Origin of the sequence: Escherichia sp. S10b, assembly GCF_028421345.1 — a bacterium.
Taxonomy (GTDB): domain Bacteria; phylum Pseudomonadota; class Gammaproteobacteria; order Enterobacterales; family Enterobacteriaceae; genus ECMA0423.
The window spans coordinates 1-48,132 of the sequence record NZ_JAHZSO010000002.1; the positions used below are offsets into that span (position 1 = coordinate 1).

Here is a 48,132-nt window from a genome sequence, read left to right on the forward strand (position 1 = left end):
GCATCAGGATCATCAGACGAAATTCCATTACGACCAACACCTGCGGCTTTGCTCTCGTAGTGTGATGCTTTACTTTCGCATTCAACAAACGCTTTTCTGAATAACGCATCAGCTTTAGACAAACGGCGGCGATGGCCTTTCGCGCTATAATGGTCAACTAAAATCGGCTGGCCTAACGGGATCACATCCAACAGGTCATGCGCTCGCTTATGCGCTACCGCACCTTCTTTTCTGGCTTTTTCTGCACGAGCAATATATCGGGCAAGACGCGCGTTCTGGCGTTCCTGATAGGTGTTTACGTAATCATCTCCGCGCTGCTGCTGTTCAAGCCATGCTTTGCGCAGATCTTCTGTTACGTCCACCAGCTCCGCAGGGATACAACCAGTTTGGGCTTCATAAGAGTAACCATCCTCATAGATACGCCCATCGTCTTCAACAAAGAAAAAGGTTTCGTGCTCATCGCTTTTGACCATACGACCATTAACATGGCGTAATAGGTAGCCAGTATCAGTGCTTAACAGGCTGTTAGGGTTGTTGATCCAGTCAGAAATAATTACTTGTTTATTCATCAGATTTCTCCGGTTTAACCAGGGCGGGTATCGCTCGGTTTCGGGTATAACCATAGGAAATTTTTTCCCACCTGTAAAGCACTTTTTATATAAATCTATAATTATATATTTATAGATTTTCGATGTTCCCGATGTCTACACACCATCAAAACAGCTCAAAATGACACTTTTACTCTCTTCGCTTTTTCAAATAGTCGACAACATACGCCCTGGCTTTTGCCAGCTTCCGGCGATACTGTCTGAGGCTAAGAGAAAGGGCGTGGGCTTTATCAATATGCGGTGCATTTATGTCGAGGCCCCGAATCTCCCACGCCCCGTATTCAATTCGGACAACCAGCGCCGCAGTCTCATCAACTACCGTGAGGGCCGTCACCGCTCCCTCTATACTGGTTTCCAGTGAGTCATTTGGTGCGCCGCCCCCTCCGGTAAACTGGCAGCGCGTAACCATCATCATTTCTAACATCGACGCGAAACCGCTACGGGCGTTGCAGCCATTGCGCACCCACAGCGCCCATAGCTCAAACAAGCTATCCAGATCGCGTCTCACTGTTCAGATCTCCCGTATCGTGACGGGATAAAGCGCCTCTACCTGCTTTTTCTTCATGATGTAGACGTCTGTTCGCACACCTTTAGTGTCGACACAATCAATCGTCCCATCGTCATAAAACACCATGAAATCAAGTTTATAAACGACACCACCTGGCAGATGAAAAGGCACCTGCATAAGAAACGTCACAACGCGGCCAGCTTTTCTCAGTAGCTTCAGTTCGCAGTAGTAATCAGCCTCTTTTTTGCTATCAAAAGCGATATCATCGACAACCGTTTTTTTATTGCCGTATTTGCTTTTCCTTGTCGCTGGTTTGCGAAAGCCGGTATATCTCATTTGGTATCCCCTGGTACTTCACCAAGACTAAGATCAAACCCAATTTCGTCTTTAACTGACTGCGGCAACAGCTCCCACGTCTGCGCACACAAAAATTCATCTGTGCCATAACGCTCAACAAAGCGAGCACAATTACTCAGGGGAGGGTGACGAACGGCAATATGCGGAGGCACACGCCCACCACCAGGCACAACACCGCGATGATGTGGTGCGCACAACCCAAAGCTATGGAAGTGGCAATTCTCATCAACGCTGCCGTAATCAGGATCGTGATGTAGCTCCGTCCACAGCTCTGGATTCTCAATTTCACGGCCATCAATAATGCAAGCTATGCAACCCACGTGAGTGAGCACCGCTTGTATATAAAGTTTCTCTTTCTTCGTTGGTGTACGTCCGTTCATCAGCGCCCCTTACCATTGATAAAGAGGTTGAACTCGTTGATTAACTGGACATACATGCTTCTGGCCGCGTAGTTCTTTGCCAGCTCTTTACGGGATGAGATCCCGCAAAACTCACGCAGAATCACAGAGGCCTCAGAACTGTTTGAAACGTTCTTCCCTGTTTTACTGGTCAGAAAGCGCCAGAATTGGGGATTCTGGCAATGCATCGCAGCACCGCGAACATAACTACTCATTGATGGCCCCCGTCATTTCTGGTGCTTTTCACCGTGCGGCTTCTTAAAAACCTGCCATCACGAACAACAGACACTTCTCGTTTACCCAACCTCATTTCACGGCGGTAACATTCAGAAAATGCCTCGTCCGGCATCATATAAATGCGACGCTTCGCCTCCGTATCCAGAAGGGAACGGCTTGGGGTTACATATAAGAACGACTCATCAATAGGGACAAAACCACGAGCAAGAATTGCTGGCAGAATACCAGGAAGAACGCAGAAAACAGCTCCACGATGCAGCAACATCTGGTACTCCATGACCTCCGTAATCCCCGTAACGACTGTTACGGTGTCACGTCTGTTACGGCTGGCAACCAGTCGCTGCACACCTCCAATTTTCTGCTCTACAGATAGACGTTTGCTATCGTTATCAATATGATCGATAACAAATCCTTTAATCGTTTGATCAAGGTAGTGCACCACCTGCGATTGAATCTGGTGATTATCACCAAAGAAGGCCAGAATCATCATTCCTCAAGCCTCCCAAGTGCTGAACGCCGGGCGTTGCTAATCTCCTTATGAATCAGCTCGATATCGCTGGAATCTTTATTCTTAAGCTCCAGCACGGTAATCGCATCACGAACCTCTGAAACGGTTACGTGTGAGTGTTTCCAGCGAGCAATGAATCGCGGACCGCGTAGATTGCAACGCTCCGCAGGCATCCCCAGCTCAGAGAAAACCGCTTTCAGCCTTGATAAGCAGTTAACAGGGAGATTCCCTTTGATCTTGTTCTGCCGAACCGATGTGCCATCGCTACGCTGGCGCTGACGTTCGGCAAAATCTGCCGCCCATTGCTGGACGTTAATCCGGCCTTCCGAATACGCCACCAGCAGCGTCAGGTTATCCGCACGAGGGAATCTCTCGAAGCGATACCAGGCACCAATCAGTGATGACGTAAAGCAAAACTTTCTGGCAACACCAATTTGGCCTCCATTTTCGTCAACCCACTCCTGAAAGGTCATTTAACGAACTCCAGTTAAAACCACGATACGTGGTATTAAAACCACATATCGTGAGTTTTTCAATGGGCGAAACAAAAAATAACCTTCTATTTGTGGTCCACCTCTCGTCTTACCATGTGAAAACCACTAAATGTGGTAATGTATAAATAACCCACCATTCACGATTGATGAGACATGAAAAGCAACGACGAGAACATCAAGAAAGAAATAGGTCTGCGCATTCAGACTCTACGGAAACAATCCGGCATGACTGCCGGAGATCTCCAGCAAGTCACTGGAATAGGCTTAAGCACCTTGCAGAACTATGAGGCCGGATTAAGACAACCATCTATACCTGCCATCAAGAAAATCGCGCACGCCCTGAAAGCATCAGCGCCTTATATCGCGTGCTTAACAGATAACCCGTTCCCACCCCAGAATACTAACGCTCCTGTTATTCCTGGGCTTGTAGCTATAAAAAATGACATAGCATCGCACGCCGGAGAAAAGCCAGTGCTGGCGATAGAACAGGAGATTCTACGAAGCAAGAACATCAACCCATCGTCTCTGTCAGTTCTCCAGAGCAACGATGAGTTAATGTCACCAACAATATCCCCAGGCTCCCAAGTCCTGATTAATACAGACGATACAGAGATTCATGAGGGGATCTATGCCCTTGAAGACAGAAATGGCCTGGTTGTTTTGAGGCACTGTAGAGTCATACCGGGTGACAATGCTGTTATGCTGTCAACCGAAAGGGATGCTGAAATGAACACTAAGCATCTGAATAACGAGGAATTTAAGCGTTATAAAGTTCTTGGCCGCGTAGTTAGTGTTGTCAACTGGTTATGATACACAGCACGGCGAAAGCCGTGCATTTCTACGCTCAAAAAAACCACATTTTGTGGTTTTGACAACATGTAAAAGTATAAAAGAGGCTACGCATGGAATTACATACAGCCAATAAAAACGAAACTCTGATCACTGCTGGAATCGAAATCCAAGCGTTGAACATAGCGATTGAGTGTATGTTATGCCAAATCATTGATAATGAGAAAGATATCGACTGGATAGAATCTATCCTTCATCTGGCATCAGAACAAAAAGTCTGCCTCAAAACGGCCTTACAATACGATGTGCCAGCGGTATCGAAGCTGTGCCAGCCATTGATGGCATATAACAGGGCTATTATTTCTGTATGCCTCATGATTCTTGATGAAACCCCCCCTCTTAGCGACCGCTCAGAAGCTGCTCTAACCCTCTCACGTAAACAGCGACAGCTAGCAAATCAACTGATATCAACGATAGCTGACCTCTGACTGCAAGCGGGCTAACGCCCGCTTATATGATTATAGATTTATATAATTATATAAAACGCTTTTCATCAGCCAAAAAGTTGGTTATGCTTACCTCGTTCTATAAATATAGATTTATAGAATTATATAACCAAACACATGGAGCCTCGACAAATGACTATCTCTGTAGGTATTTTCAACGGAAAAGGCGGCGTAACCAAATCAACAATTGCCCGTGCTTTAGCAGTTGCTTATGCAAAGGCTGGCTGGAATGTATGCCTGATCGATATGGATGTGCTTAACGGAACGGTAACGCGTTGGGTACAACGCAGAATGGCCAACAATATCGAACCAGCAATCGCGGCGCAGCCGTGCGGCACACCATCACAAGTCCAGAAAATCATCGAATCAGAAGTATACGACCTGGTTATCGTCGATGGCGGTGCCTACGCATCTGAATCAGTACCGAAGCTATCTGAATTTCTGGATATGGTTATTTTGCCAACCCGATTCTCTACCGATGACCTGGAAACCACCGTTAACACTGCTCACGGCATCGTTAAAAAGGGTGTACCAATCAAGAAAATTTGCATGGTGTTTTCCGGCGCGGCTGAAAACGAAGCTGACTATATTGAAGCCCAAGAGTACCTGGCTAATACGCCATACTTTGTTGTCGATAAGTACATTCCCCACAAGCCAGCTCTGAGCAAAGCTCAGGATAAGGGCTTAAGCCTCATTGAGTGCTCATACGTTGCGCCACGCAAAAAGGCAGACGACGTTATTCAGGGGATTATCAACCAGCTTGAGGCTCTGACTACTGCCGCATAATATATAATTATAGTTTTATAGATTTATATAAGAGGGGATACACATGGCCGCACCATCAAAACCACCAAAGAAGAACAGCAAAGGCGTACCGCCATCGATCGAACAACCGCAGGTTTTCGACCCGACTGAAACGCCAACCAGAACCAAATCAGGTGGGGCACAAATGGCGTTTAACGTCGACCCTGAATTTAAACGCGAGTACAAAACGTTCGCCAGCTCAATGGATATGTCATTGAAAGAAGTGCTGACAAAGTCTTTTGAGTTACTCAAGGCTCAATACAACCAGAAGTAAGAGAAGGTGACGGCCTCCAGCGCCAACTGTTGGCCGTCGCGACACAACAAGGGGAATTTGTTATGTCCGAGCAACAATATACACGGTTACTGAAAACTCGTCTAACCGACCTCAAACGGCTGCAAGCTGGCTGCTTATTTGCCCTGCTATCCACCAGGCCAGAATGGGTACGTGAAGCAGTTCTGAAAGGCTTAATGCGCTCCAGCGTTTAAATTCAGCCATAAAAAAAGGCCCCCGAAGGGGCCTAATCGCTACTTGCTGCTAATGTTTATCGTCACATTCAGAGCGTTATCAGTAATCTTCCAACCCTCCCCATGTGGCGTAAACAAAGCCCCAGTAACAACGATAAAAATACACATACAGTATTTTTTCATTGTATGGCCCTTACAGGCCGTTTCACGGCATCCCCACCGACGAAAACAACGCGAGAGCAAGCACGGCTGCTTGTGCTTGCATGTACGGCAACGGAGAATCCTCCCCTAAAGTCGGTGCCCGGGTGCGAATCGGCGGGAAGGTCCACAGGTATTTTACGATTATTTTAAGATTAGTAATAGGAAAGAAATTAAACGAAAAAACTCGTTTATTTTCACAAAATCAGTAACCTACCCACAATCTGTGAGTTTGCAGGCACAACAAGAACCACAATTTTTTGAAGCATAATAGTGGACTATTATTACCTTTTGGGTAAAATTAACTTGCTGCTTGTGCTTGCGTGGTTGTTTATACAACAACGTAATGCTGAAAGGACCGCGAATCCGATCAGCACGAAAGAACCGTCCTCAATAGGGCGGTTTTTTTGTTTCTGCCTACCAATAAACCCACGCTATGTGGTTGTCTCTGTTAAAATCCCGCCGTATTGACATGAATGCGCCATTGGTGGACACTTTCCGAGCCGTAGCAAAATCTACGGTCGGGATTGGAACCCCGTGGACACAATGGCGCATACCGCGTTAGCGGTTTTTTTATGCGTAAAGCACTGCTACACCCAAATTATGGTGGGGCGTGCGGGGGAGTCGTAAGACTCGCCGGTTCGTCATTGTGTCCGGTAGTTCCAACCCTGCACGTCTCACCACCCAATGATTGGAACCTGACGGTGGTGAGTATCCTTAACCTTTAAGGGAATCATCACAATGACAAACCTACCCCATGACTATTACGTCAACCTCGTAAAGATCCTTCTCAAGAAAGCCTCATACGCCGATAAATTCCGCCTGGCTGAAATCATCGAGCGCGAAGCTATGCGCATCGCCAGCAACGATAACGCTGTTTCTGACGCAAAAATCTCCCTCGTAACCAAAGTAGTTATGGGAGGTGCAAAATGAAAACGCTTCCGACCGTTAACACCCTACAGCCTATCCTGCATAACCAGATCCCCGTTATCACTAGTGAACTTCTGGCGCAGTTATACGGAACAAAAATCAAAAACATTTCTGATAACTTTCTGAACAACACGACGCGATTCGTAGCCGGAAAGCATTACTTTAAAATTGAAAAAAACGAATTACGCGAGTTCAAGAACAGACCCGAAACAATCGGGTTAGTTGGTAAAAATGCCCGCTCCCTAATTCTCTGGACCGAACGCGGGGCTGCACGTCACGCTAAAATGCTCGAAACCGATCAGGCGTGGGATGTATTCGAACGGCTGGAAGACTGCTACTTCAACCAGAACGCGCAAACGGCCGCGACCGTAACCGTCTCGCCAAACAATGCTCGTGAGGTTGTCGATACGCTCAACGCCAAACCGATGTTTTACATTAAGGTGTGCAATAACGAGCCACTCACAACCTCAGCCGATGTTGCCCAAGCATTCAGCACCACAAACAATTCCATCGTTATGGCCATCGATGCGTTACGCATTCCTCGCACAGCTGCGGCGCGTCATTTCTTTAAAGAGCAACGACCGTTGGAAGGAAGCGACCGCGAAATAACAATCTATCGCATGACAAAAGACGGATTTACCTTGCTCATGGAGAGTATCGACGGTCCAGGCGTGAAAGATATCAAGCTGGCCTACATTGAAGCCTTTAACGCTATCAGCAGCGTGTTAAAAACACAGTACGAGCGTGATCTGGCTAAACGACTGTACCAGGAAAAAACGATTATCCGCGCGGCAACAGAGCATAATCGGCTATTAACGGAACCGAACTACAGGAAGGAACTAATAAAGGAGTTTGACAAGGCAACAGGGAAAACCAAAGCGGCGCTAAATCTGCCAGCAATGACTCAGGAAAATGTGATATCAGCCTTACTTCTTGATCTGCTCAGAAACGCCAGAGCACTTATCAGCTTTGACGAAAATCTGAACCCTCAGCTCAAACTACTACCACCGACAGGCAAAGTAGTCGACCAAGCTGATCACAACAGCATACTCAGCGTACTGGATGCAAACCTGCCAGCCAGGACACTACAGGAACTGATAAAAATATCTGCGGATAAACTGGCCGCAGGTGCAAAACCATAAAACAAAGCGCCCGATTTGGGCGCTTCTTCAATTCTTAATATTTCGGTGTAATCAGTAGCGATACATGCCCTGATTTGTCACGAGAAACGTAATACTCGCCTCTCTTAGTCTTGAACTCAGCTTTCTGCATATCAGATTTAACAATCTGCTCTAACTGCGCAATCACGGTGTCTCTTTCACTTGACGCATCCAAGACTTCAACTGCTACGGCCATAGAAAGCAAGGAATCAGAGTTAGGCTTGGATACTCGCCATAATAACTCAGAAATCTTTCCATCCTTATCAACTCTAGCCCGACCGTTAACAGATGAGTTGATGGCAAATTCAACGGTATTGTTACCTTGTTTAACAGACTTAATTCTTATAGTGGAGGTGGCTTTTCCTGATGTAGCGATGCCTTCAAGGTCATCATTATATAACTGCTTAAACTTATCTACGGTCACACCATCAAAAGCAGCTCCGGTGGTAGCCGTAGTGCTGGAGTCTTCTGGGATCAAGGTCACAGCCGCAAGAGTATTAACAACTACAAAAGTAGCAATCCCGAGAAAGCCACTCACTAAAACAGCTTTGAACCTACTACCAGAAGACGAGGCACATTGTTTCCGATATGCGCCACGAACTACGAAGAAACACAAAATCAGGCTAATAATAAACGCCACCAGCATCCCCATAGAAATCTCCTTTTAGATATAAGGGTAAAGCAATATCGTATTAGATCTTCCTTTAGACACAACCCCCCCTCCCCCCATACAGGGTGCCCTTTACCGGAGTTCCGGCCCCTTCTCAAAAGCATCAAAAAAAGCTCGAGATCGAGTACCGGAACTCATGCCACCAGATAGCTCCACATCGTTTCCAATGCTTCGCCGCCGTGTGCGCCCTGTGGCCCACAATCATGCCATTGGTCGTCTGATATACCTTCTTCTGCTCATAGAGCACAGGCGAGTTGTCGCACTCCTGCCTTTCTCAGACTCGACTTAGTTTAGATCGCTGTTCCTGGCTTGCGTCAGCACACTTTCCCCTTGTACGCATACCCGCGCGCCACTTCGCCCAAAAACACCGAACCCAACGAAGTGGCAAAGACAACGACGCGAGCGTGAGTCTGAAATGGGCACCAGTAAAAAAGGGGTTGCAGGCGCAAAAAGATTTGATTATCTTTAGACGCAAGAAAGCCGCCCCAATCAAGAGGTGTCTTTTTAAATCCAGCCTACCAAGCAAGATTTAAATTTCAGACTGAAAACCGCCCGGCAAGGCGGTTTTTGTCTTTCTGGCGCTTACATTACACCACCATAAAACGATCCGTAAAGGATCATTTGATCCCTTGTTCCAATTATGACGACACTTTAACCTTTTCCCATACAAGGGTTTGCAGCCTTAACAGAATCGCATCTTTATCAAGGTGTGAAAGATCCTTAACCATATCGTCAAACGACAGAACGCGAATGGCCATCTCCATGACACTCGGCGGCCCCCCCTTCTCATATCGCTTATATGTAGCCAACGATATCCCAAACTCTTCGGCGGCTCGCTCCTGCGTCCAGTTCATCCCACGACGCCATAATTTCAATTCGTAACCCGTCATTACATCCTCTACCTTTCCCTAGATATTCAATAAATTAGACATAGCCACTCACGACAAAATAAGATGTATTAACAATCCAATCTTTAGGCTTTAGGTAAAAAATGAGTTCATCTGCTTTTGTCACCGTGGTCACTGGTGTAAGTGTTTTTGTTCTAGGCCAACTCATCGTCAAAGGAGCTATTGAGCCTTACATTTCATTCAGGGAACAACTAGGGAAAATATCCAATCTGTTATTGTGTAACCAAGCAAAAATAGTGAATCCTGGCTCGAACTTAAAGCCAGAAATCATTCATGATCTAAAAGATTCCGCAGCACAGTTAATGGCGAAATATTCCACTTTACCTTTCTATATCAAAAAGTTACATATCGGCTTTCGTCTTGTTCCATCAGCCACCGAGATTCTTGGTGCAGCTCAAAATTTGAACTATATAGCATCAATACATGAAGGTAAGACTGGGGAAAATCCATCTAAGCATCTCGAAGAGATTGGCCATATGCTCAAAATACCAACTACCTATTCAAGCTAACCCAATGTAAGTTATCGGCTTGCCCCACAATAAGTTATCTATCTTCAAACGCCCCCTATATTAACACTCGCAAAGTGTCAAAATGACACTTTGCGCATTGTGTTTACTTAACGAGGAATAAAAATGGTTTATCGTTCGGCGGTGTAATCGGGGCTGGCTCGCTTTTGCTCATGCGATCAGTGTACCAGGCCAACTCCTTGTCAAAGTAAGCCTGATTAAAATAGGCCATGAATGTGGTTTCAAATCCATAACGACCGCTAATACGCAGCATCTGATTGCCGTTCTCTGTTTCCAGATATACCTGGGCACGTTCCTGATTCTCCTTCAGCCAGGTTAAAGCCTCATCGCACGAGGACAAACGATACTCATCATCGTAGCCGTCATCGATGCGGCTTGAAGAAGAACGGCAAATCACGCCAACAGAACCAGCCAGGATAGTTTGAATTTTAAGGAAAGCGTTTTTGCGGATTTTAATCATGCTCATCGGGTTATCTCCGGTTTAACCAGGGCGGGTATCGCTCGGTTTCGGGTATAACCATAGGAAATTTTTTCCCACCTGTAAAGCACTTTTTATATAAATCTATAATTATATAATTCTATGAGCACAAAAAAGCCCCTTTGCAACAGGGGCTTATCATTCGTTCTGATCAGATGTTAAACGCTATTCGTTTTCCTGTGGGAAGCTCAACATCCAGGCTTAATTTGCCTCCCATAGCTTCAACGTAACGCTTTAATGTCGCCAGCTTTAAATCATTTCCGCGCTGCTCCAGCTTTGTTACTGCTGGCTGGCTTATACCCATCGCCTCAGCAACCTGTTTTTGTGATAACTGGAGTTCTTCACGCATCATCTGCAAGCCGACCTCAAGAATCATCTCATCTGCCATTTCTTTAATTCGCGCCTGGCTTTCAGGTGAACGGCTGGCAATCACCTCATCTAATGTTCTCATTACTTGCTCTCCAGTGTGTTCAGATGTGCTGCAAACTCATCCTCAGCTATACGCACCAGTTTTTCATAAAACCGTTTATCGTTACTTTTGTCTCCTGCACAAAGAACGATGGCCCGGCGAATCGGATCGAACGCATAAAAGGCTCTGATCGGACGGCCAGAAAACTGAACGCGAAGCTCTTTCATATTTTTGTACCGAGAACCTTTTACGGTATCGGCATATGGCCTGGGTAACTCAGGTCCGTAAACCTGTAGCTTTTTCAAATCAGCCAAAACCTTTTCCTGAAGAGCGTCTTCTTGCTCATTTAGCCAGTCGTCAAATCGCTGGCTAAAAAGTACCGTCCACATGCTCAATCCTATAACCTGTAGTTTATATCACTAACTATATAACCTGTGGGTTATAATTTCAAGAAAAACGGGGCTATTTAACATAATGGACGTTATCGGCACCACCGGATCACCGTTCATTGTCGGATCTAAAAAATCCGCTCAAAAGATCATGTTTTCCTGGGCGTTTTCCACCGTTTTTTATGTTGCTTATTTGTTAATGAAATCTCGTTTTCAGTTTCGCCTCATTTTCGACGCGAAAGCCCTATTTTTGTGACTTTACTCCTGGCATATGGACTTCCCAGCGACGAATCCCCATAGCTGCGCAAAAATCAGCCACATAATTCAATCCCGCCCATTCGCGGATACCACCACGGGCTTTTTCAATGAAAACGGCAATCCCTTTTTTATTGAGAGCAAAAAGCCGCCAGCTTTTTGTCACTTCGTCCTGGGTAGCCACAACACAAGTGAAAGCTCCCATGCGATACAGGTCCAAGAACTCTTTGCGTGTTTTGCGTACAAGTTCCATAACAAACCTCATATTTGCATGTTTCAAACATCTGTTTTGTTATCAATGAAGATTAACCCTAACCCAGCGAAGTAACACAGCAGCGCCCAGGCTGCATACGGAATGCTGGATCTGGATGTGGACTCCTTTAACATCTGCCAGTTGCGAACATTGCGACTATCTTTTAAGCCTAGTTTTTTGGCCAACTGCGAGCCACTCATTCCGGTGAGGCCAATGACTGCCCGAACTTCTCCACATGTAGGAGATTCCCATTCATCCGCTTTTTTTAAACAAGCCGGATTCAACATTTTTAAAACAGTATCTTTATCCATAACCATCTCCATTTATTATATCTACGATGGTAGGAAATCTTTTCCTATGTGGCAATAGAAATTTACTACATTGCGTATAAGACAAGTTTTCTATGTCTAATAGGAAATGATGTTTCTTACGTTTTATCGCGTTCTGATGGCTACTGTGTGCGTATTTCTCGACGTTTATTGATAAGGCTCGCCCCTTCCTCCTGCAAAGCCCGGCCGTAGGCCTTATTTCGGCCTTATATAAATTGATTTTGTATAGTTCGAAACGCGCCGTTTCGAAAAGGATGATCAGGCTGCTCCATGCCTCCGGCAAGTGCCGGAGGAGGTATATTTGAGCGTAGCGACTCGAACCGGCGCGAGCTTTAGCTCGCTGCAAGGGCGAACATATTCACAGGCAAAGCCTGCGTAAGTTAAATAAAGAAAGTCTTAATAAAAGAAAGTGATTTTGCATTTATTTGTTTAGTGCATCTATTATAAAAAACCATTTGCATATACATATCAAAACTGTGGATAACTTTATTAGCCGATGCCTGTAAAGGCGATATTTTTGCTGTGTTCCGGTTTAGAGAAAATTAATTTAGATTGTTTTTTGAACAGATATTTTATTGCGACGTAGATAATCCTCCGGTAAAACCGGATTCATCATTCAGGTGGGTTAATGTTGGAGTGATTTCCAGGTCTTTCTTAACCTGTTATAACGCTGCTCAACGAGGGATCGTAAATATGCAAGGTCAGCTCCAGGATACATGCCATCAGCAAATTCCTGGCTAACCTCTCTAGTGATTTGATGACGAAGTTCGGCCTCTCCCTTTTCCCGAACAAGACGCGCAGCTCTCTCCGCTGCTTTCTGTTTTGCCTTTATCTCTCTGGCCGTCTTCCTCTGATGCCATACATTCTCCATCTGCTCCTGAATAACAATACGCTTATAATCAGCCTCCGTTATCGCTTTTTTAAGCCGTTCGCTATTCTTCGCATTGAAGTAATTAAGTTTCTGGCTAACCGCACGTCTCCATGCTTGTTCAGTAATACCAACGGTTTCCAGCAGTTGATCACGAATCTCTATTTTCGCTGGCCAATACTGTTTATTCACCCGATCCCAGCGACGTTCATAATCAATAAAACCTAACGCTTTCAGTTGCGACAACGCCCTTGTACAGCGCGTTATAGACTTGTTCCCAGCTTCGGATACGGTAGACAGGCCGCAAAAATCAGCCAACGCCTCAGCACTGGCCAGAACCCGCTTAGAAATGATGTTTACATGGTGCAAAATCGCAGCGATCACAGCATTAATCGCCCGACGACGATGCTCGTTTATCCGGCGCTTCCGCTCTGACGGTTGATTAACGTAGAACGCAACCTCACACGTAAGATCACGCCCATTAATGCGCTGTAAAGCATCAGATAACACCAGCGGCAGCTTGTGCGTATGGTGCTTTGGAGGCTGGAACTCCGGCGACAAATTACAAACGTAAGCTGAACGTAGAGACGGCATTGGTCTATCCATATGTTCGCTCTTGCGTCCACGGAAAACCAACGTATAATGGGAGTTGTCGAGGCGCCCATGGTTAGTTGTTGGTTTTCCGTGGATGTCGCAAGAAGCCCGCAGATTTATCTGCGGGCTTTTTGTTTCCATATCTGGTCACTTTCCAACCAGACACCCACAATCATAACCACGTTACGTGGTTTTAAGAGAACTCTACCACAACACTTTCGGTCATGCACGAAGTCTCTCACTGATCGAACGATAATCCACCAGTAAAAGGATCTAAATTGGATCTCGTTTTGCGAGCATCATACTACTGGCCTAACTCCAGTCAATGATTCCCAGCCAGAAACCTGCGGTAAACTCATCGTTCAGCAATATGCTGTCCGGCTTCAAAGATAAGGTGACATCATCCCTTAACAGCGCGGCCAGTTCAGTTAAAGGGCTGTTCTGATTTAATGCTGGCCACTCATACCTGGTAATAAGTGGTCAGTCTTAACACTCACCATTTGATTGCACCCGTGTTGACGATTTGTTACTGGATATCAGACACGCTGGATAGCCAGTAGAAACATACCATTAAAATTATTACAATAATTGGTCACATGATTATCTTATGCTGAATAATAAAGATATGAATATTAATGAACTTAAAGACTGTATTCACTATGAAGTAATCGGTAGCGAGCGTCCTTTCTCCTGGCGAAAGGCAATTGTTCGCGCAATAAAACATAGAAGGGTTCGTTATTTATTTTGGTGGCGCATAGCCAAATACCTTTTTGATAAAGGCGGATACTGTCGGAAGATTGCGGGAAAAATAGAACGTTTCATTCTTGATAAATATAATGTAACAGTCCCTTTAACTGTAAATATAGGGAAAGGCTTTGATATTTCTTATCTCAACAGTGTTGTTATCGGTCACAAAGTAACAATCGGTGAAAATTGTTCAATTAAGCCCGGAGTAACTATTGGACTTCGCGGGGAATTTAATGATATGGATATTGTTATAGGGCATAATGTGACCATTGGTTGTAATGCCACCATTCTTGGTGGCAAAGTGCGTATAGGAAACAATGTCACAATAGGTGCTCATGCATTGGTATTGCATGATATTCCTGATGATTCAACATTCATCACTAAATTTCAGTCTGAAGTTATCTGCTCGTCCTCCCGAACATAACCCTGATTCATCAGCTCTGGCCATACGATATCCGGAGCTGTACTGGTGTCAATTCTACTCACTAATACTCTGTATTTTCTCCAGGAATCCAGTTGTGAATTTTCCTCGTTTGTTGCTATTTCAAGATTAACTGCATCCTGCAGAATTGCGATGTTATCTGTTGCTTCCTGGATCAACCTTGCCTTTTTCTCTTCCGCTTCCCGTATCCGAAACAGTTTTTCTGCTTCCTCATCATTCACCCAGGATACGCCGTCCCACTTCTGATACTCCCCTGCTGGCGACAACCAGGTGACATTCTCTGGTAGCGGTCCGAGTTCAGAAATAAACAATGCGTCCCCCGACGCCACGTCATAGACCGTTTTACCACGATGGTCTTCAACAATATTCCACGATTCATTTTCACTGTTAAAAACTGCCACAAAGCCAGCAGGAATTTCCGGTGGGGCGATATCTGTAGAATTAGCTGGCAGCCCTGTATGAGGTGGAATATATGCGTCACCTTCACCAATAAACTCATTAGTTCCGGCCAGCAGGTTATAAATTTTTACGGTACGTGATTGTTCACTCATTCTGAATGCCATTATGCAAGCCTCACAATATAATTAAATGCGATGTTTTTAACGGTGTTTTCCGCGTTACCAGCAGCGTTAACGGTGATGGTGTGTCCATGTGAACCAATCTTAACAGAGTGCGTATGAGCGCCAATACCAACAGTGTGTGCATGTGCCCCAGCACTTGTAGCGGTACCTGATACTGAGTGGGTATGTGCGCCAGAAGAAGGCACAGTTCCATTCCCCACCACCGTGCCACTTGATGAACCATCCAGCCAGTCGAAATTCATACCGCCACTGTTTGGTCTCCTTAATGGAACGGTATGAGTATGTGCGCCAGCACTATTTGCAGTACCAGATACATTGTGGGTATGTGCACCTGTGTTATTCGTTGATTTAGTACCGTAATCAAACGACGATGTGGTTTTCGTACCCAAATCCGTACTGGATGCGCTGGCACTGTGGGTGTGCGATTTAATGCCATCCTGTTCCTGAGACAATACGGCCCGACCACTGGCGGGTTTGCCCTTGATTGTCCAGCCGCGCATATCTGGAATAACACCAGAAGGATAGGCAATAGCCAGTTTCGGATATGCTGCCTTATCAAACGTCTGCCCCTGCATGATTGCATAACCTGCAGGTGGCGTATCTGATGGCCACGGCAGCGGAACACCTGGCGGAAACGCTTCAATATTTGCCGAGCCGTCAAATTTTACGCCGTTAATTGTCCTTGCCGTTTTCAGCTTTGTTGCTGTAGCAGCATTGCCGGATAGTTCGCCTGAAAGACCACCGCTGAATGTCTGTTCCGCGCCCCATGTCTGGGCTTCGTCAATGATTGGTACTCGTCTTGCTGTGATCGTGCGGCTTCCCGGATTTCCTGAAATGCGCACCATAAAAAAGCGGTAGTTGGCTTTACTTACAGTGCTGCGCCATACCTTCATTGAGCGCCCCGTACCGGTATCATCACTTGGGCCAACAGCGATGTTTATCAGGTTACCATCAATGACGCCCCAGTCCATACCGTCGGGAATGTTGGTCATGTTATCAAGCCGAACGGTTATCAGACTGCCCGGCACAAAGTCGTAGGTCTGCCAGTCCAGGCTGGTGAGTTTTGCCACTGCGCCGCCAATACCCAGATTCAGGGGCAACGAAAAGGAGTTATACACTTCTCGCCATTCGGTCCATGTGCTCCCGGCGTAGACGCGCTCAAAAGTGCGCCCCTGTGTGGTTTCTGATTTTCCTGTGGTTGTGTAACGCTGCCAGACAGATACACCATCAAAACGCCTGATTACTTCCAGTATCCCAAGCAATGTCGCCCCAGCAGCGTCCAGCATCGGACCGTTTGTTGCCTTTCCTGTAACACTGTAAATACCAGGATCGGTCAGATTATTCAGATCGCCTTCAAAGAAACCGCTTGCAGTCTGGCTGCCGATTCTTAGCCACTGTCCCCACTGCGGATTTGATGCATCCCAGCTTGCGGTAAGGCAGCGTACATACATATTTCCACGACTGGTAGTGTAACGCTGTGTTCGCGAATATCCGCCGCCTTCAAGAACTTCGAGAATCCCCTGAGCATAGTTCCCTTCTTCCGGATAATTGCGGGCAAATGAAGCTATAGCTGAGCTACTGTTACGCCATAAACCAAGATGCTCGGCGGCTCCAAGCGTATTCAGGTCTATAGTCGTACTCAAAGGGCGGGTAGCAGATTGAGTGTGACGCCATACGCCCCACGGACCATCAGTGCCATTCCACTTATTGGCGAGTTTACGCATGTATACATTGCCGTCTCTCGTGGTAAAGCGTTGCGTACCTGCAAAATTGCCGGCAGCAAAAACCTCAAGCACACCGACAGCATTATCTTCCGGGAAATTTTTCTCCAGTGTTGCGTTGGTGGATGTTGCTTTAGACCAGATACCTGAATAAGCCTTAACAGGACCAAACGTATTCAGATCAGCATCAAGCGGCATTTCGCCATTGTTTTTCATAAACGTCAGGCTGGTAACGCCAACATTGTCCAGAAAAGCTGATTTATCCTGGATATCTGCACCGTTCTGATTTTTCGCCAGACGTGAATTTGCGTTGTCATTTGCTGCCTTGACCGCTTTTGGCGTTGCCGCCTGCGTTTCAGACGTACTGTTAGTGGCACTACTGAGCTGAACTATCCCTTTTTGTGCCGTGGTGGCATTCTGGGCGGTATATTTTCCGTCAGCCAGGTCATATGCAGCCTTAACAGCCTTAGGCGTCGCTGCGAGCTTTTCAGACGTGCTATTGGTGGCATTACTGAGTTGAACAATGCCTTTTGATGTTAAAGTTGCATCAGGATGATTACGTGATTGCTCATGTTTTACAATAGCTTGCTTAAGCCGCTTTGCTGAAACAGCCAGGGAATCATCTGTACCTGCATCAATTTCTTGTTCATTAGCAAATCTTGCTACTCCAACAACAGTTTCGGTTGCGGGAGGGTTAATAAACTCAACATCACCAAATGTAATGTTTTTAGTATCAAGATTTTTAATTGCTATATCACTTGATATTAAAGCAATTGTAGAAGATGCTTTATTTATTATTACTTGTTCTTGCGAGTATACAGCAAACAATGTTCCTTTATTTGTATACAAACCTATTGTATGGACAGCATACTCATCTTTACTATCATCCTTCGCAGTTACATGAATGGTATCAGGAGAAACGACTTTGCCTCCTATTGTGGTAAGTCGCTTTATTTCATCTGTTATTTTTGTTTGTGTGGTTGATGTGGCATAATATCTACTACCTAAACCAACAGAAACGATCTCAACTTTATTTGTTCCAGTCTTGTTGGCATTAACCAGCGCCTTACGCCCGGCGTCAGTCATCGTAAATAATAATTTACTCACGCTTAATTCCTTGGATTAACAAATCGCAAATTAGCACTCACCAATTAATCGTACATAAGACACAGGCTGGAAAGCACCGACAATACCAACACCACCTGAAACATTGGTTGCTTGCGAAAATGTAAATAGTGTTCTTGCCGACTTTGCACTCTTGATACTTCTTAACGTATCCTCCAACATCTCTTTCGAAGGAACAGCACCATCAAAAGAGTTAATCGAAGCAACAATTGAGGCTGTATATGGTTCGCCAGGTGGTGATGTTTCAAACCATTCTGTTATGTTTACCTCTCCACCCAAGCTATTTACTACATCTTCAACCGCTGCCCTTGTACCCTTTATTCGCTTTGTTCGTATTATTGATTTAAAAACAGAACGCTTTAACAATACAGGCCAACTATCCCTCCATGTATCAGCATTCCATTGCCAAGCTAAATGATCGAGAACAACTGAGTCCAGGTTATCAACAACGCTATATATTTCTGTCTTATATATTAAATTGTTAATTGCTTGTAGTTCATCATCAATAGCTTTCGACATAGCTATCACGTTGGGATCGCTAGCTAAGTTAGGAGGTAAAACATCCAACAAGCTAACATTAAAGATATCAGCCATCCTCTAACCCCGCATACTGGCAATTTATATTTCTCTCTCTGGCGACCTGTGTCTCTCCAATCACAGTAAAAACAGGACTTGATATTTCTAATCTTTTAGCCCCAGCATTTTTTAAACGTTGAATAATTTCATCTGGATTTATATCTCTTCCCATAACCGAACGTTGCCATTGTTTATACTCATCAATAGCTTTCTCAACCTCACTTTGAATTAAAGTTGTTCTGTTTTTGTCCGATGAGTTAATCCAGTATTTAATTATTATATCGTATTCAATGCTCTCTGGTTTCTTAACAAGAACTTTATCTGTGAATGGTCGAATATTAGTTGCAGAGAGAACGCTATTTATCTGCTCTAATAGTTCATTAGAAGGTATATCTCCGTTCTCTAACAAAGAACGGATTTCTACAATTCCGGGCGATGGTGTATATACATTCACATCTTTTATATTCTGATTGGCTGTTCTTGTCCAATATTTATAAGAATCCTCCGGCCCTGCTGTAGACAGTTTTTCCGGCGACAGTTTTATTCTTTCAGCATAATTATCATCTGACTCCGTATCAGCACCAGAATTAGATGTTGTTACATTCCTTACGCTGGAAACATACGGCAACGGAGTCACCAACTCATTTATTTGCCCTGGTAAAAAGCCATTCCCAGATAAACCAGGTATAACAGCATATCCTGAGACTGTACCAACTGTTTTCCCAGCAGGTATTTCCAACAAAATATCTGTTTGGAAAATAACACCATTTCCAGTTGAAACTTGAGTGCCAGCAGGTATTGTATATATCCCCGATAATTTTGTTGACAGATTAAACTCAAATGTAGTCAAGGCAGATTGAGCTTCCAGCCTAGGCGTATCCGTCAGATAGCCTATATGGTCGAGATATTCACCTTCACCATATGTAAGAAGGTTTTGTTTTGCAGAAAAATCGATAGCTTTTCTTTGCTGTATAATAATCTCACACAATGATAAGATGAATAATCTACGTGGATCAGCAGGTGCTAATGTTTCACCTGTTATACTCTCAAAAGCCCTGATTGAACGAGTTGTTATATCAGTCGGGTTAGAATCTGCGAAAGTAATATCTGGCAAACCACCACGCGGCAACGTCATTCTCTAACTCCTATCACAAGTTTTGGCCTAATAAAACCATCAGAAACGTCCGTTCTTTCAAAAGTAACAGAATGGATAATCGCTCTAGGCTCAAACTCACTAATTTTTTGAATTATTTCTCGTGTTGCTGTAGCAATAAAAATTGGACTAGGGCTATCAACAAGACTTGAATTAATTCCTAATTTTCTGGCATATGGTACAGTGCCAATTTGAGTATTAATAATAGTAGAGACATTTTGCAAAACTTCTTCTACAACTGTTTTGGGCGACCAATCAATCGAGTAAGAAGGTGATGATATGGTAAACGTATTATTCATAATAATTTACCTAACGCACTTCTAGTTTTTGACTCTATATTGCCAGCAATATCAACTAATGCTTCTTTCAGAGAGGTCTGTCCGACTTCCTGTAATTTAATGCCGACGATAATCACTCGTGGATTCCCAGTTGGACCGAAATAAGTCCATGATTCCTCTATATCTGTAATTATAAAATTACCAAAATACTGAATACCAATTACAACAGGATTTACTTCCTGAATTGATTGCATTGTCCTAAGTAATGAAAGCGCAGCCAATGGAACAATGCCAAGTGTTGTATCCAACCGCATATTAAAACTAACTTCATCCAGATCTGGACCTATATCCTCCAGAACAGGTTTAAGCCCAATAACATCATGGCGCGCTACACGACGCTTTGACGTCCTTTTAAAATTGTTGAACGTATTCACCACTATTGATGAGGCAACAAAAGGCATTGTACCAAGCATACCCACAATCATGCCTGAGCCTCCGTTGTCGGAGCGTATTCCCCCTGAGCTGTGTGATGGTGGCCTTTAGATTTAATCCCATCAACATCTATATCACCACCAACAACCTTAACATTCCCAGAAATTGTAGCTGCAACACCTCCAGCAGAAGATCCTTTCATTCCACCTTTGAAGGTTAGTAATCCTTCAACTGTAGCATTTCCGGTAATGATGGTTTCTGGAGCATCAATAGTTACGGTTCCTGTAGCCTTAATGGTTACATCTCCGACAGCATCAACAAGGAGTAAATTAGATTCTCTGTCTATCTCAATACGAGTTCCGTTATTAAATCTAATGACGCGTTTATTAACAGTATTAGATGGCGGCTTCTGTGTTTCATCATAAAAACTACCAAGAATAAAACCTTGTTGCGGCCCCGCGGGATGAAAGATACACAAAACTTGCTCACCAATATCTGGCATCCAGTAATCAGCATTCTTATCTGTATTTTTCACAATAACTGATAACTTTGCCGAAGTGACGTTATCCTGATCATCGAAAGTAACTCTTGCTGTAACATCACCATCATCAATATCAGAAACAACGCCAACTCTTATAGTCTGACGTAATAATGTTTCTAAATCATTCATAATTAATACCCATTAATTACTCTTCGGACATCAATCGAGGTGGTATAACCACTAGTCCCAATTGAATGCACAGCTTTCGATATAAGATATTTTCCAGAAAATGAACCGAATCCCTCCAGATTTATAGTTACACCAGCTACCAATCTGGTGTCTCCAACCAATACTAAAGATCCGGTATTTTGATATCTATTTTTAAGCCGCAAAGCAGCCTTTGCCTTACGTTTTGCTTCATCTAAATTAGCTACCAGTTTTCTTATCTTAAGATTCGACCCTTCTTCTACGGATGGATCTACCCAAGTATACGAAAGCGACTTTCTTTTTTTAGGTACGCGATATTTGCACGTGCAACTTTTATACAAATCTGTAGATTGTGTGCTAAAGCTATATCTGATTATCTCATCAATACCTAACGTAAGCGTAGCGATAGGATCTTTTTGCTCAAACATCTCTTGAGCAAATATTATTAATTGGCTATCAGTGACCTTTAACGACAACCCTTCATCCTGGCAAAGTCGATGGAGAAAATTTAAATCGCTTTCCTCCATTTGATCTTCACGTGCATAATATGGATTACTATCACCATCAATAAGAAACAACAGTTCAAGGTTAGCTAATTTAGCTATAGAAGTTGCTATATCTTTAAGAGTTGTTTTTTCCCATGCATTACTTTTTAAATCACGTCTAATGCCTGATGAAATAGGAACAGAAACAGCAGTTACCTCAACCACAGAAGGTGGTCCAGAGCAAGTTATGCCATCTACCTGGAATTTCCCGCACTCAAGGACGATTTGATTTATAGGCTTAAAGCTCAAATCAATAAAATCACCCTTTTTAGGTGTCCAGTCTCCAGACCATTTCCCATCATCATTTTTTAATATAATAGAAATATCATCGACCTGACCATCTTCATTATCTGTATAAGACATTGACAAAACATCAGGTGACATATGAGCGGTAATATTTACATTCTGATATATAACATCAAAAAGCGTTTTACGTAACACTATTGCGTCTCCACGGAGGAAAATTGTTTACTGATATTGGCATAACCGGAGCATCAGGAACTTTAAGAATAATTCCCGCAGAAAAAAGCACCGTAAAGCGGTGCTCAGTATTAGCATCAATAAGAAGATAAGACAGGTACTCATTACCATACAACTTTAAAGCGATACTATCCCATGAGTCCCCTTGAACCGTTCTATAATCATCCAAAACTTAATCTCCGTTGTTGGAACATATGAGCACTCAATTTCTTCTCAAAATCAGAATATCCCGCATCTAATGCTCTTTTAGCTGCCGCCTCAGTTTCCTTTGGTGAACCAGCCGGAAGATTGATTACAGGTGAATAGGTTATTCCACCAGTCACAGCGTTAACGTTCTGGCGAGGTCCAGAAGTCCCGGCGGCAGATATCCCGTGAGGTGATAAATTTGATTGCCCGAACTTGCTTGCTATTGCATTCTGTAAGCTGTTATTCCTGCTAACACCTGATGCCAGAGTAGTCATTATTGCACCACCTGACTTTGTTAGCTGTGAGAATGGACCTTTTTTCGCGTCAGAGAACGGTAAATACTCACGTACAGAAGAAAAAACGCCTTTCACTTCATTAATTAAAGCATTTGCTTTTGATTTTATCCCAGTGATTAACGTCTCAATTATTTTTGCGCCTGACTCACTCCAGTTTATTCCAGATAAATAAGTCGTTACAGATTGGAATGCTCTTATAAAGAGTCCAACTGGTGAAAAACGCATAAAAACAGATACCAGTGTATCTATGATTTTCTTTCCTGTTTCGCTCCAGTTAATGCCAGAAAGGTAATTTGTTGTAATTTTAAATGCTTTAATTAAGAACGGAAGCGGAGACATCCATTTAAAAGCACTAATTAATGTACTGTAAATTCTTACACCTGCCGAACTCCAGTTTATGTTGGAAAGATAATCCCATGCTTTACCAAACATAGATATAATCCATCCATTGAGGTCAAAGTTTAAGATAAAGTTTTTTATAGCCTCAAATGATTTAACTGTATATTCCTTAACAGAAGGCCAAACTCTGACAGCATAATCTCTGATCTTATCCCAATTCTGATAGAGCAATATTCCTGCGGCAACCAGCGCAGATATAGCCATCTGAATCCACCCGAAGGGTGTTAGCTTTGTCGCTACAGATAAAGCCAGCATAGCTACCCTACACGCTATAACCACACTTTTCATGGTTAGAAACGCACCTGCCGCCATCACTATCTGAGACACAAAATTGGGGTTGTTAGCTACAAATTCACTAATTTTTGTAATCAGCGGAACCAAAACACTAAGCGCGGCATTCAAAGCAGGTTGCAAGGCCTGACCAAAACTTAATGATGCATTGCTAGCCTGAATACGTAATTGTTTCAATCGCTCCGCATTATCTTTCGTTATGTTGGCAAAATCGCGGTCAATAACAGCACTTCCAGCTCCAAGAGATGTTGCTTTGATTCTCTGGTATTCCTTCCAGTTTTGAATCATCGGACGAACAAAGTTCTGAACCTGCATATCGCCAAATAGTTCACCAAGTAACTTCTGATCTCCGTTCTTAGTCATTTTCATGACAGAATGCATTGCAGCTTCGAATGGATTCTTCCCTTTTTTCTGCGCTGTTGTAACAATTTTATATAAATCTACACCGAAATTTTTCTTTGCTTTTTTTAGTGTTTCAGGGGAAAGTATTTTTGCCAAAAAGTTGTTCATATTATTAGCAGCCTCATCCGAAGTTGCAGCCCCCTTGCGAGCTATCTGCAAAGCTGCACCCATCGTCGCGGCTGCTTCTTTACCTCCCATTTTTAATGCCTGGAACTGAGCACCAAGCACAGGAAGATTTTTGGCCATATCTTTAAATTCAAAGTTCCCCTCTTTCCCTGCCTGAACCAGAATCCCCATTGCAGACTTCATTTGAGATGGATCAATCTTCAATGAGTCACTTAATGTAAATGATGCTTTCGAGACATCGAGGATATCAGAGCCAGTAGCTGTAGCTGTTCGCCCAATAGTTAGTAGATTCGCCTGAGCCTCTTTATAATCCTGCCCAGCAGCGACGAGAAAACCCTGAGCGGCCTGAATATCAGATGCAAACTGGTTGGTAGCCGTTCCGGTAACAAGCATCGCCTGCCCCATCGCCTGAACTTCTTCCGGCTTCATATCTGCCGTAAGACCAATCATTTTGTTTTCACGATTGAAATTTGCTGCATTGTTAGCAGCAGCAAATGCACCAGCCGCTACAGCACCAGTTTGTAATCCTGACCTTACAAGTTGACTCTTTGCCTCACCAAGATGCTCTCGCTTCAATTCACGCTGCCTTTCCAACGCGCGGTTTAACTCCTCCTGAGCACGTTTTACTGCAAGAACATTTTTCCGTGCTTCAGCCAACGCATTTTTATAGCTGTTAATTTTATCAATACGTTGTTTTTCTAATGCCCGGTTAAGTTCCTCCTGCTGTTTTTTCACTTGCTGAACATTTGCTCTGGCTAAAGCCAAAGCCGTTCTGTAGCGGTTAACCTGCTCAACGCTACGGGCCTGAGCCTCACGATTACGATCAATGCTGGCTTTAAGCTCTTTCTCTCTTGAGGCCAAAGCTCTGGCAGATGTATCAGCTCCCTGATAGGCAGACTTTAAAGCGGCCAGTTCTTCACGCTGAGAACGTAGTGATGCTCGTAAATTCGATGAATGTGTTTTTGCCTTCTCAAAGTCACGAAGCATCGCTCTGGTTGGATTGGCCGTGTTTTTTATTTGCTTCTGTAACTCTTCAACGCGAGCGGCAGCTTTATGATATTCGAGGGCAGTCTGTCCAACCTTTACTTTTACAGATTGTAGCTTTTGAATTTCCCCATGTTCTTTCGTTAATCCAGCAAGCTCGGCATTTAATTTAGCAACAGCCTGATTAGCTGTAGTAAAACTTTTGGGGAGAGAGGCGGCAACTTTGCCGCCAATTTCAAAAGCCAGCTTAAAGTTCTTATTGCTGGCCATTAGTATTAATCCTCATTAAACACGTCAATCCATGCGACGATTCGCCTCAACCGAAGCGAAAGCCAGTAGGATATAGGTGTTGATTGAGATGATTGAGATAGAGAACTCGCGGCCCTCATTATTTGCTTATCAATAGGTTTTTGCTCATCAAAACCTACGAGAGCAAAAAATTCTGTACCTTTTGACAAACTTTAACAAAGTCTTTCGCTGGTAATCCATTCAGATACTCTATTGGACGACCAATACAGCGAGCAGCCAAGGCTGCATGGACTTTATTATCAAGTGATGTTTGAACTGAAACATGCCCTTGAGATTGCAGTAAGTCCGATACCTCTAAAATATCACTGCCTTTTAGGTTGTCTAAATCAAGGTTGAGTTCAGTCACTGGCTCAAAGTCTTCAAAACGATATTCTTTACTTAATTTAACGGTTTCCATTTTTTCACCTTATAAACCTAAATCATCACGAACAGTTTTTAATATATCTTCGCCATCAAAGATACAAATAAAGTTCAACTTATCAATTTCTAAGACTTCTTTCCCATCAATAAATAATTTGATATAGAGAACTTCGAATTCATTTTCTGAATCAGTGGCCTTTGCTACCTGTAGCGAACCCAAATCCAGTTTTTTAGGATTTAGCTTCATTGAAGCTCGAATAGGAACCGTTTTATATTTTCCTGTTCCGGCATCATAAACCTGCTGGCTACCGCGAAAATCTACCTGATGCGATGAGGATAGAAATAATTTTGTACCAGCAGAGGTCAGAGTTCGCCATTTAAGAGAGACAGTCATTGGTTTGAAATGCCCCAGCGTTCCGCTATCAAGCTCTCCAGCGATACCTGCACCACTAACAGTTTCTGTCATCATCTCAATTGATGGCAGCTTTGCGTCAGCAACACCGATAATACGGTTTCCCTCACCGTATACTGTAAAGTTAATAAGTCTCTCAGGAATTTGATTGCTCAAAGCAACCTCCTATTATTTATTCAGAAAACAAGTTCAGCAGATAATCAGGATTATATTCCATGACGAACTCTATATCTCTGGCAGGTGAGAATGGTGTCATTTTTACATGGAATTTAACAATCCCGTCCATCAATGACGTAATCGTGTTTTCAGACTGATCAAAGGTAACAACACCACCTGCAATATCCTGATTACCTGTGAGGCCGTTAAGCCAAATATTCGCACTTGTAACAATCGATTCAATTAATCGACGGTTTGCAGGATTGTCTATTTTTGACCAATGCGAAAGAATTAACGTATTACCCACCCAGTTAAACATACGTCGGCAAACACGAAATGCGTCTTTGGGGTCTGTAGATGTTGGATAAATAGCATTACGGTTTCCCCATGATTTCCAACCATCAAAATTAAGGCTTGTTACAATCCCCTGTCCATTTAAGTAGTTTGCCTGGCTAATGTTAAGCCATACTTCACTGCCATCTTTACGTACAGCACCGTCCATCTGTAGTTTTATATTTGACGGAGAACGTGATGGAATATCGCCATACTGACTATCCAGCAAGCATGTTGCGGCCGCTAAATGGGTTGAGTGATGGTAAATATTGTCACCAAGTTTCACCATCGGCCAGCACACTGTCTGGTTAGCGGCCATGTGATTATTGTTCTGTTTCCATTCAGGAACAGCCGAGTAATCACTGATAGTAGATTTATCGGTCGGTGCATCAGTTATGGCTTCTGCTTTGAACAATTCACTAATCAACGCGGCTTTAGCCGCCATTAGCTGACCAACTTCACTATCAGAACTAAATCCAGGCGCAATCACTTGTCCAGGAACCAACTTGAAGCGGGGATACACATCAGACAGTAACTCAAGCCCTGTATTGGCTTTAGTGTTGGAATCCACACCACCGATAATGTCATTTTTAGTTACGGCACCGGGATCAAGATGTGTATAACTAACCTTAAGAGTAGCGTCTTTTTCGGTAATTTTTCCTCCGCTAATAGCGGTAATGACCGTATAGCCATTATCATCCAGCGCCAGCACATAATCGGTATCAACCGTTAACCCTGCCGAATCACCATCTGCTTTTTTCACAACAACAGATTTATATAAGACACCATCGTTAGAGAGCGTACCTTTCCCGCCAGAAAGTTTTACTACCTCATCAGTTACGTCTTTCTTATGCTTTGCTGGATCAAGCACATTGATAAATACAACTGGCGCAACACCATATATTCCAAATGCGACTTTAATTACTTCGCTTAAAGTATATTTCTCGAAGTTTGTGCTATATCCTATTTTAGATACGGCCTCTGCGTATGTATAAGCAATGATAGGTTTATTTACCGCTGAGGCTGGATCTTCTAACTGATTAACAGGAGCTGTACCAAATGCGACAATCAACCCAGCACTAACTTGTACTGGAGGAGTTATAGATGTAGCCAGCTCAGATATATAAATACCGTGGCGATATCCCATTATTTAATCTCCATGATAGAAGAAGAAACTCTAGAGTACATTACATACTCGACACTGGTTTTATCAGAAAGTCTTTTTTCTGCATCTGCAAAATCACTGGTTGCCACAAACAAACACTTTGCACCAGGAATATGTGATATTAATTTTTCACACTCTGGAGATAAGCCATTCTTAAATAGTTTATGCTTCAAAATTGAGAGTTGAGGGATTGTTGGTCCTATATATACAAATGTTTGAGCAACATCTTCCTTCTTTTCTATATCTTCTTTACTACTTTTCTTATTAGCCATTTAGATAAACTCCTGAGACTGAATATTCTGAGGCTTTAATACTAGCCACGTTCCAGTTGCTTCCGTTATCCAATATGGATATGGTTGATCATCAAACATTCGCCATCTGATATCACCCTGAAAGAGAAATTTCTCTTCAAGTAAAGGCTTCTCCTGAAAATGAAACATCATCCTTTCAAGAAGAGCCATTACCCATTCATACCCAGTATGGTCCTCACAAAAACCACCTAGAAGAAACTTAACCTTAACTTCATCCGTTTCAGGCTGCATTCCTCCTTCCGTGGGTCTGATAATCACATGAGGAAATTCTGGCGGTTTATCTGGAGATGGTTGTGATTTAGGAGGCAAGTACCCTTTAAATATTGTTGGAACAAACAATTTAATATCGCTGTCTGTTTCATCATAAGGAGGCCCCTGCACTAATAAATCATGGAAAACCTCATGTTCCAACCGATTTTTTATTGCATCTATCAAAAGATTAATCAAATCGGCATTCCTCTGTTAGTATTAACAGTGAGAGTTATTTCCAATACACCAACATTATCTGATACTTCATCAACAATATAACTTTTACCGTTGATTTTCATTGACTGGTCTTTGACAGGGAGAACAGGAAAATCTTTTCTTGAAACAAATAATATTATTTGCCCCTGATTTATTCCCTCTGCAAACTCAGCATATGAGCGTTTATTACGCTCATGAATAAGGTCTGTATCAATAACGGCAAGGATATCCTTGCCGTCTATGTTATATGTATCGGCAAACTCTTTTTCATTGAGGAATATTGCAGAAATATCTTGCGCTATAACCTCTTTGAAGGAGTTCATTACTTCTTATTACCTTTTTTTTGCGTTGATTTTTTCGCATTACTGGTATCAGAAGTAGCTACAGACTCAGATGAATCATCAGCAACCATTTCCTCATTGCCGCCATCATCCTCAAACTCAACCTCGAATACACAGCTACCCGCCTCCGTTCGCGTAATCAACCCTGCGTCCACAGCATCATTAACAGCAGATGCGTATCCATGCTCAAAAGCTAACTTAGCAGCATCATAGCCCCCAGCCGATGCCAAATCACCATCCTCTTCGGTGGCAATAGCATGTCCTGACGCAATCAGTTCGGCAATTCTGGAGTTATCCATTAGCCCATTAAGCAAACGGCCCGCTTTTAGCGAGCCGTGGCTTATCGTATCAATGTTTTTAATCAGTCTGGCCATTTAAACCACCTTAGCCACCAGATAGGCATCAGCCACACCAGGATTAGGCAGTGGAGATGACTTCATGGCAACATAACGGCCAGCCGGCTTACGAGTTACCCAGGTGTCTGGAACTCGTGGCGACTCAACAATCGTTAGAGTCTTTTCGGCGTCATCTACAAGCTCTACAGCACCATACAGCATCGTTCCTCGACCAGGAGAGCCAAAGAGGATCTTATCTTCCGGTACTAATGGTTCTGGTTTTCCTGTTTTATCATTGCGAATAAGTTCGTCGTAACCATAAAAATCGACACCTTCAAGATTGCCATAATGAGTTACGCCTTCTTCTAACTCCTTAGGCTCAATATACCCAAGCTCTTTTCGGCGATTATCAAGATATTTAGTTACTGCTTCATTTTTAACGAAGGCATCAACAACTTTTGCGCCCATTACGGCAACACGAGGTGTAAAACCTGAAGTTAGTGATACCCGACGTTTCCAGTTGCGAACATTGACCAACGGATCTGATTTTGCTGCACTCCATAAATCATCACCTGTCAGTTCAAGATATGGTTTATCTCCTTCCTCTTCAGGCCAAAAATAAACTGTGTCATCCACTCCTTCACCAACAATATCAACCTGCCCCGTAAACAAGACTTGTGCACACATCCATTCTTCACGGCGGTTAACCATTTCATCAAGCTCAAGCAAATCTTTACCTAATTGCTCGGCGGCTCGTTCTTCTGGCGATTTTGCGTTGTAAATATTCTCACCCGGAAGCCTGTTTAAAAGCAGCTCGGCTGTTGTTACCAAATCAGGTGCAACAAGTGGTGGCTCCAGAGTTCTCGTTACAAAGCCGCGTCGCTCAACGGTTTTTGAGCCAAAACCTTTACCAACAAACGGAGCCATAGTACGGCCCCCGCGAACAAAATCCAGATCAACTTTCTTTGTATTAAAGGTCTGAACACCAGGAAAAAAGGTACGAAGAAGAAAACGACGAGCCTTGAAATTCTGAATAACAGGCTCAAGCATTGTACGTCGTTCAAAAATATCAATATTCGGCATAAAAATACGACCTCTTTATATTATGCAGATGGATTTTGTTGTGCGGTATTAAGGAATATCCCAACCTTCCGGCAAGCCAGATATACATCGGCAATCTTTGCTGATTCAGGAAGGATAACCGCATGTGCATTGAACATTCCGGTCAGCCATGCTGTTCCAACTTGCGCTGAATCAGTCGCATCAATATTGTGTTGAGCGATACAATACGGTTCTTTTGCCTCCCCTTCACCAGAGAGATTTATTGGCGCCACAGTGACAACATTTGTTGTCTGATCAATACTGACAAAAGCAAGTAACTCACCCCGTTTTACTTTACCGCTGGCAAGTTTAATACTTGTTGGAATTGCTGGCATACCACCAGAAATAATCAGATTATCTGGTTCAAATGAAAAAGACTCTCGCATAAACTCACCTTAATTTTTATCGCGGTTTTTAAATACTGACCCAATAACATTTTTTACTGCTTCAGCCTGTTTGTTGCCGTTGTTTTCTGGTTGATTAACATCAACTGAATCATTCACCTCACTTGCGTCTTCTTGCCGTTGATTAAGAAAGTTTTTGTTACGCGCTCGCTCTGCATTCATAATTTCCAAAGCAAGTTCAGCCGCAGAAACTCCTGTTTTGAATTTTGCATTCTTAACCAGGTCGTCATGACCAGGAATCACGCTATTCTCGATTGTTTCAATGCGCTCGCGTTCTGATTTAACGCCCTCGTCTTTACCAGCATTAAAAACCTGATTGTATAATTCTGGATATTTATTTTTTAATTCATCAAGAGTCACAATATCGTCCTCATTTTGTTCATTTGATTCAGTAGATAACTCATTTTTATTTTGCGGCAACTTTGCGAGTGAATCAGGTAATTTTGAAAACCTTGATGCTTCAAAAGTTATTCCATTAAGCGAAAGCATCCCTTCCTTTATAGAAGCGGATAAGCGTATTGGTTTTTCAACTTCGTCAGCAAATCCAAGCTCTACAGCCTCTTCTGCATTTAGCCATGTTTCCTGATCCATTAGTTCAATTAATTTATCCTCAGAAAGCCCTGTTTTCTCCTTATATGCAGATAAAATACTATTGCGTATCTTATCCATCATCTCAGCAATATCACGCAATTCATCCGCATCGCCAGCAGCAAATGTCCACGGATTATGGATCATCATCATAGCATTAGATGGGATAATAATTTTATCACCCGCCATTGCAATAATAGTTGCAGCCGATGCAGCAATCCCGTCGATATAAACCGTAATATTCGCCTTATGACGCTTTAATGATGAAAGAATAGCTTGAGCAGTAAAAACAGAACCACCATAACTATTAATTTTTACGTTGATAGTATTTGATGAAATATCCTTTAATTTATTAACTATGTCAGAAGAAGAAACCTCATCAAATTCACCAATATACCCGTAAATTAAAAGTTCAGCCGGAGAGTCATCTTCACCCGTGCTATTTTTTATTTCCCACCAATTAGGCATCATCAGTCTCCATATTTTGTTCATTTACCTCAGAAACAGGAGGTGTAATAAGCCCCAACTCACGGCGAGCATTCTCTTCTCTGCCACAGATTTGTGCGGTTTCTTCCCAGTTAAGACCTGACATTTCAGCCGCTTCTTTTTCACGGGTAGAGAATGTTTCCTCAACACGCAGTTTTGCAGCTTTGACTTCTTTAAGGGGATCTAATTGGCCTTGTGATGGGCCATACCATTGAGCGCCACTCCATGCAGCGCGATATTCAGGCCCATAAAAAAAACCAGGGGCAATAACACGACCTTTAGCAACGGCTTCGGCCAACCATTCCTCATAGATCGGTTGGCAAAATGACTGAACCATCCAGTCACGTCGCATACGGAACATTTTCCAGGCTTCAAGTAATGCGGCCCTGCTTGCGCTATAACTTGCTGTAAAATGCTTTACCAAGAGTTCGTAAGGGAGTTCTAAAGCAGCCCCAATTTGACGGCATATGGCGACAACAAAACCATCAAATGCCGTATTTGGTCGCCCGGGATTTGCTGTATCTATCGACTCACCTTCACCCAAACTTACTATGGAGCCATTCCCCATTTCTTGGGTGTTATCATCATGGTTATCGATCTGCTCGTACTGAGGGATACCCGATTCACCGACTGGCCCATCAGGAGCGTCTGTTTTAATAAAGACAGTAAACATCCCTGACACAACCGCAGCAACCAATTCAGCATCGGTGTATCGTCCTAACTGCTTCAATGCTTCAATTACAGGAGCAAGGACAGGAACGCCACGGCGTTGCCCAGGCCTTTCAAAATCCTGCATGACATGCAGAATATTTCTTCTTCCTGTTTTACTCCCATATGCGGGAATACGTTCCCACTTGCGGGTTACAAAACCAGAAGTCCCGGCTGGGTGATGTTTTGCAACCCAGTACGCCACAGGCTCGCTAAATTCACCAACCTCTACGCCACCGTAAAGATTTGGTATAAAACGATCCTCTGGATTGCAAACACGATCACCTTCAATTAAATAGACGCACAAATCATATATAACACCCTTACGCTTAATAACTGGTAGCGCAGCAAATATATCGCCAGATGTTAACGCAGATATTTGGACCAATGATTGCAATTGTCCAAAAGTACACATTCTTGATGCATCACAATTTGGAGAATCAGCCCATAATCTAAACTCACGCTCAACATGCTTTTCCCATGCTCGCGCTTCTTCCTGCGTCATCCCCAAGAAATCGGCATCAATGTTCGCATTTAGTTTTAAACCGGAACCAACAACGTTTGTCCTGATAGTTTTTATTGCGCCAACCGATAGCGGGTTTCCCATGAAGAGATCACGAGAACGCTCACGCAATTTATCTATATTTTTAACAATATCATCATCAGGAGAACCAGCTTTACTAAACCAACCCCTTAATGATTTTTTATGAGTGCTTGCACCATGACGTGAATATCCAAGGTTATTAATACCTTCAAGTGCTTCTAACCGTTTTCTTGCCAAAGCTCGATTTAATGCCCTCTGAGGTGAAAACGGCGCAATAACTCGATCAAGAATATTCATAAATCTCTTATCACCACTCGTTTAATTCGTGGGCCTCGGCGTATACCTGCTGATAATCTTTCTACTTCATTACGCCAGTAATCCATCTCTTTTCTGACTTCTGATAAATCCGCACGAGTTAACTGCCGCGTACCAAATTTATATGACTGACCGCCAATAGCAATAGCGCGATATGCTTCCCGCCAGACAGATAACATCTCTCTGGCTTCAGTCAGAGAAAATGCTTCATTGTTCATTTATATTTCCTCTATATGGTTACGCCTTTACTTATAACTCTACGGCGTCTTCTACGTATACCTGACGAGTTCTGCACATACACATTACCTCGCATTTCCTGTTCGGCAAGCCAGTTAAAATTAGGGTTCAGAATTTCCATCGCGGCAGTTGCATAGTTACGGCAATCAAGAGGCTCGTTACGCTCGTAGACTTTTACCCACTTTTCTTTTGTCTGCCCATTTTTATATTCAAATATTTTCTTCTCTGATAATAATCCTTTAAAGTATTCGGTATCATATCCTCTGTCAGAATCTAATGGGAAATGCATATAACCAGGACCAGGATCATGTAGTTTAATTCTTGCCATGATGGTCCCTTTACCATCATCAACCCCCAAATTAAACAACATAGCACCCACACGGTTATTATTACTTGGCTTTCCTATAAACGGTAAACCTACCCCACCACGCCCCCTGATAGAGTATATTCGCCTTGATTCTCTCGGCTTAGTAAAGCGATATACCTCTGTCGTAAAATGCCCACCAGAGTCAATACAAACGGAAGAAATCTGTAATTTTCGACCGTCACGGAATGACCAGCTACGGAGTAAGTATTCATCAAGTTGTTTCCAGACAACATCTTGTGCGGGATCACCTGGGAATATTTTATATTCTATCCCCCATGACTCCTTACCTTTTCCCCAACCGACCAATTCACAAACTAAATACGTGTCCTGTACGTCAACACCAGCACTTAACAATAAAACATCATCTGGTAAAAACTCTTCAAACCTTATTCTGCGTTGCAACAAGTATTCAGGATCGATATCGTCTTTAGCATCCTCTTTCCATGGCTCACCCAGCTTAAGGTTAATAAACTCCATTAATCCATTTTTATCGCGGTTTCTGGTTGCTTCCGTAAATTCTTCAACCAGCTCTGACAATGCAACCCACGGGGAGTAAAGACTGTTAATATGAAAACCAACAATACCTTTAACTCCAGTATGTTCAGCTATCCATACCCCCTTCGCCAACCAATCAACGTCTGGTTTACCAGATCCGCGCATAATCCCGCCGCACTCACAGCACTCATATCTGGCCGTTTCCGGTAACGCCTCACCTGAATCGCTCTTATCCCATCTGACTTGCGACCATTTCATCACCTGCATGGTGCCACAACATGGGCAAGGAACATGGTAGTAACGCTGATCGGAGAGCTTAAACCACTTGTGGATTTTGCTCGTTTCCTCCAAAACAGGAGTAGAAACAAAAACTTTCTTACGATTATGAAAGTTGGTAGTACGCTGAATACCTAGTTTTAGTGGGTCGCCCTCCTGCGTCACACCGTAACGATCAATCTCATCAGCTAACAGTATTCGAATTGGCCTGGATGCAAGACCTGCTGGGGAATTAGCACCAACAAGTGCTATATATCCACCAGCGTAATGCTTCATACGTATAGTCGTGCTGGACTTTTTGGCTGCACCGCGCCCCTCTTTCCCTTCATGCAGCTTGTGTTTCAAACCAGGGGAATATTTGAACGTCGGATCAATACGCTCCTTTGAAAAAGCCTCAGCCGCCTCTACCGTTGGATAAATCATCAACTGAGGAGATGGCTCCTGATCTGCAAAGTAACCCATAACATTTAGCTGTAATTCGGATTTACCAATTTGCGAGCTACATTGCATCACTACTGTTTCTGTATCAGCGTCACCAATAACATCCATTGGTTCACGCAAATATGGCACTCGGCTTGTACGCCACGGCCCTGGCTCTGGAGACGTTCCCGGCGCTACATGACGATACTTATCAGCCCATTCGGAAACAGTTAGCCGTGATTTAGGGCGAAGCGCACGGAAAAAAGCGGTGCTCCATACTGTTTCGCCCATGAGGTTTATTCTTCCTGCTTAATAAATCGGGATTCCTGGAGCGCCTGAAGCGCAAAATTAATCTCGTCTTCAATAATGCGTTCGATCTCCCTGGCTGTTTTGCCTTCACAACGGGGAGCTGCTCTTGGAGCAATACTAAATAAGCGGCTACGCAATTCATTAGCTGCCAGAAATGCATCATCCCTGACCGCATCTTTAGCGATGAGAGAGCCTTCCTTTTCTTCAAATTCAAGGCGTTTCAGCTTTGCCTGATAAATTTTTTCTGCGGTCTTAGCCTTGTTGAATTGCACCGCAACACCGGAAGTACCACCAGCTAATCCGGCATCATCAGCGGGTAACTCTGGTTGTTCCGAAGATATCCCATGCCCTCTTTTTCCATTTTCAGCAGATACCTCACGACCAACCTGTCGGCTCGCTTCATAAGCCGCACTGGCTTTATCAAAATCCAGCTTGCCGCTTTTCAGCACTGGAATGCGACCGGAACGACAGAGCTTCGTAACCATTGCCGGAGAAATACCTTTCCGGCGGGCAAACTCTGACTTACTGACGATGGCCATTACTTGCAACCATTAGCAAGATACTGAACAAATCCCTCATGCGTTTCATGCGCGTCGTGGTACTGACGATAAACATCCAGCAACAATGCAATTTCCATATCCGTCGCGGGAATACGTTCTTTATCAATAGCCAGGTACTTAATTTGAACAACAGGGGAAGAATTATCGTCTTCTTCCTGCGGCTGTTCATCGCTTAACATTTCGTCAAGCTCTGCATCATTAAACCCAAGCAGATCAATATCAAAATCATCATCCATTAACTCTTTGACTTCTTCGGCCAGAAGCTGCATATCCCAGCCAGCATTTAAGGCCAGCTTGTTATCTGCAATCCTGTACGCCTTCTTCTGTTTTTCAGAAAGGTTACTCAACCGAATCGCCGGAACTTTATCCATTTCCAGAATTTCGGCTGCTGCAAGCCGCCCATGCCCCGCAATCAGTTCATTCTTTTCATCGATCAGCACAGGATTAGTGAAACCGAACTCACGGATACTGTTCACCAACTGTTCAACTTGCTCATCTGAATGAGTCCGTGAATTTTTGGCATATCTGAGCAGCTTACCGACTGGTAAATATTCGATTTTTAGAGCCATTTTTTAACCGCCATAACACAACAGGTTAAAGAAAAATGTTTAACTTATTGATACTAAAAGAGAAAAATGACGATCTTTTTACTCATAAAAAATCACACAAACCAGCATAATTATCTGGTTTTATTAAGTTTTTATAAGTAAAAAGGATCTTCCGATGGTGTTTTGGTTAAAAGATTGGATGTATTTGCATGATTTATAAAGATTTTTATCAAAACAGCCTTGCATTGGTTAAAGATCTGCGCGTATCTTGATGATCTAAAAGAAAATTCTCTACTTTCTTTTCACCATCACAAGCACAGCAAAAAATCACGTTTTCCCAATATTTTTCAATGAGATGGGTAAATTTCTTTTACCGCAACTTTTAACCTAACTTTTTTCACGTTTAGCTAGCCGAACATCGGGGTTCGAATGACCCGCATCCAACGCTTTTGGCCAGAAGGACCCAATTCTGCCGGACGATGAAACGATGCTCGTGCCCACCCACAGACAGCCAGCGAGCGACGCTACAGAACACAGTGAATACACTCTGCATAACAACACCATCAACCACACGATGATTAACGAGAGAAAGTCTTAGAAAGAATGTCATCAATAGCCTTTGTGACTTCATCAGCAAACGCATCCTCACCAGCACGCAGCGCCACGCCATGCCAATCAAGACGCTGCGAATAGTTAGGTTGCTGGATAAACGTAAGGATCAACGTAGGACGCCGCCCAACGCGCTGCCAGACGCCTGGTTGAAGCGGGTTACTTGTACCAGGTCGAACAACAAAAAACTCCGTAGGCTTGCCCTGACGGCGATTTTGATGCGCATCTCGCTGAACTCTTAGGCCAGATAAGACCTGCTGTAATTGCCCCCGCGAAATATTCCCGTATTTGTCCAGCTTTGCACCGGGACCAGGAGCAAGCTGCCAGCCGTTAGGCAAATATCCACCAGCCCTTAGCGCCCCTTCTGAGCGTTTGTACTGTCGTTGTCCACCTTCGATTTGCGGAGTCAACGTTACAGGGGCTGGCGTTCCTCCCCATTCACGAGCATACACAATGGCTGTAGGATCACTCTTCTTTGCGGCCAAAACGTAAGTAGAGTTCTGAATCCACGGCGTGGGCCTGTCAAATACCCGATTAATTTCATTCTTAATCGCAGCCTGAGAAGCCTTTGCCGTTCTGGTTGCCGCAAGCGCCATTGCGAACGGCAATTCGCGTTCTTCAAGGCGCTGGAGTTGTCGTTGAATATCCTGAGAAGAAAAATCCATCTTTATCTCAATTCTGTCAGCCACCAGCGCCTCCTACACACTACTTAATCAACGGCCGGAAAGCCGCCAGCACATCATCAGATCGTCCGATTGTTGAACCACCAGGCAACGGCAACTCAAACTCAAAACGAACAGCTTTCTCCAGACTCGCCCAACTAAGGGAATCATCGTTAATGACGTGCAAATACCAGCTCTTACAGTTGAATATTGACCGCTTAATCCTGAAACCATGTACACGACACAACTGCTTCACTTCATCATCAGAGTGAAACTTCTGGTAAAACCAGTGCCCCTTCCGGTACAACGCGGTAAAACCGTTATGATCAATAAAATAAAGCCGGCTTTTGGAACTCGCCGCTTGTGTTTGTTTCAGGACGGTTTCCAGCTCTCCACGGCTACGGCCAGAAAAGAATATTGACCCACCAGCTTTACACAAGCCTTTCAGAACCGTCAGAACGGACCATTCAGCCTCGACACTATCGACCGAGTTCAAAACGCTATCGCAAATCACGTAGTCGTAACGCCCTCGCGTTTTTAAGTCGTCCACCAGCGTATCAATCATCCGGTTTGTTGCGGTCCTATCCAGAGTGTTTCCAGCGCCCTTACGGCGGAAAAGCTCGAGATCATGCAGGTTATATCCCTTTGCCCTGAGCATTCGCGCGTAGTCTCCCTGCCCCGAACCAAAATCAATTCCTCTTGGCGTCTTGGCAATGATCGGGAGGATCAACGACTCATACAGGTTTGATTTCAGGCTGCCACCATTACGCAACCGCATAAGCTGCGCATACGTCTGGATGTATGTTGTTTTCTCCAGATGAGAATACTCAAATACACCATAAGTTTTATTCAGATAACTTTGGTATTTTTCCTTCTCAACATCAGGGATCACAAACACCGTTAGCGGTGTGCGCGTCATCTTCGCTGCTAATGCATACTGAGCACAGTGAATAACCTCGCCAGACTGAGTAGCAACACAACCACCCCACGGTCCATACTTGATAACCAGTTCCGCTATGTTCTTTCGAACATATGCCATTTTCGCGCGCATATTGCCTGAGATCTGGCTTGCCGAAACCTGAACAAAACCATGCTTATCTTCCAGACCGGACACCCTGCAACGCTCATCTCCGCTATCAAAATCCGTTCCGTTATGCAGTTGGTTAAACCGTACTTCGTCGTATACCGTCGTTTCACAGGGCAACACATACACCGCAGCACGCGTTATTCCCAACTTACGTAGCGCCTTCGTCCTTTGGTGTCCCGCCACCAGCAAATCGCCGCGCACTATCAATGGCTTCACAAGCCCCAGCTCCCTGACGCTTTCCGCCAGCCTCGCAAGATCATCCTCACCGATAAAACGCGGGTTATATTCCGCGCCGCGTAGGTGCGTTATGTCGTAATTGAGGTGAAGCATCAGCACACCTCCCCAGCCAGCAATGCGGATACAAATCCGATATAGCTGCCATTATCATCAACATAACGAGACACCGCGCAGTCAAAACGATCCGCTTCCTCATCCGTTGCCGGGATTTTATGACCTCCAAATGACAGGTACTGAACTTTTACGCCTGATTTGGCCTCATCCTTCTCAAATGGGATATCCATACCCTCTGTGTCATCGTAGACCGCCGCACTCAATAAGTTATCCAGTTCGCGCTGAGTAAAACCAATTGAGTCCAGAGCAAAATCATCGGCCGCAAGATCTGCAAGCTCCGCGCTTAACAACTCTTCATCCCAACCAGCATTCAGCGGAATACGGTTGTCGGCCAGACGATATGCCTTCTTCTGATTCTCCGTTAGCCCTTCCAGAACAATGCAGGGAACCTCATCCATCCCCAACTGAGTGGCCGCAGCAATTCGACCATGACCAGCAATTACAACGTTGTTCTCGTCTATCAGGATCGGATTAGTCCATCCGTACTCCTGTATGCTGGCAACAATCTGATCTACCTGCTCCACGGAGTGTGTGCGAGCGTTCTTTTCATAACCAATCAACACAGAAAGTGGTAAAGAAACCACATTAAGATGTTTTGTCATGCCGTTTATCCGCTAAAATCCCCTCGCTTGTGCAAGCAAGTGGGCCTCGGTTTGTATCCACGGCACCCTGTGGGTATGAATGACTGTCGTCAGGTCGCAACTGACGGCGGTCGCCCACCTTCCAGTAATAAAAAAGCCACCAGCATTAACTCCACAGCGAGCTGGAGTTAATGAGGCAGCTTTGGTTTGCGCATTATCGCAGCCCCTGATAAGCACAAGAGCTGCTGTAATGCGTTACGCAGGGATCAAACGGATGCGGCCGTTATTTACCTCAATACGAGAGTATTCCGGCTTACCATCAACGATTCCGGTAATGACAAGTTCGCCATCAGACGAGCATTCTTCTTTGTCGTCTTCAAGTACCGCGCCTTCTGGCAAATCAACACAGGCAAAAACAGGGCAGCCTGGATAACGATCATCTTCCATCGCAATCAACATCGATTCACCGAACCACTCTGTGGTAGCACGACCATCAGCCGCCTGATAGTGAATCAAATACTGGTTTTCGCCATTTGCATACTGAGCACGGGCTTGTACTTCTCCCCACTCTTCACTGATACGCATTGTTACCAGTTGGGATCATTCAAACTTAAACGGAACAGACTCTGCACCAATGGCAATCGGTTTATCTTCTTTCTTTTCCATAACATCACCTGAAAATAAAAGCCCCGCGACACCGCGAGGCTGTAAGAGTTACTTTCGATAGAAATCAAGGCGCATTTGCTCCCGCTTAAGCCGAAAAGCTCTCTGCGCCACTAAGATGCGCCACAGGACACCAGCAATAACCACCAGCGAGATACAAAAACACACGGCCACAATCATCAGAAAAATGCCAAGACCATTCATGAAACTATCCATTTTTCAATGAATACCTCCAGTAATATCAAGAGATACGCCGTACCCAGCGCGGTTCCTACCGATATAGCTAAGACAAACCTCAAAGATAACGAGGTGTCTTTCGCTTTTCTCCAGACGTAAGCGCCAGCCAGAAATACCAACAAATCTCTTATTGGAAGCGGAAACCAGAACAAATCACTCGGCATAAGCACGATCATCTTCCGCTGCTGATTTACACGCCGCAGTTACTGATATATTGATAACCGGTGCGCTAATCGTGATGGACGACTCTGTCGGTTGACGCGATATAACTGAACGATGGTTATCAATGAAGTCCACAATCTCATTCAGGCATTCTTTAGCTGCCTCATCGTGACTTTTTCCGTATGCTTCACGGAGGACTTTCATCCTCATCATTGCTCCGTCACATATAGTCGAAAGCGCGTAAAGCACATCACTAACCGCCATTTCTTTTTTGGTGCTTGTCGAAGGCATCCCATGTTCTCCTTTGTCTGGATGTAAAAAAGCCCCGGCAATTGCCGAGGCTCGTTGTTCGTTATCGTTACGGTTTAATGCTCGCGTCGTCCGGCGACAACTTCGGATTTGTATTTCAGGTCGCCCAGCAAGAATTGCAGTTTAAGCATCTTTGCCGCCGTGTAGTTCCCTGATTCCACAACCTCTTTCATGAGGTCATAAACGGCCGCAACATCATCAGCCAGGAACTCTTTGCGTTGCTGCTCAGTCGCACGTTTGAAGGAAATACGCATCACTCATCATCTCCTGCCGCACATACAACCTCACAAAAAAAATCAGCAGAATGTTTCTCCTTGAACGAATGACGCTCAAAACCGCACTCAATATCAGGCGCAAAAACATCCACCACATACGGTCTTTCAGAATGTTTGTTTTCCCAACGATAAACCGTAGTGACGTTGAAATGTTTTAACGCTTCACGGAACTCAACGCTGCCCGTCAGGTTTTTTGAGGTCAGGTATTGCAGGAGGTTTTTTACTACTTCACGGTCTTGTACTTTCATCAGATTTCTCCGGTTTAACCAGGGCGGGTATCGCTCGGTTTCGGGTATAACCATAGGAAATTTTTTCCCACCTGTAAAGCACTTTTTATATAAATATATAATTATATAATTTTATGCCACTTGCCAGAGAGCATCATGCAACTGGATACCTCCATTGCACTGGTTGCCCCAGCCATGCCAACCATCAGGTAAATCACCGCGAGAAAACAGCTCAATACGAGGAACATCACCTAACAGCCTTACCAGCTTGTCACGAACCACATCAGGCTTCCGAGAATGCTCCAGACGAGGCGATGTAAACGACTGAATGATCCCCGCATCAAGGCGGGTCGGCAATTTGCCTTTTACCGCAAACAAGCAATCTTCACTGTTTGCACGAGTCATATGCCCCATCCCCATCACCAGCTTATCTGGTTGTCGGCTACCACATTTGTTCCATGTGAAGCCCTTCATGGTCATAAGCCTGAATCCCCATGCTTTCACCACCAGCAACGCTTCTTCTGGCTGAGTCGGAACCCACCACATGGCCAACAAACACGATTCAGGATTAGCAAGCAGCCAGACAGGAATACGAGCAATATCCTCAGCTTTCATCGTTGGATACTTAAAACCAGCTCCACGATTCCCATCCTTACACTTATCTTTGTATTCCCAGGGGGGATCTGCATAAATCAGATTAAACAATGCAATTGCCTCCATGTTAGTTGTGCCTCCGGCGCTGATCTCCGGCAGTCATAACGCTGGCCAGCTCTACAGCAGACACAACGAAAAGGGCACTAACCAGACTGATTAATGCCCTTGCCTGTTGTGTGCCGGATATCGCCCGACAACGCTGTTTTGGTAACACGGCTACAGTTCCGTGCCGCTCCAGCTTTTACCCCTTTGCGGATAACAGGCCCTGCCTGTAACTTAGCCCCACGTTCGCCCGAAATGCGCACCAGGCACGCATAAAGATGAGCACGAAGGAAGTAACTCCACCGCGCTTATCTTTATGTGTGAGAGTGAATTGGTGGCCCCTACCGGATTTGAACCGATGACCGTGCGATTATGAGTCGCCTGCTCTAACCACTGAGCTAAGGGGCCATATTTGATCTGTTTGTCTGGTGTGGCGCCGCGCACGAAAATCCCAGCCAATAAATTCAGGATTTTTGGGCGCGGCGGCATATCAGACAAACATGGTTGATGCGTGCGCCCATGAGAAAAGCGCATAGAATGTTGTAACTATATATTTATATAATTATAGAAATATATATTACTTGGGGCAGTTGATTTCCCATGCCCTGTTATGAGCCAGAATATCTTTCTTTGTCTGGCGGTCCATAACATCGATATCGTGATCAGTCAGGTAGATGGGCTTTACCCAATCACAGGCGGTATCAACCACCACCGGGACGCTTCCACGACTCCCGCAGCTCGCGATCAACATCGTCATCAGCCATATGGTTAACACTCTGATGTACATTCCCCACCTCTTTTGTCACTTCTATACGCCGCTCCGCAGTGGCTTTTACGGCGGCTGCATTCTCATTAATGCGCTGCTTTTCAGCTTCATCTTCGGCCTTTTCTCGCCCCTTCATACGACCAAAACCAAACGCGCCGAATGCAACCAATATAATTGTGCCAATAAATGACAAAACGGCCTTCAAACCAGTCATACCACCACTCGCTCTTTCATCCAGCCGTAGACAAACGACTCATTCGCCTCGCGCTTCTCCGCCAGCTCCAGATAGCGTTCGCCCTGCGTACAGTTCAGCGACGTCAGCATCACCCGTTCGCCGTCTTTTCCCCGATTCCCAAGATAAGCACGCAGCGCATTAATGGTACGTGGACCGATTCGTCCATCTGCATCCAAATCGGGATACAGCTTCCCACGCAGATTGAACACATTCAGCCAGCGTTGAAGCATTTTGGACGCCACTGTTGGCCCCATATTCACACCGGTATCACACAGCTCTGCGGCAATATCAGAGGATAATGCGGCCACCTGATCAAAGCGTGGTCCGTACCAGTAATCAGCCTCAAGGATTTCCAGTGCCTGTTCGCGGGTTAAATCGCGCATATCGCCACGGTATCCATGAGCACGGGCAGTGTTCTGAGTAATGCCCCACTTTGTTGGGCCTCCCTTGTCGTCAGGGTGATCCACATAGCCGCCCTCTTTTCCAAGAACGCTGTTAAAAATCTCATCTTTGGTCATGATTAAACCCTAATGCGTCAACTATCCGCGCCAGATTGCCCCTGAAATACAGAACAACGATGCAGATAATCAGATTTCCAATAACCACCAGCCAGTGGGATTCTTGATAAAGACCGAACACATAACGGAAGGGAACATTGGCGTATACAATGACGTAAATATAAGCCAGAAAGGAAACAAATGGACGATGCCTGGAGTCTTTCCGTCGATAAAGCATCAGCGCCATTACTATTACTGTGCAAAGCACCGCATTAATCAGTGCTGACGGGTCACTGCTTACCATTTGAACCCCCTCCACGTAAGCGGGAAAGCATTCCAAAGATGCTACCGAGATCCTGGCTGTTTACGAACGTGAGGATTTTAATGGTCAATGCAGCCACAATAACCGCACCAAGCGCATCCAGAGGACGATCGTTGTAGCTGGTCCATTTAGCAAGAAATGAGCCAACTAACGGCGCTCCAATCACTCCAACAATGAACGATGTAAAGAAATAGCCAATCAGCTTGAGACGGCTAATATTCACCGCTGTAGCAACATAGAAAACAGCGCCAGCAAATGCCCCGAATACAACGCCGTAATCAATACCAGTTGCAATACCAAAAACGCTGGCACCCATCAGGCCACCAGCAGCAACGGCCGTACCGGAAATTGGTTCTGCTGACATTGAAATCCTCGTTAAAAAAAAAGCCCCGCCGAAAAAGGCAGGGCTTCATAAAGCAACAAATTACGCGGTAATCGCTTAACGCAGTTTTACTACGTTAAATGAAACACTACACCCAGTTACCACCTAAAACAAGGTTTCCCCATAAAAAAACCTTCATATCGTGGTTAATCGATCAATAAAAAAGCAATGTTCAACTTTTTACCAACTGAACATCCCGACCAGGACTTCCATAATATTCGCCGATATTCCACTGCTTAAGTTGAGTAATCTTCTCCAACTTAACTCCCACAGAATCCAATTTCTGCCATGTTTTCGGTTGTATGTGCCTCATTACCCGCTCTGAATATCTAAATACTGCTCGTAGCCTCGCTAAATTGCTCACTTGTCGCCTCCTTTACGAATCTGTTCCGCCCACTCCTCAAGAGATTTCTCCGCATATTCACCGGACAGGCCATCAATCGGGTGCGGTTCATTAGCCAACTCTTCTTTCGCTGACAAAATCATGCGTGTAACGTCGAAAACTTCACGCAAAGACTTATTGATAAATCCGTGATTGAACGCAGCAGCAAGACGGCTTGCGGTGTAGTTAATCCCCTCGTTGCGTGCCTCCGCACGTATTTCAGCCAGGAAAGCATCGGTGGCTGGAATGGGCTTTTGTGGTGATATAGCAATGCGAATTGTCTCAAGGTCTGGAGCTGTTTCCGCTGTTGGCACCTTGATATAACCCGTCTGCACCCCATTCATGATGAACCTGCGACGGTCATCACATATCGCCTTAAGCCCTGCATTCTCCGCCGCCAGCGCCGCACGACTGGCCTCCAGTTCAGCAATGCGTTTGCTTTGTGCTTCCCGTTCATTCAGCAACGCCTGCACTACTTCTGGGTTGAAAGCTGCGATATAACGAGCGTTGTTCTCTGCGTTTTTCTGTCCGTCAAAGCCGGTCCATTTGATAACGTCTTCACATCGTTTATCACCGGGTGTATGCACCGCATATGTACCAGTACCCGACGAAATAAATGCGACCCATTCGCCTTGTGTTGCCTGTTTTGCTATCTCACGTAGTGCCTGATAGTTAATTGCTGTGCTGTTAGTCATTCCAGGCCTCCAGCTCGTTCTGAATCTCCTCGTCAACCTCGTCATTGGTGGCGTCTTCGTTCAGATGGTCGCGCGCCTCTTTGAGATACTGTTCACGGCGTTCGTGGTACCAGGCTGAGAACTCCGGCGACCATCCTCGATTAGCCCCCTGAAAATCTACCATCGCATTATCCTCGGCCATACGCTCGACCATGCAATCCGCGGTGTTCAGTGCAACCTCACGGATGTACCCCCGCAGGTCGCGCTTACGCCAATACGGGCTATATTTTGAGTCGCAGCGGCCTTTAAATTCGACGGTCCAGCGACGGATGCAGCGTGCGTTAAGTGATTTGCTCATAGTTATGCTTCCTTAATACGCTTAAACTCAATTACCCATACCCACGGGTTAGATAGCCAGTTCTCTTGCCCGTAAATACCGCGCCAGATATCACCAAAGCCAACGCGATAAACAGCTTCCGGCGGTGTAATCTTGTACGTCACCGGAGATGCGCCTTCTGCTTTAGCATCTGCCTCGCTCATGTCATGCAGCCGCTCCACACGCACGTCGGTAATTTCCAGCAAAATACGCGAAGCCCAGCGCGGCATGTGAATCGACGGGGTCCAGCCCTCAGCTGGCTTGCTACTATCTGAGTAATCAGCCTTGTAATCACACAGTTCAGAAGCCAGAGAGACACCATCTTTGATTTCCTGAATGACATCGTTATCCAGCCAAAAAGCGTTGAATGTTTCACGGACCCATATGCGATCACCAACGTTACCGAACGGGCATAAACCATGTTCCAGTGCATCCATAACGTGGGTATAGACACCATTGCGTTTCTTTGTCGGTTTACGGATAACCAGGCAGTTATCGGCCCTGACATTTTTTACAGGTCGGCGAGTCTGCGTCTTCCTTCCTTCGAGGATGGCCCTAACCATATCGTCATTAAAAACAACACCACGTTCTTTCATTTAGAAGCCACCTTGTTCAATTTCCGGCGACAAGACACGCAATCATCAGGACTCTCAAAAGTGTCTGGCTCACGGTAATCACCAAAATACATCCAACGGCCGCAAATGCTGGTTACTTCACCTTCATTAAAATAATGATGTTTATTCGCCTTCATTGGCCTGACCCATCCGGCATTTTTCTTGCTCACTTCAACTCCTCCCGACGACGTTCCTGAAGCTCTAGCATTGCGGCTCGGAAATCCTGCCACCATTCCTCATCTGCAACGGGGGTGTTCCGCTCCAGCACCTTGTCCGCATCAGCGATCAGGTTTGCCAGACTCTTGTCTGAAATCTTCGTTACCGGAGTCGTTGGTTGCTCAACCTGCCCGATAGGTTTTATCGTGCTCAAAAGGAGGCGACGGCGGGAAAGTGGTGCCCCACAACGACGGCCATCTTCCTTGCGATATGTTTCTTTCGGACCAACACACCAGGTTGTCGGCGTTTCGCGCAACTTCACTCTTTTCTCACCATCATTGGTAATGATTATTCCGGTATGGGTTTTGATGCTCATGCCACAGCCCCTCTCAACGGCTTAACTTTGGCTAATAAGGTGTTAAACAACATGGAGTTAGGATTCATGCCAAATGGCAATTCCGGTTTAGCGGAGTAGTACAGGCAACCATTTATTTTCCTGGTTGTTATCTGTCCTTCGGCAACCATGCTTCTCAGTCTGCAACGCATAGAGTTCTGCGACACACCAATGTGCTCCGCGATTACGTCCACTTTTGAACATGGGTGATCGGTCAGGAAATTAATCACATCTTGGGGGTTAATAATTTTGCGTTTCATTGTCGAGGCGTCCTTATACATTTGTATAAATATATAATTCTATATACGGCGGGAGACGTCCCGCCGTAGGCTTACTGTCAGGCTTTCAATAGCGATTCTTTTAGATATCGGGCATCAGCCAGGGCGTTTGGAGTAATCTTGCGAACCCATGCATTACGGGTTGGACTCCACTTAAAGGCGCGTGATTTAAGCAGCGAACGAATGTTTGCCTCTGGTTTGCCAGGGAAATAAAACAGGATGCGGTTATCCTCTGGATCTATCTCCATAGAAAAGCCGTCGTATTCTTCGCGCTGTGCTCCTGTTACAGACTTGACCGATTCAAGCTCCTTAATACGGCTCTGTAGTCGTTTGATTTCGGCGTTATTGTTGCTCAGTGCGTATGAAGGGAATCCGATGTGCCCACAGAAATCTCCGGCCAGTAACTCTTTGGCTTCGCTTTCTGTAAACCTGAGATCGATTAATGCAGAAAGCTGCTGTATTTGGTCTTTTTTGTATTTGCGAATGGCCTTATTTGCGGCCTTCATTTTGACGTGTGACTTCATGCAGCCTTGCAGCTTACGAAGCAACTTAAATAGC

At 44.6% G+C, this 48,132-nt stretch carries 64 protein-coding genes, 1 tRNA gene and 5 pseudogenes; 10 read left to right on the plus strand and 60 right to left on the minus strand.

Annotation, left to right across the window (positions count from 1 at the left end; all coding sequences use genetic code 11):
- The 7 genes from FTE26_RS00030 to FTE26_RS00060 form a co-directional block, all read right to left on the minus strand.
- Positions 1–569, minus strand: a 569-nt coding sequence (locus FTE26_RS00030) for a DUF3560 domain-containing protein (protein WP_272457331.1), incomplete at its 3' end; no start/stop codon positions are given.
- Between the two features lie 169 nt (positions 570–738).
- The gene (locus FTE26_RS00035) at positions 739–1,116 is read right to left on the minus strand and encodes a hypothetical protein (protein WP_001250512.1); all 378 of its coding nucleotides are present in this window, start codon (positions 1,114–1,116) and stop codon (positions 739–741) included.
- A 3-nt stretch (positions 1,117–1,119) separates the two neighbouring features.
- Complete coding sequence (locus FTE26_RS00040; RefSeq protein WP_001270825.1) at positions 1,120–1,452, minus strand: DUF1064 domain-containing protein; 333 nt, start codon at positions 1,450–1,452, stop codon at positions 1,120–1,122.
- Positions 1,449–1,853, minus strand: coding sequence for a Ref family recombination enhancement nuclease (locus FTE26_RS00045; RefSeq protein ID WP_001014473.1), 405 nt, complete (start codon positions 1,851–1,853; stop codon positions 1,449–1,451). The genes FTE26_RS00040 and FTE26_RS00045 overlap by 4 nt, the downstream gene beginning before the upstream one ends.
- Positions 1,853–2,086, minus strand: a complete 234-nt coding sequence (locus tag FTE26_RS00050) for a hypothetical protein (RefSeq protein ID WP_000100624.1) — start codon at positions 2,084–2,086, stop codon at positions 1,853–1,855. Before FTE26_RS00050 ends, FTE26_RS00045 begins: the two co-directional genes overlap by 1 nt.
- Positions 2,083–2,598 (minus strand): hypothetical protein, encoded by a 516-nt coding sequence (locus FTE26_RS00055; protein ID WP_001523092.1) that lies wholly within the window; start codon positions 2,596–2,598, stop codon positions 2,083–2,085. The genes FTE26_RS00050 and FTE26_RS00055 overlap by 4 nt, the downstream gene beginning before the upstream one ends.
- The gene (locus FTE26_RS00060; RefSeq protein ID WP_004105269.1) at positions 2,595–3,089 is read right to left on the minus strand and encodes a hypothetical protein; all 495 of its coding nucleotides are present in this window, start codon (positions 3,087–3,089) and stop codon (positions 2,595–2,597) included. Before FTE26_RS00060 ends, FTE26_RS00055 begins: the two co-directional genes overlap by 4 nt.
- A gap of 174 nt (positions 3,090–3,263) precedes the next feature.
- Between FTE26_RS00060 and FTE26_RS00065 the strand changes: the two genes are divergently transcribed.
- The 7 genes and pseudogenes from FTE26_RS00065 to FTE26_RS00095 all read left to right on the plus strand — a co-directional run.
- Positions 3,264–3,920: an XRE family transcriptional regulator gene (locus tag FTE26_RS00065; RefSeq protein WP_000839976.1), complete on the plus strand. Its 657-nt coding sequence runs from the start codon at positions 3,264–3,266 to the stop codon at positions 3,918–3,920.
- 92 nt (positions 3,921–4,012) lie between these two features.
- A complete protein-coding gene (locus FTE26_RS00070; protein WP_004105266.1) occupies positions 4,013–4,387 on the plus strand; it encodes a hypothetical protein in 375 nt (124 codons plus the stop codon).
- 150 nt (positions 4,388–4,537) lie between these two features.
- Complete coding sequence (locus FTE26_RS00075; RefSeq protein ID WP_000156167.1) at positions 4,538–5,191, plus strand: ParA family protein; 654 nt, start codon at positions 4,538–4,540, stop codon at positions 5,189–5,191.
- Positions 5,192–5,234: 43 nt separating this feature from the next.
- Positions 5,235–5,483, plus strand: a complete 249-nt coding sequence (locus FTE26_RS00080) for a hypothetical protein (protein ID WP_000730008.1) — start codon at positions 5,235–5,237, stop codon at positions 5,481–5,483.
- Positions 5,484–6,613: 1,130 nt separating this feature from the next.
- The gene (locus FTE26_RS00085) at positions 6,614–6,805 is read left to right on the plus strand and encodes a hypothetical protein (protein ID WP_000183351.1); all 192 of its coding nucleotides are present in this window, start codon (positions 6,614–6,616) and stop codon (positions 6,803–6,805) included.
- Positions 6,802–7,149 (plus strand): annotated as a pseudogene (locus FTE26_RS00090) (ORF6N domain-containing protein); the annotation flags it as partial. The gene FTE26_RS00085 and the pseudogene FTE26_RS00090, both read left to right, overlap by 4 nt.
- 126 nt (positions 7,150–7,275) lie before the next feature.
- Positions 7,276–7,944 (plus strand): annotated as a pseudogene (locus FTE26_RS00095) (Rha family transcriptional regulator); the annotation flags it as partial.
- Between the two features lie 34 nt (positions 7,945–7,978).
- Here FTE26_RS00095 and FTE26_RS00100 read toward each other — a convergent pair.
- Both FTE26_RS00100 and FTE26_RS00105 read right to left on the minus strand, forming a co-directional pair.
- Positions 7,979–8,614 carry a hypothetical protein gene (locus FTE26_RS00100; RefSeq protein WP_032154031.1) on the minus strand — a complete coding sequence of 212 codons (636 nt, stop codon included), beginning with the start codon at positions 8,612–8,614 and terminating at the stop codon, positions 7,979–7,981.
- Between the two features lie 656 nt (positions 8,615–9,270).
- Entirely contained in the window at positions 9,271–9,522 is a 252-nt protein-coding gene (locus FTE26_RS00105) for a helix-turn-helix domain-containing protein (RefSeq protein WP_039052397.1), read from the minus strand.
- Between the two features lie 101 nt (positions 9,523–9,623).
- Between FTE26_RS00105 and FTE26_RS00110 the strand changes: the two genes are divergently transcribed.
- A complete protein-coding gene (locus FTE26_RS00110) occupies positions 9,624–10,049 on the plus strand; it encodes a hypothetical protein (protein WP_016240784.1) in 426 nt (141 codons plus the stop codon).
- A 103-nt stretch (positions 10,050–10,152) separates the two neighbouring features.
- Here FTE26_RS00110 and FTE26_RS00115 read toward each other — a convergent pair whose 3' ends face one another.
- The 6 genes from FTE26_RS00115 to repA all read right to left on the minus strand — a co-directional run bounded on the left by FTE26_RS00115 (position 10,153) and on the right by repA (position 13,783).
- Complete coding sequence (locus FTE26_RS00115) at positions 10,153–10,533, minus strand: hypothetical protein (RefSeq protein ID WP_001523084.1); 381 nt, start codon at positions 10,531–10,533, stop codon at positions 10,153–10,155.
- A 163-nt stretch (positions 10,534–10,696) separates the two neighbouring features.
- Positions 10,697–10,996 (minus strand): helix-turn-helix domain-containing protein, encoded by a 300-nt coding sequence (locus FTE26_RS00120; RefSeq protein WP_001259436.1) that lies wholly within the window; start codon positions 10,994–10,996, stop codon positions 10,697–10,699.
- Positions 10,996–11,343: a type II toxin-antitoxin system RelE/ParE family toxin gene (locus FTE26_RS00125; RefSeq protein WP_000269912.1), complete on the minus strand. Its 348-nt coding sequence runs from the start codon at positions 11,341–11,343 to the stop codon at positions 10,996–10,998. The genes FTE26_RS00120 and FTE26_RS00125 overlap by 1 nt, the downstream gene beginning before the upstream one ends.
- 244 nt (positions 11,344–11,587) lie before the next feature.
- Positions 11,588–11,851 (minus strand): hypothetical protein, encoded by a 264-nt coding sequence (locus tag FTE26_RS00130; RefSeq protein WP_000424604.1) that lies wholly within the window; start codon positions 11,849–11,851, stop codon positions 11,588–11,590.
- Positions 11,852–11,874: 23 nt separating this feature from the next.
- Complete coding sequence (locus FTE26_RS00135; protein WP_000356589.1) at positions 11,875–12,162, minus strand: hypothetical protein; 288 nt, start codon at positions 12,160–12,162, stop codon at positions 11,875–11,877.
- Between the two features lie 643 nt (positions 12,163–12,805).
- The gene (repA, locus tag FTE26_RS00140) at positions 12,806–13,783 is read right to left on the minus strand and encodes a plasmid replication initiator RepA (RefSeq protein WP_001704997.1); all 978 of its coding nucleotides are present in this window, start codon (positions 13,781–13,783) and stop codon (positions 12,806–12,808) included.
- 211 nt (positions 13,784–13,994) lie between these two features.
- Here repA and FTE26_RS00145 point away from each other — a divergent pair.
- A pseudogene (locus FTE26_RS00145) lies at positions 13,995–14,087 on the plus strand (hypothetical protein); the annotation flags it as partial.
- Positions 14,088–14,267: 180 nt separating this feature from the next.
- On the plus strand, positions 14,268–14,813 hold the full coding sequence (locus FTE26_RS00150; RefSeq protein WP_001704996.1) for a transferase: 546 nt from the start codon (positions 14,268–14,270) through the stop codon (positions 14,811–14,813).
- Here FTE26_RS00150 and FTE26_RS00155 read toward each other — a convergent pair.
- From FTE26_RS00155 to FTE26_RS00375, 45 genes and pseudogenes are all read right to left on the minus strand, one after another.
- A complete protein-coding gene (locus FTE26_RS00155) occupies positions 14,777–15,394 on the minus strand; it encodes a tail fiber assembly protein (RefSeq protein WP_001523080.1) in 618 nt (205 codons plus the stop codon). The genes FTE26_RS00150 and FTE26_RS00155 overlap by 37 nt on opposite strands.
- On the minus strand, positions 15,394–18,240 hold the full coding sequence (locus FTE26_RS00160; protein ID WP_202753486.1) for a phage tail protein: 2,847 nt from the start codon (positions 18,238–18,240) through the stop codon (positions 15,394–15,396). Before FTE26_RS00160 ends, FTE26_RS00155 begins: the two co-directional genes overlap by 1 nt.
- A 30-nt stretch (positions 18,241–18,270) precedes the next feature.
- Entirely contained in the window at positions 18,271–18,852 is a 582-nt protein-coding gene (locus FTE26_RS00165; RefSeq protein WP_023908964.1) for a phage tail protein I, read from the minus strand.
- Complete coding sequence (locus tag FTE26_RS00170; RefSeq protein ID WP_001705026.1) at positions 18,845–19,969, minus strand: baseplate assembly protein; 1,125 nt, start codon at positions 19,967–19,969, stop codon at positions 18,845–18,847. The genes FTE26_RS00165 and FTE26_RS00170 overlap by 8 nt, the downstream gene beginning before the upstream one ends.
- Positions 19,966–20,286, minus strand: coding sequence for a hypothetical protein (locus FTE26_RS00175; protein WP_001523074.1), 321 nt, complete (start codon positions 20,284–20,286; stop codon positions 19,966–19,968). Before FTE26_RS00175 ends, FTE26_RS00170 begins: the two co-directional genes overlap by 4 nt.
- Positions 20,283–20,750, minus strand: a complete 468-nt coding sequence (locus tag FTE26_RS00180; protein WP_000635200.1) for a phage tail protein — start codon at positions 20,748–20,750, stop codon at positions 20,283–20,285. Before FTE26_RS00180 ends, FTE26_RS00175 begins: the two co-directional genes overlap by 4 nt.
- On the minus strand, positions 20,747–21,367 hold the full coding sequence (locus FTE26_RS00185) for a phage baseplate assembly protein V (protein WP_001523073.1): 621 nt from the start codon (positions 21,365–21,367) through the stop codon (positions 20,747–20,749). Before FTE26_RS00185 ends, FTE26_RS00180 begins: the two co-directional genes overlap by 4 nt.
- Positions 21,368–21,369: 2 nt before the next feature.
- Positions 21,370–22,371: a phage late control D family protein gene (locus tag FTE26_RS00190; protein WP_258116159.1), complete on the minus strand. Its 1,002-nt coding sequence runs from the start codon at positions 22,369–22,371 to the stop codon at positions 21,370–21,372.
- Between the two features lie 200 nt (positions 22,372–22,571).
- The gene (locus FTE26_RS00195) at positions 22,572–25,364 is read right to left on the minus strand and encodes a phage tail tape measure protein (RefSeq protein ID WP_001523070.1); all 2,793 of its coding nucleotides are present in this window, start codon (positions 25,362–25,364) and stop codon (positions 22,572–22,574) included.
- A gap of 154 nt (positions 25,365–25,518) precedes the next feature.
- On the minus strand, positions 25,519–25,800 hold the full coding sequence (locus tag FTE26_RS00200) for a phage tail assembly protein (RefSeq protein WP_000450805.1): 282 nt from the start codon (positions 25,798–25,800) through the stop codon (positions 25,519–25,521).
- A 9-nt stretch (positions 25,801–25,809) separates the two neighbouring features.
- Complete coding sequence (locus FTE26_RS00205; protein ID WP_004105328.1) at positions 25,810–26,331, minus strand: phage major tail tube protein; 522 nt, start codon at positions 26,329–26,331, stop codon at positions 25,810–25,812.
- A gap of 16 nt (positions 26,332–26,347) precedes the next feature.
- The gene (locus tag FTE26_RS00210; protein ID WP_004105325.1) at positions 26,348–27,811 is read right to left on the minus strand and encodes a phage tail sheath family protein; all 1,464 of its coding nucleotides are present in this window, start codon (positions 27,809–27,811) and stop codon (positions 26,348–26,350) included.
- Entirely contained in the window at positions 27,811–28,101 is a 291-nt protein-coding gene (locus FTE26_RS00215; RefSeq protein ID WP_001284546.1) for a hypothetical protein, read from the minus strand. The genes FTE26_RS00210 and FTE26_RS00215 overlap by 1 nt, the downstream gene beginning before the upstream one ends.
- The gene (locus FTE26_RS00220; protein ID WP_000609134.1) at positions 28,102–28,587 is read right to left on the minus strand and encodes a hypothetical protein; all 486 of its coding nucleotides are present in this window, start codon (positions 28,585–28,587) and stop codon (positions 28,102–28,104) included.
- A complete protein-coding gene (locus FTE26_RS00225) occupies positions 28,584–28,928 on the minus strand; it encodes an ATP-binding sugar transporter from pro-phage family protein (RefSeq protein WP_004105322.1) in 345 nt (114 codons plus the stop codon). The genes FTE26_RS00220 and FTE26_RS00225 overlap by 4 nt, the downstream gene beginning before the upstream one ends.
- Positions 28,928–29,320 carry a hypothetical protein gene (locus tag FTE26_RS00230; RefSeq protein ID WP_001523066.1) on the minus strand — a complete coding sequence of 131 codons (393 nt, stop codon included), beginning with the start codon at positions 29,318–29,320 and terminating at the stop codon, positions 28,928–28,930. The genes FTE26_RS00225 and FTE26_RS00230 overlap by 1 nt, the downstream gene beginning before the upstream one ends.
- Positions 29,321–30,364: a major capsid protein gene (locus FTE26_RS00235; protein ID WP_004105318.1), complete on the minus strand. Its 1,044-nt coding sequence runs from the start codon at positions 30,362–30,364 to the stop codon at positions 29,321–29,323.
- 20 nt (positions 30,365–30,384) lie between these two features.
- Positions 30,385–30,768 carry a bacteriophage lambda head decoration D family protein gene (locus FTE26_RS00240; RefSeq protein WP_004105317.1) on the minus strand — a complete coding sequence of 128 codons (384 nt, stop codon included), beginning with the start codon at positions 30,766–30,768 and terminating at the stop codon, positions 30,385–30,387.
- A 9-nt stretch (positions 30,769–30,777) separates the two neighbouring features.
- Complete coding sequence (locus FTE26_RS00245) at positions 30,778–31,842, minus strand: head maturation protease, ClpP-related (RefSeq protein WP_004105315.1); 1,065 nt, start codon at positions 31,840–31,842, stop codon at positions 30,778–30,780.
- Positions 31,835–33,409, minus strand: a complete 1,575-nt coding sequence (locus FTE26_RS00250) for a phage portal protein (RefSeq protein WP_001022885.1) — start codon at positions 33,407–33,409, stop codon at positions 31,835–31,837. The genes FTE26_RS00245 and FTE26_RS00250 overlap by 8 nt, the downstream gene beginning before the upstream one ends.
- Positions 33,406–33,645 (minus strand): DUF6148 family protein, encoded by a 240-nt coding sequence (locus FTE26_RS00255; protein WP_001058287.1) that lies wholly within the window; start codon positions 33,643–33,645, stop codon positions 33,406–33,408. Before FTE26_RS00255 ends, FTE26_RS00250 begins: the two co-directional genes overlap by 4 nt.
- Before the next feature lie 11 nt (positions 33,646–33,656).
- Positions 33,657–35,513: a phage terminase large subunit family protein gene (locus FTE26_RS00260; RefSeq protein ID WP_001406385.1), complete on the minus strand. Its 1,857-nt coding sequence runs from the start codon at positions 35,511–35,513 to the stop codon at positions 33,657–33,659.
- Positions 35,514–35,518: 5 nt separating this feature from the next.
- On the minus strand, positions 35,519–36,070 hold the full coding sequence (locus tag FTE26_RS00265; RefSeq protein WP_001019009.1) for a hypothetical protein: 552 nt from the start codon (positions 36,068–36,070) through the stop codon (positions 35,519–35,521).
- Positions 36,070–36,660 (minus strand): ParB/Srx family N-terminal domain-containing protein, encoded by a 591-nt coding sequence (locus FTE26_RS00270; RefSeq protein WP_001185429.1) that lies wholly within the window; start codon positions 36,658–36,660, stop codon positions 36,070–36,072. Before FTE26_RS00270 ends, FTE26_RS00265 begins: the two co-directional genes overlap by 1 nt.
- A gap of 557 nt (positions 36,661–37,217) precedes the next feature.
- Positions 37,218–37,937 carry a hypothetical protein gene (locus tag FTE26_RS00275; protein WP_000775053.1) on the minus strand — a complete coding sequence of 240 codons (720 nt, stop codon included), beginning with the start codon at positions 37,935–37,937 and terminating at the stop codon, positions 37,218–37,220.
- A gap of 16 nt (positions 37,938–37,953) precedes the next feature.
- Positions 37,954–39,327: a methyltransferase domain-containing protein gene (locus FTE26_RS00280; RefSeq protein WP_004105305.1), complete on the minus strand. Its 1,374-nt coding sequence runs from the start codon at positions 39,325–39,327 to the stop codon at positions 37,954–37,956.
- On the minus strand, positions 39,327–39,950 hold the full coding sequence (locus FTE26_RS00285) for a ParB/Srx family N-terminal domain-containing protein (RefSeq protein ID WP_023908957.1): 624 nt from the start codon (positions 39,948–39,950) through the stop codon (positions 39,327–39,329). The genes FTE26_RS00280 and FTE26_RS00285 overlap by 1 nt, the downstream gene beginning before the upstream one ends.
- Positions 39,951–40,184: 234 nt before the next feature.
- Positions 40,185–40,595: pseudogene (locus FTE26_RS00290) on the minus strand (hypothetical protein).
- 48 nt (positions 40,596–40,643) lie between these two features.
- Positions 40,644–40,796 (minus strand): hypothetical protein, encoded by a 153-nt coding sequence (locus FTE26_RS00295; RefSeq protein WP_004105298.1) that lies wholly within the window; start codon positions 40,794–40,796, stop codon positions 40,644–40,646.
- Between the two features lie 186 nt (positions 40,797–40,982).
- Positions 40,983–41,282, minus strand: a complete 300-nt coding sequence (locus FTE26_RS00300) for a hypothetical protein (RefSeq protein WP_001141358.1) — start codon at positions 41,280–41,282, stop codon at positions 40,983–40,985.
- 74 nt (positions 41,283–41,356) lie between these two features.
- A complete protein-coding gene (locus tag FTE26_RS00305) occupies positions 41,357–41,554 on the minus strand; it encodes a hypothetical protein (protein ID WP_001222808.1) in 198 nt (65 codons plus the stop codon).
- The gene (locus FTE26_RS00310; RefSeq protein WP_000867916.1) at positions 41,554–41,823 is read right to left on the minus strand and encodes a hypothetical protein; all 270 of its coding nucleotides are present in this window, start codon (positions 41,821–41,823) and stop codon (positions 41,554–41,556) included. Before FTE26_RS00310 ends, FTE26_RS00305 begins: the two co-directional genes overlap by 1 nt.
- A 111-nt stretch (positions 41,824–41,934) precedes the next feature.
- Positions 41,935–42,522, minus strand: coding sequence for an MT-A70 family methyltransferase (locus FTE26_RS00315; protein WP_135092932.1), 588 nt, complete (start codon positions 42,520–42,522; stop codon positions 41,935–41,937).
- Positions 42,523–42,830: 308 nt separating this feature from the next.
- Positions 42,831–42,906: transfer RNA gene (locus tag FTE26_RS00320), tRNA-Ile, on the minus strand.
- A 293-nt stretch (positions 42,907–43,199) separates the two neighbouring features.
- Positions 43,200–43,478: a hypothetical protein gene (locus tag FTE26_RS00325; protein WP_023908959.1), complete on the minus strand. Its 279-nt coding sequence runs from the start codon at positions 43,476–43,478 to the stop codon at positions 43,200–43,202.
- On the minus strand, positions 43,475–44,020 hold the full coding sequence (locus FTE26_RS00330; RefSeq protein WP_024180651.1) for a glycoside hydrolase family 108 protein: 546 nt from the start codon (positions 44,018–44,020) through the stop codon (positions 43,475–43,477). The genes FTE26_RS00325 and FTE26_RS00330 overlap by 4 nt, the downstream gene beginning before the upstream one ends.
- Positions 44,004–44,300: a phage holin family protein gene (locus tag FTE26_RS00335; protein WP_000254764.1), complete on the minus strand. Its 297-nt coding sequence runs from the start codon at positions 44,298–44,300 to the stop codon at positions 44,004–44,006. Before FTE26_RS00335 ends, FTE26_RS00330 begins: the two co-directional genes overlap by 17 nt.
- Positions 44,287–44,682 carry a phage holin family protein gene (locus FTE26_RS00340; RefSeq protein WP_001271967.1) on the minus strand — a complete coding sequence of 132 codons (396 nt, stop codon included), beginning with the start codon at positions 44,680–44,682 and terminating at the stop codon, positions 44,287–44,289. The genes FTE26_RS00335 and FTE26_RS00340 overlap by 14 nt, the downstream gene beginning before the upstream one ends.
- A 378-nt stretch (positions 44,683–45,060) precedes the next feature.
- Complete coding sequence (locus FTE26_RS00345) at positions 45,061–45,777, minus strand: ead/Ea22-like family protein (protein ID WP_023908961.1); 717 nt, start codon at positions 45,775–45,777, stop codon at positions 45,061–45,063.
- Positions 45,770–46,114 (minus strand): hypothetical protein, encoded by a 345-nt coding sequence (locus FTE26_RS00350; RefSeq protein ID WP_001705006.1) that lies wholly within the window; start codon positions 46,112–46,114, stop codon positions 45,770–45,772. Before FTE26_RS00350 ends, FTE26_RS00345 begins: the two co-directional genes overlap by 8 nt.
- A 2-nt stretch (positions 46,115–46,116) precedes the next feature.
- On the minus strand, positions 46,117–46,728 hold the full coding sequence (locus tag FTE26_RS00355) for a hypothetical protein (protein ID WP_004105282.1): 612 nt from the start codon (positions 46,726–46,728) through the stop codon (positions 46,117–46,119).
- Complete coding sequence (locus tag FTE26_RS00360; protein WP_001706266.1) at positions 46,725–46,883, minus strand: hypothetical protein; 159 nt, start codon at positions 46,881–46,883, stop codon at positions 46,725–46,727. The genes FTE26_RS00355 and FTE26_RS00360 overlap by 4 nt, the downstream gene beginning before the upstream one ends.
- A 29-nt stretch (positions 46,884–46,912) precedes the next feature.
- Positions 46,913–47,278, minus strand: a complete 366-nt coding sequence (locus FTE26_RS00365; protein ID WP_004105278.1) for a hypothetical protein — start codon at positions 47,276–47,278, stop codon at positions 46,913–46,915.
- Positions 47,275–47,556, minus strand: a complete 282-nt coding sequence (locus FTE26_RS00370) for a hypothetical protein (protein WP_000823235.1) — start codon at positions 47,554–47,556, stop codon at positions 47,275–47,277. The genes FTE26_RS00365 and FTE26_RS00370 overlap by 4 nt, the downstream gene beginning before the upstream one ends.
- 77 nt (positions 47,557–47,633) lie before the next feature.
- Positions 47,634–48,132, minus strand: a pseudogene (locus FTE26_RS00375) (DUF3560 domain-containing protein); the annotation flags it as partial.

What these genes read in the sequence shown, in the direction of transcription:
- FTE26_RS00325 (WP_023908959.1), bottom strand. Translation starts at nt 43,478, where the DNA reads ATGACTGGTTTGAAGGCCGTTTTGTCATTTATTGGCACAATTATATTG.
- FTE26_RS00250 (WP_001022885.1), bottom strand. Translation starts at nt 33,409, where the DNA reads ATGAATATTCTTGATCGAGTTATTGCGCCGTTTTCACCTCAGAGGGCA.
- FTE26_RS00120 (WP_001259436.1), bottom strand. Translation starts at nt 10,996, where the DNA reads ATGAGAACATTAGATGAGGTGATTGCCAGCCGTTCACCTGAAAGCCAG.
- FTE26_RS00285 (WP_023908957.1), bottom strand. Translation starts at nt 39,950, where the DNA reads ATGACAAAACATCTTAATGTGGTTTCTTTACCACTTTCTGTGTTGATT.
- repA (WP_001704997.1), bottom strand. Translation starts at nt 13,783, where the DNA reads ATGGAAACAAAAAGCCCGCAGATAAATCTGCGGGCTTCTTGCGACATC.
- FTE26_RS00055 (WP_001523092.1), bottom strand. Translation starts at nt 2,598, where the DNA reads ATGATGATTCTGGCCTTCTTTGGTGATAATCACCAGATTCAATCGCAG.
- FTE26_RS00335 (WP_000254764.1), bottom strand. Translation starts at nt 44,300, where the DNA reads ATGGTAAGCAGTGACCCGTCAGCACTGATTAATGCGGTGCTTTGCACA.
- FTE26_RS00365 (WP_004105278.1), bottom strand. Translation starts at nt 47,278, where the DNA reads ATGAGCATCAAAACCCATACCGGAATAATCATTACCAATGATGGTGAG.
- FTE26_RS00105 (WP_039052397.1), bottom strand. Translation starts at nt 9,522, where the DNA reads ATGACGGGTTACGAATTGAAATTATGGCGTCGTGGGATGAACTGGACG.
- FTE26_RS00235 (WP_004105318.1), bottom strand. Translation starts at nt 30,364, where the DNA reads ATGCCGAATATTGATATTTTTGAACGACGTACAATGCTTGAGCCTGTT.
- FTE26_RS00060 (WP_004105269.1), bottom strand. Translation starts at nt 3,089, where the DNA reads ATGACCTTTCAGGAGTGGGTTGACGAAAATGGAGGCCAAATTGGTGTT.
- FTE26_RS00215 (WP_001284546.1), bottom strand. Translation starts at nt 28,101, where the DNA reads ATGGCTAATAAGAAAAGTAGTAAAGAAGATATAGAAAAGAAGGAAGAT.
- FTE26_RS00340 (WP_001271967.1), bottom strand. Translation starts at nt 44,682, where the DNA reads ATGTCAGCAGAACCAATTTCCGGTACGGCCGTTGCTGCTGGTGGCCTG.
- FTE26_RS00280 (WP_004105305.1), bottom strand. Translation starts at nt 39,327, where the DNA reads ATGCTTCACCTCAATTACGACATAACGCACCTACGCGGCGCGGAATAT.
- FTE26_RS00040 (WP_001270825.1), bottom strand. Translation starts at nt 1,452, where the DNA reads ATGAGATATACCGGCTTTCGCAAACCAGCGACAAGGAAAAGCAAATAC.
- FTE26_RS00210 (WP_004105325.1), bottom strand. Translation starts at nt 27,811, where the DNA reads ATGGGATATCGCCACGGTATTTATATATCTGAGCTGGCTACATCTATA.
- FTE26_RS00130 (WP_000424604.1), bottom strand. Translation starts at nt 11,851, where the DNA reads ATGGAACTTGTACGCAAAACACGCAAAGAGTTCTTGGACCTGTATCGC.
- FTE26_RS00270 (WP_001185429.1), bottom strand. Translation starts at nt 36,660, where the DNA reads ATGGCTCTAAAAATCGAATATTTACCAGTCGGTAAGCTGCTCAGATAT.
- FTE26_RS00295 (WP_004105298.1), bottom strand. Translation starts at nt 40,796, where the DNA reads ATGAATGGTCTTGGCATTTTTCTGATGATTGTGGCCGTGTGTTTTTGT.
- FTE26_RS00305 (WP_001222808.1), bottom strand. Translation starts at nt 41,554, where the DNA reads ATGCGTATTTCCTTCAAACGTGCGACTGAGCAGCAACGCAAAGAGTTC.
- FTE26_RS00315 (WP_135092932.1), bottom strand. Translation starts at nt 42,522, where the DNA reads ATGGAGGCAATTGCATTGTTTAATCTGATTTATGCAGATCCCCCCTGG.
- FTE26_RS00260 (WP_001406385.1), bottom strand. Translation starts at nt 35,513, where the DNA reads ATGGGCGAAACAGTATGGAGCACCGCTTTTTTCCGTGCGCTTCGCCCT.
- FTE26_RS00165 (WP_023908964.1), bottom strand. Translation starts at nt 18,852, where the DNA reads ATGGCTGATATCTTTAATGTTAGCTTGTTGGATGTTTTACCTCCTAAC.
- FTE26_RS00230 (WP_001523066.1), bottom strand. Translation starts at nt 29,320, where the DNA reads ATGGCCAGACTGATTAAAAACATTGATACGATAAGCCACGGCTCGCTA.
- FTE26_RS00115 (WP_001523084.1), bottom strand. Translation starts at nt 10,533, where the DNA reads ATGAGCATGATTAAAATCCGCAAAAACGCTTTCCTTAAAATTCAAACT.
- FTE26_RS00200 (WP_000450805.1), bottom strand. Translation starts at nt 25,800, where the DNA reads ATGGAAACCGTTAAATTAAGTAAAGAATATCGTTTTGAAGACTTTGAG.
- FTE26_RS00360 (WP_001706266.1), bottom strand. Translation starts at nt 46,883, where the DNA reads ATGAAGGCGAATAAACATCATTATTTTAATGAAGGTGAAGTAACCAGC.
- FTE26_RS00185 (WP_001523073.1), bottom strand. Translation starts at nt 21,367, where the DNA reads ATGAATGATTTAGAAACATTATTACGTCAGACTATAAGAGTTGGCGTT.
- FTE26_RS00070 (WP_004105266.1), top strand. Translation starts at nt 4,013, where the DNA reads ATGGAATTACATACAGCCAATAAAAACGAAACTCTGATCACTGCTGGA.
- FTE26_RS00080 (WP_000730008.1), top strand. Translation starts at nt 5,235, where the DNA reads ATGGCCGCACCATCAAAACCACCAAAGAAGAACAGCAAAGGCGTACCG.
- FTE26_RS00125 (WP_000269912.1), bottom strand. Translation starts at nt 11,343, where the DNA reads ATGTGGACGGTACTTTTTAGCCAGCGATTTGACGACTGGCTAAATGAG.
- FTE26_RS00085 (WP_000183351.1), top strand. Translation starts at nt 6,614, where the DNA reads ATGACAAACCTACCCCATGACTATTACGTCAACCTCGTAAAGATCCTT.
- FTE26_RS00170 (WP_001705026.1), bottom strand. Translation starts at nt 19,969, where the DNA reads ATGACGTTGCCGCGTGGTGGTTTGCCAGATATTACTTTCGCAGATTCT.
- FTE26_RS00150 (WP_001704996.1), top strand. Translation starts at nt 14,268, where the DNA reads ATGAATATTAATGAACTTAAAGACTGTATTCACTATGAAGTAATCGGT.
- FTE26_RS00370 (WP_000823235.1), bottom strand. Translation starts at nt 47,556, where the DNA reads ATGAAACGCAAAATTATTAACCCCCAAGATGTGATTAATTTCCTGACC.
- FTE26_RS00245 (WP_004105315.1), bottom strand. Translation starts at nt 31,842, where the DNA reads ATGCCTAATTGGTGGGAAATAAAAAATAGCACGGGTGAAGATGACTCT.
- FTE26_RS00300 (WP_001141358.1), bottom strand. Translation starts at nt 41,282, where the DNA reads ATGCCTTCGACAAGCACCAAAAAAGAAATGGCGGTTAGTGATGTGCTT.
- FTE26_RS00065 (WP_000839976.1), top strand. Translation starts at nt 3,264, where the DNA reads ATGAAAAGCAACGACGAGAACATCAAGAAAGAAATAGGTCTGCGCATT.
- FTE26_RS00355 (WP_004105282.1), bottom strand. Translation starts at nt 46,728, where the DNA reads ATGAAAGAACGTGGTGTTGTTTTTAATGACGATATGGTTAGGGCCATC.
- FTE26_RS00225 (WP_004105322.1), bottom strand. Translation starts at nt 28,928, where the DNA reads ATGAACTCCTTCAAAGAGGTTATAGCGCAAGATATTTCTGCAATATTC.
- FTE26_RS00265 (WP_001019009.1), bottom strand. Translation starts at nt 36,070, where the DNA reads ATGGCCATCGTCAGTAAGTCAGAGTTTGCCCGCCGGAAAGGTATTTCT.
- FTE26_RS00050 (WP_000100624.1), bottom strand. Translation starts at nt 2,086, where the DNA reads ATGAGTAGTTATGTTCGCGGTGCTGCGATGCATTGCCAGAATCCCCAA.
- FTE26_RS00255 (WP_001058287.1), bottom strand. Translation starts at nt 33,645, where the DNA reads ATGAACAATGAAGCATTTTCTCTGACTGAAGCCAGAGAGATGTTATCT.
- FTE26_RS00135 (WP_000356589.1), bottom strand. Translation starts at nt 12,162, where the DNA reads ATGGATAAAGATACTGTTTTAAAAATGTTGAATCCGGCTTGTTTAAAA.
- FTE26_RS00045 (WP_001014473.1), bottom strand. Translation starts at nt 1,853, where the DNA reads ATGAACGGACGTACACCAACGAAGAAAGAGAAACTTTATATACAAGCG.
- FTE26_RS00075 (WP_000156167.1), top strand. Translation starts at nt 4,538, where the DNA reads ATGACTATCTCTGTAGGTATTTTCAACGGAAAAGGCGGCGTAACCAAA.
- FTE26_RS00180 (WP_000635200.1), bottom strand. Translation starts at nt 20,750, where the DNA reads ATGATTGTGGGTATGCTTGGTACAATGCCTTTTGTTGCCTCATCAATA.
- FTE26_RS00310 (WP_000867916.1), bottom strand. Translation starts at nt 41,823, where the DNA reads ATGAAAGTACAAGACCGTGAAGTAGTAAAAAACCTCCTGCAATACCTG.
- FTE26_RS00350 (WP_001705006.1), bottom strand. Translation starts at nt 46,114, where the DNA reads ATGAGCAAATCACTTAACGCACGCTGCATCCGTCGCTGGACCGTCGAA.
- FTE26_RS00155 (WP_001523080.1), bottom strand. Translation starts at nt 15,394, where the DNA reads ATGGCATTCAGAATGAGTGAACAATCACGTACCGTAAAAATTTATAAC.
- FTE26_RS00240 (WP_004105317.1), bottom strand. Translation starts at nt 30,768, where the DNA reads ATGCGAGAGTCTTTTTCATTTGAACCAGATAATCTGATTATTTCTGGT.
- FTE26_RS00345 (WP_023908961.1), bottom strand. Translation starts at nt 45,777, where the DNA reads ATGACTAACAGCACAGCAATTAACTATCAGGCACTACGTGAGATAGCA.
- FTE26_RS00175 (WP_001523074.1), bottom strand. Translation starts at nt 20,286, where the DNA reads ATGAATAATACGTTTACCATATCATCACCTTCTTACTCGATTGATTGG.
- FTE26_RS00100 (WP_032154031.1), bottom strand. Translation starts at nt 8,614, where the DNA reads ATGGGGATGCTGGTGGCGTTTATTATTAGCCTGATTTTGTGTTTCTTC.
- FTE26_RS00110 (WP_016240784.1), top strand. Translation starts at nt 9,624, where the DNA reads ATGAGTTCATCTGCTTTTGTCACCGTGGTCACTGGTGTAAGTGTTTTT.
- FTE26_RS00195 (WP_001523070.1), bottom strand. Translation starts at nt 25,364, where the DNA reads ATGGCCAGCAATAAGAACTTTAAGCTGGCTTTTGAAATTGGCGGCAAA.